Annotated in this window: 43 protein-coding genes (2 of these 43 cut by a window edge); 20 read left to right on the top strand and 23 right to left on the bottom strand. The window is 32.3% G+C overall.

Annotation, left to right across the window (positions count from 1 at the left end; all coding sequences use genetic code 11):
* The 8 genes from pgi to uvrC form a co-directional block, all read right to left on the bottom strand.
* Positions 1–1,465 carry the 5' portion of a glucose-6-phosphate isomerase gene (pgi, locus tag Q0739_RS10635; RefSeq protein ID WP_298238710.1) on the bottom strand. Its footprint begins 155 nt before the window's first position, so the window shows 1,465 of its 1,620 coding nt (coding positions 1–1,465); the start codon lies at positions 1,463–1,465; its stop codon lies beyond the left edge, outside the window.
* Positions 1,466–1,471: 6 nt separating this feature from the next.
* Positions 1,472–2,791 (bottom strand): peptidoglycan DD-metalloendopeptidase family protein, encoded by a 1,320-nt coding sequence (locus Q0739_RS10640; protein ID WP_298238711.1) that lies wholly within the window; start codon positions 2,789–2,791, stop codon positions 1,472–1,474.
* Complete coding sequence (locus Q0739_RS10645; protein WP_298238712.1) at positions 2,749–3,666, bottom strand: tryptophan 2,3-dioxygenase family protein; 918 nt, start codon at positions 3,664–3,666, stop codon at positions 2,749–2,751. The genes Q0739_RS10640 and Q0739_RS10645 overlap by 43 nt, the downstream gene beginning before the upstream one ends.
* Positions 3,667–3,673: 7 nt before the next feature.
* Positions 3,674–4,441, bottom strand: coding sequence for a DUF3108 domain-containing protein (locus Q0739_RS10650; RefSeq protein WP_298238754.1), 768 nt, complete (start codon positions 4,439–4,441; stop codon positions 3,674–3,676).
* 188 nt (positions 4,442–4,629) lie between these two features.
* On the bottom strand, positions 4,630–5,790 hold the full coding sequence (hppD, locus tag Q0739_RS10655) for a 4-hydroxyphenylpyruvate dioxygenase (RefSeq protein ID WP_298238713.1): 1,161 nt from the start codon (positions 5,788–5,790) through the stop codon (positions 4,630–4,632).
* 154 nt (positions 5,791–5,944) lie between these two features.
* Positions 5,945–7,102 (bottom strand): homogentisate 1,2-dioxygenase, encoded by a 1,158-nt coding sequence (locus Q0739_RS10660; RefSeq protein ID WP_298238714.1) that lies wholly within the window; start codon positions 7,100–7,102, stop codon positions 5,945–5,947.
* A gap of 318 nt (positions 7,103–7,420) precedes the next feature.
* On the bottom strand, positions 7,421–9,658 hold the full coding sequence (locus tag Q0739_RS10665; protein ID WP_298238715.1) for a patatin-like phospholipase family protein: 2,238 nt from the start codon (positions 9,656–9,658) through the stop codon (positions 7,421–7,423).
* 18 nt (positions 9,659–9,676) lie between these two features.
* Positions 9,677–11,470, bottom strand: coding sequence for an excinuclease ABC subunit UvrC (uvrC, locus tag Q0739_RS10670; RefSeq protein ID WP_298238716.1), 1,794 nt, complete (start codon positions 11,468–11,470; stop codon positions 9,677–9,679).
* Between the two features lie 84 nt (positions 11,471–11,554).
* Here uvrC and rimK point away from each other — a divergent pair, with 84 nt between their 5' ends.
* From rimK to Q0739_RS10685, 3 genes are read left to right on the top strand one after another with little or no spacing between them, the layout of a single operon-like run.
* On the top strand, positions 11,555–12,430 hold the full coding sequence (gene rimK / locus Q0739_RS10675; RefSeq protein ID WP_298238717.1) for a 30S ribosomal protein S6--L-glutamate ligase: 876 nt from the start codon (positions 11,555–11,557) through the stop codon (positions 12,428–12,430).
* 27 nt (positions 12,431–12,457) lie between these two features.
* Positions 12,458–13,429, top strand: coding sequence for a succinylglutamate desuccinylase/aspartoacylase family protein (locus Q0739_RS10680; protein ID WP_298238718.1), 972 nt, complete (start codon positions 12,458–12,460; stop codon positions 13,427–13,429).
* A 57-nt stretch (positions 13,430–13,486) separates the two neighbouring features.
* Complete coding sequence (locus tag Q0739_RS10685; protein WP_298238719.1) at positions 13,487–14,050, top strand: 5-formyltetrahydrofolate cyclo-ligase; 564 nt, start codon at positions 13,487–13,489, stop codon at positions 14,048–14,050.
* On the opposite strand, the gene Q0739_RS10690 is transcribed toward Q0739_RS10685, so the two are convergent.
* The 10 genes from Q0739_RS10690 to panC form a co-directional block, all read right to left on the bottom strand.
* Positions 14,047–15,930, bottom strand: coding sequence for a hypothetical protein (locus Q0739_RS10690; protein WP_298238720.1), 1,884 nt, complete (start codon positions 15,928–15,930; stop codon positions 14,047–14,049). The genes Q0739_RS10685 and Q0739_RS10690 overlap by 4 nt on opposite strands.
* 139 nt (positions 15,931–16,069) lie before the next feature.
* Entirely contained in the window at positions 16,070–17,608 is a 1,539-nt protein-coding gene (locus tag Q0739_RS10695) for a phosphatidylserine/phosphatidylglycerophosphate/cardiolipin synthase family protein (protein WP_298238721.1), read from the bottom strand.
* A gap of 120 nt (positions 17,609–17,728) precedes the next feature.
* The gene (locus Q0739_RS10700; RefSeq protein ID WP_298238722.1) at positions 17,729–18,361 is read right to left on the bottom strand and encodes a lipoprotein signal peptidase; all 633 of its coding nucleotides are present in this window, start codon (positions 18,359–18,361) and stop codon (positions 17,729–17,731) included.
* 106 nt (positions 18,362–18,467) lie between these two features.
* Positions 18,468–18,842, bottom strand: coding sequence for a TraR/DksA C4-type zinc finger protein (locus Q0739_RS10705; protein WP_298238723.1), 375 nt, complete (start codon positions 18,840–18,842; stop codon positions 18,468–18,470).
* A 4-nt stretch (positions 18,843–18,846) separates the two neighbouring features.
* Entirely contained in the window at positions 18,847–22,377 is a 3,531-nt protein-coding gene (gene ileS, locus Q0739_RS10710) for an isoleucine--tRNA ligase (RefSeq protein ID WP_298238724.1), read from the bottom strand.
* Positions 22,378–22,550: 173 nt separating this feature from the next.
* Entirely contained in the window at positions 22,551–23,909 is a 1,359-nt protein-coding gene (gene radA, locus Q0739_RS10715; protein WP_298238725.1) for a DNA repair protein RadA, read from the bottom strand.
* A gap of 67 nt (positions 23,910–23,976) precedes the next feature.
* Positions 23,977–25,128 carry an alpha/beta hydrolase-fold protein gene (locus tag Q0739_RS10720; RefSeq protein ID WP_298238726.1) on the bottom strand — a complete coding sequence of 384 codons (1,152 nt, stop codon included), beginning with the start codon at positions 25,126–25,128 and terminating at the stop codon, positions 23,977–23,979.
* Between the two features lie 87 nt (positions 25,129–25,215).
* On the bottom strand, positions 25,216–26,184 hold the full coding sequence (locus Q0739_RS10725; RefSeq protein ID WP_298238727.1) for a lysylphosphatidylglycerol synthase transmembrane domain-containing protein: 969 nt from the start codon (positions 26,182–26,184) through the stop codon (positions 25,216–25,218).
* A gap of 4 nt (positions 26,185–26,188) precedes the next feature.
* Positions 26,189–26,539 carry an aspartate 1-decarboxylase gene (gene panD / locus Q0739_RS10730; protein WP_298238728.1) on the bottom strand — a complete coding sequence of 117 codons (351 nt, stop codon included), beginning with the start codon at positions 26,537–26,539 and terminating at the stop codon, positions 26,189–26,191.
* 13 nt (positions 26,540–26,552) lie between these two features.
* On the bottom strand, positions 26,553–27,404 hold the full coding sequence (gene panC / locus Q0739_RS10735; protein WP_298238729.1) for a pantoate--beta-alanine ligase: 852 nt from the start codon (positions 27,402–27,404) through the stop codon (positions 26,553–26,555).
* Positions 27,405–27,513: 109 nt separating this feature from the next.
* Here panC and Q0739_RS10740 point away from each other — a divergent pair, with 109 nt between their 5' ends.
* From Q0739_RS10740 to Q0739_RS10780, 9 genes are all read left to right on the top strand, one after another.
* Positions 27,514–28,323, top strand: a complete 810-nt coding sequence (locus Q0739_RS10740) for a glycogen/starch synthase (RefSeq protein WP_298238730.1) — start codon at positions 27,514–27,516, stop codon at positions 28,321–28,323.
* Between the two features lie 21 nt (positions 28,324–28,344).
* On the top strand, positions 28,345–29,970 hold the full coding sequence (locus tag Q0739_RS10745; protein WP_298238731.1) for a DUF4270 domain-containing protein: 1,626 nt from the start codon (positions 28,345–28,347) through the stop codon (positions 29,968–29,970).
* Positions 29,971–29,976: 6 nt separating this feature from the next.
* Positions 29,977–31,824: a glutamine--fructose-6-phosphate transaminase (isomerizing) gene (glmS, locus tag Q0739_RS10750; protein ID WP_298238732.1), complete on the top strand. Its 1,848-nt coding sequence runs from the start codon at positions 29,977–29,979 to the stop codon at positions 31,822–31,824.
* 332 nt (positions 31,825–32,156) lie between these two features.
* The gene (locus tag Q0739_RS10755) at positions 32,157–34,964 is read left to right on the top strand and encodes a TonB-dependent receptor (RefSeq protein WP_298238733.1); all 2,808 of its coding nucleotides are present in this window, start codon (positions 32,157–32,159) and stop codon (positions 34,962–34,964) included.
* Positions 34,965–35,134: 170 nt separating this feature from the next.
* Complete coding sequence (gene atpD / locus Q0739_RS10760; protein ID WP_298238734.1) at positions 35,135–36,643, top strand: F0F1 ATP synthase subunit beta; 1,509 nt, start codon at positions 35,135–35,137, stop codon at positions 36,641–36,643.
* A 105-nt stretch (positions 36,644–36,748) separates the two neighbouring features.
* Positions 36,749–37,027 carry a F0F1 ATP synthase subunit epsilon gene (locus Q0739_RS10765; RefSeq protein ID WP_298238735.1) on the top strand — a complete coding sequence of 93 codons (279 nt, stop codon included), beginning with the start codon at positions 36,749–36,751 and terminating at the stop codon, positions 37,025–37,027.
* 332 nt (positions 37,028–37,359) lie between these two features.
* Positions 37,360–39,696: a two-component regulator propeller domain-containing protein gene (locus tag Q0739_RS10770; protein WP_298238736.1), complete on the top strand. Its 2,337-nt coding sequence runs from the start codon at positions 37,360–37,362 to the stop codon at positions 39,694–39,696.
* Positions 39,696–40,415 carry a DNA repair protein RecO gene (gene recO / locus Q0739_RS10775; protein ID WP_298238737.1) on the top strand — a complete coding sequence of 240 codons (720 nt, stop codon included), beginning with the start codon at positions 39,696–39,698 and terminating at the stop codon, positions 40,413–40,415. The genes Q0739_RS10770 and recO overlap by 1 nt, the downstream gene beginning before the upstream one ends.
* On the top strand, positions 40,415–42,820 hold the full coding sequence (locus Q0739_RS10780) for a TonB-dependent receptor (RefSeq protein WP_298238738.1): 2,406 nt from the start codon (positions 40,415–40,417) through the stop codon (positions 42,818–42,820). Before recO ends, Q0739_RS10780 begins: the two co-directional genes overlap by 1 nt.
* 3 nt (positions 42,821–42,823) lie before the next feature.
* Here the strand turns inward: Q0739_RS10780 and Q0739_RS10785 are convergent, their stop codons facing one another.
* The gene (locus Q0739_RS10785; protein ID WP_298238739.1) at positions 42,824–45,178 is read right to left on the bottom strand and encodes a T9SS type A sorting domain-containing protein; all 2,355 of its coding nucleotides are present in this window, start codon (positions 45,176–45,178) and stop codon (positions 42,824–42,826) included.
* 80 nt (positions 45,179–45,258) lie between these two features.
* Here Q0739_RS10785 and Q0739_RS10790 point away from each other — a divergent pair, with 80 nt between their 5' ends.
* The gene (locus tag Q0739_RS10790) at positions 45,259–45,732 is read left to right on the top strand and encodes a regulatory protein RecX (protein WP_298238740.1); all 474 of its coding nucleotides are present in this window, start codon (positions 45,259–45,261) and stop codon (positions 45,730–45,732) included.
* Here the strand turns inward: Q0739_RS10790 and Q0739_RS10795 are convergent.
* Complete coding sequence (locus tag Q0739_RS10795; RefSeq protein WP_298238741.1) at positions 45,722–46,591, bottom strand: cupin-like domain-containing protein; 870 nt, start codon at positions 46,589–46,591, stop codon at positions 45,722–45,724. The genes Q0739_RS10790 and Q0739_RS10795 overlap by 11 nt on opposite strands.
* A gap of 216 nt (positions 46,592–46,807) precedes the next feature.
* Between Q0739_RS10795 and umuD the strand changes: the two genes are divergently transcribed.
* Both umuD and Q0739_RS10805 read left to right on the top strand, forming a co-directional pair.
* Positions 46,808–47,248, top strand: coding sequence for a translesion error-prone DNA polymerase V autoproteolytic subunit (gene umuD / locus Q0739_RS10800; RefSeq protein ID WP_298238742.1), 441 nt, complete (start codon positions 46,808–46,810; stop codon positions 47,246–47,248).
* A 10-nt stretch (positions 47,249–47,258) separates the two neighbouring features.
* Entirely contained in the window at positions 47,259–47,801 is a 543-nt protein-coding gene (locus Q0739_RS10805) for a GNAT family N-acetyltransferase (protein WP_298238743.1), read from the top strand.
* 75 nt (positions 47,802–47,876) lie between these two features.
* Here Q0739_RS10805 and gdhA read toward each other — a convergent pair whose 3' ends face one another.
* Positions 47,877–49,220 (bottom strand): NADP-specific glutamate dehydrogenase, encoded by a 1,344-nt coding sequence (gene gdhA / locus Q0739_RS10810; protein WP_298238744.1) that lies wholly within the window; start codon positions 49,218–49,220, stop codon positions 47,877–47,879.
* A gap of 201 nt (positions 49,221–49,421) precedes the next feature.
* Here gdhA and Q0739_RS10815 point away from each other — a divergent pair, with 201 nt between their 5' ends.
* Complete coding sequence (locus Q0739_RS10815) at positions 49,422–50,279, top strand: glutamate dehydrogenase (protein WP_298238745.1); 858 nt, start codon at positions 49,422–49,424, stop codon at positions 50,277–50,279.
* On the opposite strand, the gene Q0739_RS10820 is transcribed toward Q0739_RS10815, so the two are convergent.
* Positions 50,276–51,415, bottom strand: a complete 1,140-nt coding sequence (locus tag Q0739_RS10820) for a cystathionine gamma-synthase (RefSeq protein ID WP_298238746.1) — start codon at positions 51,413–51,415, stop codon at positions 50,276–50,278. The genes Q0739_RS10815 and Q0739_RS10820 overlap by 4 nt on opposite strands.
* Before the next feature lie 125 nt (positions 51,416–51,540).
* On the opposite strand from Q0739_RS10820, the gene Q0739_RS10825 reads away from it, so the two are divergent.
* Positions 51,541–52,260: a DUF3298 and DUF4163 domain-containing protein gene (locus Q0739_RS10825; protein ID WP_298238747.1), complete on the top strand. Its 720-nt coding sequence runs from the start codon at positions 51,541–51,543 to the stop codon at positions 52,258–52,260.
* Here Q0739_RS10825 and Q0739_RS10830 read toward each other — a convergent pair.
* Positions 52,240–52,704 (bottom strand): DinB family protein, encoded by a 465-nt coding sequence (locus Q0739_RS10830; RefSeq protein WP_298238748.1) that lies wholly within the window; start codon positions 52,702–52,704, stop codon positions 52,240–52,242. The two genes, Q0739_RS10825 and Q0739_RS10830, sit on opposite strands and share 21 nt — an antisense overlap.
* Before the next feature lie 109 nt (positions 52,705–52,813).
* Between Q0739_RS10830 and Q0739_RS10835 the strand changes: the two genes are divergently transcribed.
* The 3 genes from Q0739_RS10835 to Q0739_RS10845 all read left to right on the top strand — a co-directional run.
* Complete coding sequence (locus Q0739_RS10835) at positions 52,814–53,161, top strand: ArsC/Spx/MgsR family protein (RefSeq protein WP_298238749.1); 348 nt, start codon at positions 52,814–52,816, stop codon at positions 53,159–53,161.
* Positions 53,162–53,511: 350 nt separating this feature from the next.
* Positions 53,512–57,381 (top strand): T9SS type A sorting domain-containing protein, encoded by a 3,870-nt coding sequence (locus Q0739_RS10840; protein ID WP_298238750.1) that lies wholly within the window; start codon positions 53,512–53,514, stop codon positions 57,379–57,381.
* Between the two features lie 213 nt (positions 57,382–57,594).
* Positions 57,595–57,671: the 5' portion of a hypothetical protein gene (locus Q0739_RS10845; protein WP_298238751.1), read on the top strand. Its footprint extends 1,090 nt past the window's final position; the window shows 77 of its 1,167 coding nt (coding positions 1–77); its start codon is at positions 57,595–57,597; the stop codon falls past the right edge of the window.

The raw sequence follows: 57,671 nt of genomic DNA on the forward strand, positions 1-57,671 counted from the left end.
CTTGTACAAATATTTTATGTTCGTACATAGCAATTAGCTTTCCTAAGCTCTCTGGAGTTAATTTGTTTATAAAAATTGTGTTTGTTGGTTTATTCCCTTGAAATATTTTAAAAGGGATGATATTATCGTTTGTTCCTTCTGCTACAACTTCTTCTTTTGTTTTACCATTTAATAAAGCTTCGGTTTGTGCTAAAAAATTCGACGTTAATTTATCTTGATGGTCTTGATTTCCATGCAATGACTTTGTGAAACCAATAAAATCGGCTGGAATTAATTTAGTCCCTTGATGAATTAACTGAAAAAAAGCATGCTGCGAGTTTGTTCCTGGTTCTCCCCAAATAATAGTTCCTGTTTGATAGTCTATTGCTTTGCCATTTCTATCTACACTTTTCCCGTTACTTTCCATGATACCTTGTTGTAAGTAGGTAGCAAATTGATTTAAGTATTGTGAGTAAGGAATAATCGCTTCACTTTCAGCTTTAAAAAAGTTATTATACCACACACTAATTAATGCTAGAATAACTGGAATATTAGTATTAAAATCTTCGTTTTTAAAGTGCATATCCATTTTGTTAGCTCCTTTTAACAAGCTATCAAAATTGTTATATCCAACTGCCAAACTAATTGTTAAACCAACAGCACTCCACAATGAGAATCGACCACCAACCCAATCCCACATTGGAAATATATTGTTTTCATCAATTCCGAAACCTTTAACTTTTTCTATATTAGTTGAAACCGCCACAAAGTGTTTTGCAATTGCTTCTTGATTTGCCGAATGTAAAAACCACTCTTTAATAGTATTTGCATTAGATAAAGTTTCTTGTGTTGTAAAAGTTTTGGAAACTATTACAAATAACGTTGTTTCAGGATCGAGTTTTTTAATGACTTCGTTTACATGATCGCCATCAACATTACTTACAAAATGAGTAGTTAAATGGTTTTTATAAAACTGTAGCGAATCTACAACCATTGCTGGACCAAGGTCTGAGCCACCTATACCAATATTTACAACATCGGTAAATACTTTGCCTGTAAAGCCTTTTCGTTTGCCAGTTACAACTTCGTTTGTAAAGCCTTCAATTTTTTGTTTTACTTGATAAACTTCTGGCATGACATTAATACCATCAACTTTAAATTCATCAGTTTTTGAAGCTCTTAATGCTGTGTGTAATACAGCTCTTCCTTCGGTTTGATTTATTGTCTCTCCTGAAAACTGACTCTGAATAGCTTCTTTTAATTTAACTTCTTCTGCTAATTTTAATAGAAATTCTAAGGTGTCTTCTGAAATTCTATTCTTTGAATAATCTACATAAAAGTCTTCCCACTTTATGGTAAACTTATCTGCTCTTTTATTGTCCTTTGAAAATAAATCTTTCATGTGGACATACTTCATCTCTTTGTAGTGGGATTCTAAATTTTTCCAAGCTGTTGTAGTAGTTGGATTTATCTTTGGTAATGACATTTTATTTTAAGTATCTAATTGTGTAATTATTGGTTGATTTTTTTCTTCTTCGCTTATAATTTCTGGTTGAAAAAATATATTATCTAATTTATATTTTATTGGTTTTATAAAGTCTAGATATTGAACTTTTAAAGAATCTGAAATGGGTTTTGCTTCTGGTAATTTTTGTTTGAATGGGTCCACTTGCTTTCCATTTTTCCAAAAGCGATAACACACATGGGGTCCACCTGTGTTTCCTGTCATTCCTACTTTACCTATTACATCGCCTTGCTTTACAAAATCACCCACTTTAGCTAAGCGCTTACTCATATGTAAATATTGCGTTTCGTAAGTAGCATTATGCCTAATTTTTACATAATTCCCGTTGCCTCCTTTTCTTCTTGATTCAGTAACTGTACCATTAGCCGTAGCCATAATTGGTGTGCCAATAGGGGCTGCAAAATCAGTGCCTTTATGTGCACGCACTTTATAACCGTAAACCGCAATTCGACGCCTTAAGTTATATCTAGAAGATATTCTGCTAAACTTAACTGGCGCTTTTAAAAATGCACGACGCAAATTTTTAGCTTCATCGTTAAAATAATCAACAATCCCTTTTGTTGAATCTGTTTGAAAACGAAAGGCATAAAAGGGTTCGTTTTTATGTTCAAAATACGCTGCTTTAACATCGTGTACACCTACATAAATACTATCGTCTATATACTTGTCGGTATAAATCACTTTAAACCTATCTCCTTTTTGCAAACGATTAAAATCTATAGTCCATGCGTAAATTTCGTCTGCCAATTTATTTGTTAATACTGGGCTTGCTCCTTGCTCATCAATAGTCTCTGAAATACTACTTGTAACAATTCCTGTAATTGTTTTTTCAACATATTTAACAGGTTTTCTGCTGGTATAAGCATGGATAGAATCTTTAAAATTTATAACAACATATTCTTCTTTATTGGGTTGATAAATAAAGGTTTCTGGTAATTCTAATGAATCTTTAGAACACAAAATTGTGTAGGGTTTCCCCTGTTGAAAAAAACGTGCAATATTATAAGTTTCTTTTGTCTTTTCTGCTATATGAAAAATCTTCGGGTATCCTATTCTATTACGTTCTAATATTTGCCCAAAACTCTCTCCAGATTTTACAGTATCTCTTTTAACCACAAAGTCGTTAAGCTTAAAACCAAATTCGAACACATCTTGTGGTTCGACTTTGGCAATTTCTTCCTTTTTTGGTGGTTGTGGGTCATCCTTACAAGCTATAAAGAATACCCCAATAACCATCAATAAAATTAAACGTCTGTTCCCCAATTTTCTAATTCTTCTTTTGTCCATAATTCTGGAAAGAATATTCTTTTTTGATATTTTGGATGCATATATTTTACCCATTCACTTCCTCCTGTTGCTTTTGCGGTTTCTCCTCCAATATTCAAATAATGATTCGCCGTATTATAATGTGCCATTACCCATTTAATGTTAACAGTATAATCATAATGCCTCATGGCTTTAATTAATTCTTTGTTTTCCTTGGCTTCTTTAGGTAAGCTTTTAAACTTAGACCAAAGATTGTTTTTGTTATAAAAACGCGTAAACCTTATAAACTCATCTTTATATTTCTCTTCAAAAGCTTTTAAAAGGTAGCTCTTTTTTCCTGTTTTATAATCTTTTCCTGCAGCTTGCCAATATAGATGTTCGAACGCATTTTCATACGACGAATTTCTATCTATTGTGCTTCTAAAACGTTTATCAATAAGGTTAATTAGCTCCGTAGAGGCAAATTCTATTTTTCGGTATTGTGCACTTTGAAACCCGCTTGCTGGGGTTAAAGTCGTCCTAAATTTATTGTATTGATCTATATCCATTCCATCTCTCATAATGTTGAAAGAGGAAGTAAGCATATCGAAATAGCGACTAATTCGCATTAATTTTGAAGTAAACAAACACGCATCAACTTCATTTTTTTCGGCTATTTGATGAATTTCACCAAGTATCATCTTAAATAATAACTCGTTTATCTGATGATACATTATAAATACCATCTCGTCTGGAAGAACTGTACGTTGCACCTGAAGGTTTAGGAGTGCATCTGTTTGAATGTAATCCCAATAATTAATAGGTTTGCTATATAACAATCCTTCTAAATGGGTTTCAACGTCTTGACCAATTTGGTCGTATTTTTCTTTGAGCTGGTTGGTTATTTTTTTGTCCAAAGTTCCTTTAATTATCTACAACTATTTTAAAAGGATGTTTTAAGCCTTTAAAGGCTTCTAAATCTGCTCTTAGTGACCCAACAGCAAGATCTGCCTTGATGCGCAAAGGTACTTTATTTTTATCTTTTGATACCCATAGTGTTAAACTTTCTTCCTCCTTAAATACTCTTCCTGCCATAACATATGGCCTAAATTTTAAAGACTTCACTTTACCAAAATCAGTCTTGATAGTTTCTTCTCCTAAGTATTTTAGTTTAAACCCGTAATTCTCACCATCAAAAAACATATCTATCATTACCTCATCTCCAATTTTTAGATTGCTTGTGTCTAAATTATTACGCAAATAATAAAACGTTGAAACCATATCTTGAATATTTGGTTTCGTATTATAAACCGATTTTGTTTTATGCTTTTTATCATTTACGTAAGCTTTATTAGCTTTTTGATCAAAATTTATTTCTAAATTTTTTGTGTGACCTCCTTCATCAATATTTCTAATAAACCTGTATGGTATTATGGTTTGTTTATCAAAATAACTTTCATATCTGTCTTTTACTTTAAAAAACCATTTTATCATACCCGTTGTCCAACCTTTGCCAACAACGTGATAAACATCTTTATTATTTACTTTAGAATCCTTAACGGTTAAAGTTGCATTTCCTGCTTTTAAAAAACCACTATAGCTCATCTTAAATTTAAACCATTCACCAACACCAAAAGAAGACTCTTTACTTGAAATAGGTGTAGTGATGTCTTGCGAAAAAGACAACTGCATTGTACACAATGTAATTATTATAAGTAGTATTCTTTTCATTCTATTTTATGTAATTGTAATATAACTTTAAGCTTATTACTTTATTGTTATACTCTAGAAATTACAATTACTGTTCCAAAAGTATTAAAACAAAAAAACTCCATCAAAATTATTTGACAGAGTTTTCATAAAAAAATAATAAATAGTTGTTAAAGTGTACCTCGATTTGCTTGTTCTCTCTCAATAGATTCGAATAGGGCTTTAAAATTTCCCGCTCCAAATCCTCGAGCACCCATGCGTTGTATGATTTCGAAGAATAACGTTGGACGATCCTCGACTGGTTTTGTGAAAATTTGAAGCAAGTAGCCCTCCTCATCGGCATCAATCATAATTCCTAAACTTTTAAGTGTTTCTATATCTTCTCTTAATTCATGACTATGCTCTTCTAATCTGCCTGGAACCGCTTTATAATACTCTTCTGGCGGAATAGATAAAAACTCTACCCCACGTTCCCTTAAACTAGTTACAGCTTTTATAATATTGTCTGTAGCTACAGCTATATGCTGTACACCAGCGCCTTCATAAAAATCGAGATATTCTTCTATTTGCGAACGTTTTTTGCCTTTTGCAGGTTCGTTAATTGGAAATTTTATACGACCATTACCATTACTCATCACCTTACTCATAAGTGCTGAATATTCTGTATGGATTTGTTTATCATCAAACGACAAGAAATTTTCAAAGCCCATAACATCCTCATACCATTTAACCCATGTATTCATTTGTCCCCAACCTACATTACCAACCATATGGTCTATAAATTTTAATCCTATAGGCGTTGGATTATAATCACTTTTCCATTCCCTAAAACCTGGTAAAAAAGAACCATTATAATTTTTTCGTTCAACAAACATATGCACTGTTTCGCCATAGGTGTAAATTCCGGCTCGAACCACTTCCCCATTTTCATCTTTTTCTACAAAAGGTTCCATATACCATTTTGCGCCTCTACTTGTAGTTTCTTGATATGCTTTTCTAGCATCTTCAACCCAAAGTGCTATAACTTTAACACCATCGCCATGCTTAACTATATGATTATTTATTGATGATGAACTATTTAATGGCGTTGTTAAAACTAACTTGATTTTGTCTTGTTTTAACACGTAACTTACTGAGTCTTTTGAACCTGTTTCTAAACCTTTATATGCATACGATTGAAAACCAAATGCTGTTTTGTAAAAATGTGCCGATTGCTTAGCGTTGCCTACATAGAACTCGACATAATCTGTTCCTAAAAGTGGTAGGAAATCTTGCGCGCCTTCAAATATTTTTTCTAAACCGTAGTTTACTGTTTTTATTTCTTTACTCATTGTTTTAAAGTTTATTCGTTTATGAGTTTAATTGTTTATTCGTAAAGTTAAATTTTAACTCTTATTTAATAGCCCTGATTGAAGTGGCATCCTTTTTTGATTTTTCTTCAAAAAAGATACAACAGAAAGCAGGAAATAGCTTCTAATAAAAAATTTATTCTAACCAAGATTTATAATAATCGTCATCGGCTATTTTCATAGCTTCTTCGGTAACCATTAATGGTTTAAAAGTATCTACCATAACCGCAAGTTCGTCGGTTTTCACTTTACCTATACTACGCTCTGCAGCTCCTGGATGTGGCCCATGTGGAATACCCGCTGGGTGCAACGAAATATGGCCTGCATCGATATCGTTTCTACTCATAAAATCGCCATCTACATAATATAAAACCTCATCACTATCTATATTACTATGATTGTATGGAGCAGGAATGGACTCTGGATGATAATCGTACAACCTAGGTACAAAACTACAGACTACAAAAGCATCGGTCTCGAATGTTTGATGTACTGGCGGTGGTTGATGAATACGTCCTGTTATAGGTTCGAAATCGTGAATTGAAAAAGCATATGGGTAGTTATACCCATCATAACCAATAACATCAAAAGGATGTGAGGCATAAACCATTTCAATAATATCATCTTGTTTTTTGACTTTAATTAAAAAATCGCCAGACTCGTTATAGGTCTCTAGTTCTTGAGGCCTGCGAATATCGCGTTCGCAAAATGGCGCATGTTCTAATAATTGTCCAAACCAGTTTCTATAACGTTTAGGCGTGTAAATTGGTCGACGGGATTCTACAATAAACAATCTATTATCTTCTGTATTAAAGTCAATTTTATATATAATTCCACGAGGAACCAACAAATAATCTCCATATTTAAAATCGAGATTGCCTAGCATGGTTCTTAATTTACCAGTGCCTTTATGGATGAAAATTAATTCATCTGCATCTGTGTTTTTATAAAAATAATCGCTTGTGGATTGTTTGGGAGCTGCCAAAATAATGGCACAATCGCTATTAATTAAAACTGTTTTTCTGCTTTCTAAAAAATCTTCCTCTGGACTTACTTGAAAACCTCTTAAACGATAGGACTTAATATTATTTGCTTTAGCAATCTTAGGCGCAACACTGTATTGGTTTTTTATTTTTTTAACCTGTGTTGGTCGTTGCTCATGATAACTGTTTGTTGACATGCCATCAAACCCAATAGTTCCAAATAATTGTTCGTAATACAAACTGCCATCTGGCTTTCTAAATTGAATATGACGTTTATAGGGGATTTTCCCTAACTTATGATAAAAAGGCATATTTTAAATATTAAATATTAAAAACTATAATATAACCTTCTGCTATTTGAAGGTGGTATTTAACTGAAAATGGACGTATCTAAAGATACAAAAAAATGCCTGCTTACTCAGGGTTTCTCTTGATAAGGTAGTGAAGAAATGATAATAAGTCTTTCCAATAAAGTTTCATCTGAATACAAATATCGGAAAAATAACGACATTATAAAAAGAATAGCTTCACACCCATTAATGAGATTCATTAATTTGGTTTCTTAATATCATTATTTTATATATTTTAAAAGGTTTATGCCTTTGCGGAAATGACAAACAAGCAATTTTCTAGAACCAGAAACCTATATTAAAAAACCAAGTGCTTTGTTTCTGTTCTGGGGAATAACTAAATTTTCCTTGAATAGGACCAATAAATGTATCAATGCCATACCCTAAAGAATAGCCTCTATAATCTGGAAGTGTAAACCATTCTCCCGTTTCAAAAATATCGTCATCTATATTAGCCCAATTTCCTTCTACAGTAACATGATGCTTTTTAAACACCTCATAATCTGCAACAAAAGATGCTTTGACAAAGCTATTTCCTGTAAGTGACACAAAATCGTAACCCAAAAAAGGAATAAAATTATTTATTAAATTGTTACCATAACCTCCCAAAGCAAAATCTAGTGCTTGTGTTGATTTATCTCCCAATTTAAACCCACCTCCTATTTGTAAATTAAAAGCAAGTTTATTAGAGACACTAAAAGCATATCCCAAATCTGCTTTTGATATGGAAAAATTATCAAAAGTCTCATTAAAATGCGATGCAAATAAGTACATATGTATATCGCCATCAAAATAAAACCCTTTTTTTGGAAAATATTTATTGTCGTAAGTGTCCAACTTAAGCCCTCCGAATGCACTAAAATAGTCGGTATTTTCAAATTGAAATTCATCTCCTATATTGTTACCCGTTATTGTTTCGGAGTCTATTTTTAAACGCTTATGTTCTGCTCCAATGCTTAATGCAAAATCTCTTAAAAATATAGTTTGCAAATAAAATTGATTGGTTTGATCACGAAGCTTTACATCAATTTTATTTAATTCTGGAGTTATTATTTGAGATTCGTCCAATAGTAATTGTGCACTAATATTTTTTTCAAATTGATTATATCTAGATCTTATTCCAACACTCCAATAAAAACCTTTATCGATCAAATATTCGAAATTATAGCGCACATTATCGCCGAGAATAATATCTAATGAAGCTAAGTCGTTTTTAAAAAGTAAGCGTTTTTTTGTTAAGTTTAAAAGTGCAGCACTCTTATATAAATCGTCATAATGAATTCCTAATTTGAAAAAAGTGTTGACTTGAGACTCCTTTATATTTGAAACTAAATCATAACCTTCTTTATCTTCAGAATTCTTTAATTGATATTCGAACGAATCAAAATTATTAGTTGCGACTACATTATTTATGCCTTTTCTAAAATCCTCATAACTAATTTTTTTCTCATTTTTAAATTTGAGTTTTCCTAATATATAAGACCTAGTATAGTTCTTATTACCTTTTATTGTTATGCTATTAATTTTAACACTATCTGTTACAGGTGGTTCTAACTTTAAGTTATCTACCTTTTTTCTTAACGCTAACTCTCTTAAAATATTTAATTTAGACATGGCAGCATATCTGCCCGCCTCTATAATTTTAGCACCATCATTAAACGACACAACATTAAAATCTTTTATATTAGGCTTAATATACACATCTGTTTTCGGGACTTTGAGCTTCATATCTTTAATCGTCCTGAAATTATTAATTTGAATGAGTACATCTGGAGCCGAGGTTAACTCGTCTCGATTAAGCAAGTCGTCTTGCACATCAACTCCAATTATAATATCAACGCCTTTTGCCCGTAACTCATCTATGGGATAATTATTCACAACACCACCATCAATTAAAACGGTATCATTAATTTCTACTGGTTGAAACAATGATGGTAAAGCCCCACTAGCCATAATTGCTTGTGTTAAATTGCCTTTGTCTAAAATTACCTGTTTACCTGTTTCGGCATTTGTAGCAATACAAAAAAACGGAATTGGGAGCTTACTAAAATCCTTTATCTCATTTACATGCAAAGTCAATTTTAACAATAAACTGTAAGTATTATAGCCTTTTGAAAGTGCAGATGGCAGCTTAATTTTAAAATTATCGAAAGGCAACTTTAGCGCGTACTTTTCATTATTATCTCTTTCTAAAAATGATTTGGATGCTCTAGGTAAGTCGTCGTTTATAATATCATCAAAATTAATTTCTTGAAACAAAGAATCTAATTGATTTCCTGTATACCCAGATGCATATAAGGCACCAACAATAGCCCCCATACTTGTTCCTGCAATATAATTGACCTTAACGCCTAAGCTATCCATCACTTTTAAAACCCCTATATGCGCTAGTCCTTTTGCGCCGCCACCACTAAGTACTAGGCCAACTTTGGGTATCTTTTCTTGTGTTTCATTTTGCGCTTGTGCGGAAAATAAAGCAAGTAAGCATAGGGTTAATATGATAATTTTGTGATTCAAAGAATACTATTTGTGATTTTATTTTTCATGATAATAATTATAAACCTTTTCGGCTCTTGACAAACCAACAACTGCTTCCAGTTCATCTAACTTCGCATTCGCAACTCGTTTTGCCGATTTAAAATGTTTTAACAGCTCCACTACTGTTTTTTCACCTACACCATTTATGGTTTCTAGCTCCGTATTTAAGGCACTTTTACTACGCTTATTCCTATGATGCTCAATACCAAACCGATGTGCTTCATTACGTAATTGTTGTATTATTTTAAGTGTTTCGCTTTTTTTATCTAAATATAATGGAATTGGATCGTTTGGGTAATATAATTCTTCTAAACGTTTAGCAATTCCAACAATAGCAATTTTTCTTCTTAAATTAAGCGCATCCAAACTTTTTAGTGCAGAAGATAATTGCCCCTTCCCTCCATCTATGACGATTAATTGTGGTAAAGGTTGCGCTTCTTCTTGCAATCTTTTATATCTGCGGTAAACAACTTCTTCCATAGAAGCAAAATCATCTGGACCTTCCACCGTTTTTATATTAAAATGGCGGTAGTCTTTTTTACTAGGTTTTCCATTTTTAAAAACTACACAAGCGGCTACAGGATGCGTTCCTTGGATGTTTGAATTATCGAAACATTCTATATGCCTCGGCTCCTCAGTAAGGCGTAAATCGGATTTCATCTGTGCCATAATTCTATTGGCATGTCTATCGGGATCTACGATTTTCATTTGTTTGAAACGCTCCATTCTATAGTACTTTGCGTTTCTAAGCGATAAATCTAAAATATGCTTTTTATCTCCCAATTTAGGAATAGTTACTTTAATACCTTCTCCCAAATCAACCTTAAAAGGCACATAAATTTCTTTTGAATTAGAATGGAATCGTTGCCTAATTTCAGTTATTGCTAATTCTAACAATTGTTGGTCGGTTTCATCCAATTTCTTTTTTATCTCTAAAGTATGCGAACGAATAATGGATCCATAAGAAAGTTGTAAAAAGTTAATATAGCCATAGCTTTCGTCGCTCATTATAGAAAACACATCTACATTGCTTATTTTAGGATTTACAATGGTCGATTTTGCTTGATAATTTTCAAGGATTTCTACTTTTTCCTTGATTTTTTGTGCTTCTTCAAACTGCATGTTCTCAGCATATCGCTTCATTTGCATTTTAAACTGAGACAACGAATCTTTAAAATTCCCTTTTAAAATTTCTTTTATAGCTTTTACGCTTTCGCTATATTCAGTTTCAGTTTCTAATCCTTCACAAGATCCCTTACAATTTCCTAAATGATATTCTAAACATACTTTATACTTACCTGCTTTTATCTTTTCTTCAGCCAAATCATAATTACAGGTTCGTAAACTGTATAATCCTCTTATTAAATCTAATAAAGTATGAACTGTTCTCCCACTTGTATAAGGCCCAAAATACTCACCACCATTTTTAAAAACACGTCTTGTAGAAAATACTCTAGGAAACCGTTCATTCTTTATACAAATCCAAGGATACGATTTGTCGTCTTTTAGCAGCACATTATAACGTGGTTTATGTTTTTTTATGAGGTTATTCTCCAGTAATAGTGCGTCGGTTTCTGTTTCAACTACAATGTGTTTTATGCTATCTATTTTTTTTACAAGGACTCTAGTTTTTCCGTTTTCATGGGTTTTAGTAAAATACGAACTAACACGCTTTTTTAAGTTTTTAGCTTTTCCTACATATAAAATAGTGCCTTCAGAATCAAAATATTGGTAAACCCCGGGTTGATTTGGCAAGGTTTTAAGTTGTATGTCTAGGGTAGGCTTACTCATCTTTATCAAAGGTATAGTAAAAGTAACATAGTTAAAAATTCGATATGCTTTTTTAGTATATTGCAGTAAAATTATAGGTGATTAGTGAACATTGTTATTCTTTCTCGGAACGAAAATTTATATTCTACAAGAAGACTTATAGAAGAAGGTGAAAGTCGTGGTCACATTATGGAGGTAATAGATCCCCTAAAATGTGATATCATTATTGAAAAAGAAAAACCTACCATATACTACAAAGATCGTTATCTGGATTATGTAGATGCTATTATACCACGTATAGGAGCCTCTGTTACATTTTTTGGTTGTGCAGTTGTACGACAATTTGAAATGATGAATGTGTTTACATCGGTAACCTCTGATGCTATTATTAGATCGAGAGACAAATTAAGAAGTTTTCAAAGGCTTTCAAAAGCTGGAATTGGAATGCCTAAAACAGTTTTTACTAATTACTCCAGAGATGTTGAAGAAGTGATTTCTCATGTTGGTGGTACACCAGTAATCATCAAACTTCTTGAAGGAACTCAAGGCTTAGGTGTCGTTTTAGCTGAAACCAAAAATGCCGCCGAATCTGTATTAGAAGCATTTAACGGATTACAAGCACGTGCTTTAGTGCAAGAATATATTGCAGAAGCAAAAGGTGCCGATTTACGAGCATTGGTTGTTGATGGGCATGTTGTTGGAGCGATGAAACGTCAAGGGCGTGAAGGTGAGTTTCGTTCAAATTTACACCGTGGTGGTTCTGCAGAAATAGTAAAACTTACTGAAGCGGAAATAAAAGTTGCAATGAAAGCCTCTAGAGCTTTAAAATTACCCGTTTGTGGTGTAGATATGTTGCAATCTGGTAGAGGTCCGCTGTTACTTGAAGTGAATTCAACTCCTGGACTAGAAGGAATAGAATCTGCCACAGGAAAAAACATTGCTAAAAGCATTATTACCTACATTGAAAGAAATAGACGTTAGTCTTCTTTAAAAAATGCCATAAGATACATGAGTGCTGAAAAAAAAATACTGACAATTCTTAACGAAACTATTGCTCGTGGAGAAAGTAAAGAAGTTAATTTTGATGTTGCCAACCTTCATACCTCAACACCTGTTAACGTTCCTGTAATTATTGAACGATCTAAAAAACCTGGCCCCACAGTACTATTTACAGCAGGTATACATGGCGATGAAGTAAATGGTGTTGAAATTGTGAGACAACTTATTGCTAAAGGCATTAATAAACCTAAATGCGGAACTATTATTTGCATGCCTGTTATTAATATTTTCGGATTCATAAACCTGAAACGTGAATTTCCAGATGGTCGCGATTTAAATCGTGTGTTTCCTGGTAGCTCTAAAGGCTCATTGGCTAGTAGGGTCGCTCATAAATTAACAAATGAGATTATTCCTCATGTAGATTATATTATGGACTTTCACACTGGGGGATCGGGCAGGTTTAACGCGCCACAAATAAGAATCATTCATGGAGAACAAAAACTTAAGCAATTAGCAAAAGTATTTGGTGCGCCCTTTGTATTATACTCTAAAAACCTTAATAAATCTTTTAGAAATACTTGTTTTAAAAAAGGCATTCCTTTATTGCTTTTTGAAGGCGGCAAGTCATTTCACATAGACGATTTGGTAACTAATTCTGGGGTTAATGGCGCAAAGCGTGTTTTAAGTTATTTAGGTATGTTAAGTTCAAAATATAAGGCATCTGCACCAAAGAAAAATTGCATATTTATTAGTGACAGTAAATGGAAACGTGCTAAATATTCTGGCATGTTTAAAGCTGCTGCTAAAATTGGTTCTAAAGTAGATAAAAATGATATTATTGGTAATATTACAGACCCCTATGGCAAGTTTAATTATTTTGTTAAAGCAGATAATTCAGGATATATAATTAATGTGAATGAATCGCCTATTGTGTATCAAGGTGATGCTTTGTTTCATATTTCTACGGAACTTAAAAGATAGTATGTTACGAGACCTGTCTGGTTTTAAAACCAGACAGGTATAAAAAAAGAGAGCCAAATGACTAAAGCTGAGTTACGAAAAACATACAAAGCACTTCGAAAAAACTTATTTGAAAATCAGATTGACGATTTGAGTTTAGCCATTTCAAATCAGCTTTTAAAACTTCCTATTTGGGAACATACTTTTTACCATATTTTCTTAGCAATAGAAGAACAAAAAGAAGTAAATACCGATTATATTTTGAATATTTTATCGGGTAAAGACAAAAATATTCTCATTTCTAAAAGCGATTTTAAAACAGGTGCTATGACGCATTTTCTTTTGACTGACAACACAGTCATCAAAAAAAATAATTATAACATCCCAGAGCCTGTTGATGGTATAGAAATTTCGAACAATAAAATTGATGTTGTTTTTGTTCCGCTTTTAGCGTATGATAAAGCTGGGAATCGTGTTGGTTATGGCAAAGGATTTTACGATAAATTTTTAGCTCATTGTAAACCAGAAACTACAAAAATAGGCTTATCTTTTTTTGAAGCAGAGGATGAAACCATAGATATATATGAAAGTGATGTTAGGTTAGATTATTGTGTGACGCCAAAGCACTTTTACAAGTTTTAATTTTCACAATTCTCACAATAAGTTTCTCTTAAATATTCATCTTCTAATAATTGAAAGGTGACACCTCCATCTTCAACAGCATTAAACAATTTACAGAAACGCGTTTTATTCATATTAATTGCGTTTAGCATAATGGTTCTGTAGTCTTCATTCTTAGTAAGTTCTTTATTAATTAATGTTAGGTTTAAATAATAAAAAAGTAAATTCTCGTTTATATCTATGCTTTTGGCTTTGTTCTCGAGCAAATTAACTGCCATATTGTTGTTGGCATAATAACTAAAAAACTGCGCTAAACTTAAATAATCATAATCAGACAATTGGAAGTTTTTGTAATTACCATTAATATAATTTACCGAGATATCTTTATTTTTATAATCACCCTTTCGCATATAGTTTTCAGACTTTATAATATGGTAATTCACCATCATTCTCGAAATTAATGAGGTTGGAATTTTATAATTCTTTAATGCGTTAATTTGTCCTTTCAATTTAATTTCGTTTACCTCTAAAGCCTTATAACGCCATAGTTTTAACTTAATAGCAGCAATATTATACTTTACTTCTCCATTTTTGGGAGATAGCTTATCTAATTTTAGCAATTCATTATAAACAATCATAGATTGCCTAACATCTAACATGGCTCGATATGCGGAATTTTTGTTGAAAATTTTAACAAACTTTGCTTGATTTGGTATTTCCATTTTCTTTAAGAAGTCTGGAGACACCTCTTTGTTCTTCAATTTTTCGAAAATAGAATTCTGAATTTCTAAAGCTTCTGTTATATTTTCGACACCAATAGCTGTATTGAATTTACCTAACAACTGTTCTGGAGTCATATCTTTATATTTATCCTTCTTTTGCAATTCTAGCTCTAGAATAGCTTTCCTATGATTTTTTAAAATAGGCTCTAAATCTGTGGAAAGCTGTCCAACTAATTTTCCTTTTACTTGTTCTTTACTTAATTGAGATAAAGATTCATGCTTTGTTCCTTGTATATCGTTTAAAAATTCAACCCAATTTTCCGAAGAAGAAATGTCTGTTTTTATAGTTGGCTTCTGAAATGTTTGTAATGCTGCTGCTATACTGCTTGCACGTTGTTCTTGTAATTCAACATTACGTTCTAAACTTCCTTCAATAGATGCATAAGCCTTAATATTTATAGTTTTTATATTAAAGTCTGTAAGTCTCAAAGAGTCATAAATGGGACGAATATCTTCTTGAGAGTATTCAGATTTGTTTTTTTCAAAAGGAATTTGAAATTTCAAAGTCTTGTATCGAAGTATATACCCTTCCTTTCCAACTGGTTTAATTTGTTTGATATTATAGGTTAAAGAATCTAAATACATGCCCATATCTAACAACTCCCACGGATACGATTCTAAATCATAAATCACGTAATAACTGCATAAATTTTTATTACTTAAAAATAAAATATTGTACTCTAACTCCTTATTTAAATAAGTATCTGATAATCGTCCAACATGAACTCGAAATCTATTTTCAGAGCTTGGTTTCAATCCACTTCTTAGTTTTTTAGAGTAAACTGGTTTAAGCAAAACCCCTTTTATTTGTTCATTTACTATTGACTCATTACTGCAATCATATCTATTTTTTTCAATAACGTCCACAGCAATACCATCGCCTGAGTTTTTAAACAAAAGATTGAACCATTGTTTATTATTTACCTGAAAATATAGATTGTTATTCTCCCTAACAATTGAAAATTTTACCTCTTTGGGCTTTTTATTAAATATTTGAATACACTGCTTACAAACTTGATCTCTGTTGATATCTGGAAAAATAATATCATAGGTGTTTTGAGAATACGATTGTATTAAACTGAAAAAACTAAAAAGAATAAGCAGGTACTTTATTTTCATAATTGAATATTATATTTCGATTTAAAGATAAAAACTACATCTAAAATAATACTATGCTTACGTGAATTTTTTACACATATTCTACTTTTTAAAAGACTTTTAATTTTACTAGGATTTTAGTTTTCGGAAGAATTGCAAATTACAATATATCTTTTGGTATAATCTTTCGTGTCCAAGTTTTTAATCTTTTAAACTTATTCACCTCGGAATCTGGGTTGAAATCTAAAGTGGTTTCCCAAGAATTTTCAGGTTTAAACTCATCTTCCATTCCTTCCAAAACACCTTTGGCTATTTTTTCAGAATTGACAATAACAATACACTCTGTATTTAAATTGGCGCTTCTAGGGTCTAAATTAAAAGTACCTATTACTGTAGTCTTATTGTCAACCACCATTGATTTGGCGTGAAGACCAAATATTGGTTGATGATTCAATTTTTCTTGTAACTCTCCAGTCATTATCTTTTTTCGTTCAGCAGCATCTGGTCTAAATTCAAAAATTCGAACACCTGTATTTAGCAATTTTTCTCGATCTGATTGATAGCCACTAAATGCCTCTATATTATCTGTTGATGCTAAACTATTTGTAAGTATTCGAATAGTCACACCGCGTTCTACAGCTTCCTTAAACAAATTTCTACTTAACTCGGTTGTAATTAAATATGGTGTTTGAATCTCAATAGATTTTTCTGCTGCTTTAACTAATTCAATTAAAGCATTTGTAGAAATACCTCCGCCACCTAAGCCTTCATTTCCATCATTTTTACCTGGCGCATCCGAAATAAAAGAAACATCGTTTAACCATACCAAATCACTTGAATTTTTAATAATGCTGAATGTTGCTGGTAAATTCTCTATTCTTTCTCTTACTTGTGGCCAAAAATTATTTGGGTTACAGGCATATTCATGTAAGTTATCAAATGTGTTTTCTGGATATTCTTTACTAGTGTCCTCTTCAATAATATTGGAAATCTTTTTACTCAAGGTATCATTCCAGAATTCGTTAAAAGACTTGTTTACACTTTCTGATTCTTTTCCTAGCAACAAAATATCTCTATCTCGAAAATTATACTCATGATCGTAATCGAAATATTCATCAGCAATATTGCGTCCACCGGTTATTACCACTTTACCGTCTACAATAAATGTTTTATTATGCATACGCTGGTTGGCACCTCTAAAATCTGTAGTAAATTTTTGAATTTTGCTAAAAATATTCTTACCTAAATTAACACCTGGATTATAAATTTTTACAGTTATATTTTCATGTGAATTAAAAGTTAGTAAATCTTCTATATCTGCATCAACCATAATATCGTCTACAAGAATCCTTACTTTAACACCACGATCTGCAGCTCGCACTAAATAATCGCAGGCTATTAGTCCAACATTATCTGTTGAAAAAATGAAATACTGGATATCTATTGTGTTTTCTGCGTATTCACATAACCATGCTCTCGCGACCATAGAGCCACTTCCATCTTCCAGAACATAAACCCCTGTTTTAGTTCGCATTAAGTCAGACACATCTTCTAATTCTTTAGACAAAGACACCTTATCATTCCTATGAATCTGAGAACAAAAATCGGTAATAACCTCTTGGTTTTTTGATTCGTTACACGATAAGAATAATACTAAAAGAATAATCCAAATATTATTAATTTTTAAGTTTGAATTCATTTTTTAATAATAATTGGCAATGCACTAATTATAACTGTTAAAAACACCACAAGATAGTAAAATGAAAATACTTGTTAATCCCTACTTTTTTTAGAGACTTGTGGTTTATAGAAACTAAAGTTAATCTGCTGAAGTTTTTTTAGGAAACGCCTTTTTATTAAAAACAATAAGCATTATAAAACCTGTGCTTATCGCCATATCGGCTATATTAAAAACGGGTTCAAAAAATGTAAAAAATTCGCCACCATAAAAAGGTATCCAATCGGGTAAATATCCTTTGTATAATGGAAAATAAAGCATATCTACTACTTTACCATGCAAAAGTGTATCATATCCTCCTGTTTCAGGTAAAAAGGAAGCTATTTGTCCTTCGCTACCGCTAAACCAAACTCCATAAAAAACAGAATCAATTATATTACCTAAAGCACCTGCAAAAATTAATGTGATTGCTAAAATCAAGACTTTTGGGCTAAACTTTCTGGTTGCAGAGTACAACCAATACCCTATTCCGAAAATAGCCACGACCCTAAAAAGGGTTAAAAACACCTTAGCAGAACGGTCTGAAATAAAAGATACAAAATCACTAATTTTTGTACCCCAAGCCATCCCGTCGTTTTCTATAAAATATATTTTAAACCAAGTAAATACTTCAACACTATCATGAAGCATAAAATGTGTTTTAATGTAAATTTTACTAATCTGGTCGATAAGTAAAATGATTATGATAAGAATTATAGATTTTTTGAGTGACATTTTTTTAATTTAAGACCTTTTGACTGCGCTCAAGGTGAAAAAAGTATTTAAATAAAAAACGCCTCAAAAACAAATGAGACGTTTTAAATATATCATTTAAATAGGATTACTGCATATTTTTAGCTTCAATGCTTAATGTTGCATGAGGCACTAACTTTAAACGCTCCTTATTAATTAGTTTTTTTGTAACACGACAAATACCATAGGTTTTGTTTTCAATTCTAATTAGTGCATTTTTTAAGTCGCGAATAAACTTTTCTTGACGAATAGCGAGTTGCGAATTAGATTCTTTACTCATTACTGCACTTCCTTCATCAAAAGCCTTAAACGTTGGTGATGTATCTTCGGTACCATTATTATGATCGTTCATGTACGCACTTTTAATAAGCTCTAAATCGTGTTGTGCTTTTTCTATTTTTTCTTGAATTAGCGTTTTGAATTCAGCTAAATCTGCATCGGAATATCTTACATTTTCATCCATAATTTTAATGTTTTTGAATAAACAGTTTGGTATTTACATCATCAAAAGCAACATCTATACCTTCGTTTATTTTGTCTTTAATTTCTAATTCTTCGGTTAACGTTTCCGTTTTAATATACTCGATATTGGTACGAACGGCATTAATTATTTGTTCATCTTTTTGAAGTATGACGTCAATTCTGTCAGTAACTTCGAAACCAGAATCTTTACGCAAATTTTGAATACGGTTTACTAATTCTCTAGCAATCCCCTCTTTACGTAATTCTTCGGTTATTATAACATCTAAAGCTACAGTTAAGGCGCCTTCATTCGCAACTAGCCATCCTTCAATATCTTGCGATGTTATTTCTACATCTTGAAGCCCTAAAGTAATATTTTTTCCATTAATTACAACCTCTAAAACACCCTTTTGCTCTATTTTTTTTATATCTGCAGATGTTAACTCTTTTATGGTATTGGCAATTAATTTCATATCCTTACCAAATCGTGGCCCTAATGCTTTAAAATTAGGTTTAATCTGCTTCACCAAAATATCTGAAGCATCTTCTAAAAGTTCTATTTCTTTTATATTTACTTCATGCTTTATTAATCCTGAAACCGCTAAAATTTCTTCCTTTTGCTGTTTACTATCAATCGGAATCATAATTTTTTGAAGCGGTTGACGCACTTTTATCTTTTCCTTAGCTCTTAACGATAATACTAAAGAAGATATTGTTTGTGCACTTTCCATCTTCCTTTCTAAACTCTTATCAACAAAACGTTCATCGTAAACTGGAAAACCTGCTAAATGTACACTTTCAAATGCTTCTTTTTTGGTGACTGAATTTAAGTCTAAATACAGCTTATCCATAAAGAAAGGTGCTATAGGTGCTCCTAACTTAGCAATTGTAACCATACAGGTATAAAGTGTTTGGTATGCCGAAATTTTATCTGCTTGATAATCCCCTTTCCAGAATCGCCTTCTACTTAAACGTACATACCAGTTACTTAAATAATCTTGGGTAAAATCTGAAATAGCTCGCGCTGCTCGCGTAGGCTCGTAATCTGCATAAAATGCGTCTACTTTTTGTATTAAAGTATGTAATTCTGAAAGAATCCATCTATCAATTTCTGGTCTTTCGTTTAACGGAATGTCCTTTTCAGAATACGTAAAATTGTCAAGATTTGTATATAACTGAAAGAATGAGTAGGTGTTATAAAGTGTTCCAAAAAATTTACGTTTAACCTCTTCTATTCCTTCTAAATCAAACTTTAAGTTATCCCAAGGGTTTGCGTTACTAATCATATACCAACGTGTAGCATCGGCACCATAAGTGGCTAATGTTTCAAAAGGATCAACAGCGTTTCCTAAACGTTTGGACATTTTTTGTCCGTTCTTATCTAAAACCAATCCGTTAGACACCACATTTTTGTAGGCAACCGAATCAAAAACCATAGTTCCAATAGCGTGAAGTGTATAAAACCACCCGCGAGTTTGATCCACCCCTTCAGCAATAAAATCTGCTGGGTAGGTTGTCCCTTTATCAATTAAATCTTGGTTTTCAAACGGGTAATGCCATTGTGCGTAAGGCATAGAACCAGAATCGAACCAAACATCAATTAAATCGCTTTCGCGGAACATTTTTTGACCTGTTGGTGATACTAACACAATATCATCAACAATATTTTTATGTAAATCTATTTTAGCATAATTATCTTCGGCGTTATTCCCCACTTCAAAATCGGCAAAAATATCTGCTTTTAATACGCCTGCTGAAACTGCCTTAGCCATTTCAGATTTTAATTCCTCAACTGAACCGATACAAATTTCTTCTTTACCATCTTCAGTTCTCCAAATTGGTAATGGAATACCCCAATAACGCGAGCGTGATAAATTCCAATCGTTTGCATTTGCCAACCAGTTACCAAAACGCCCTGTTCCTGTTGATTTTGGTTTCCAGTTTATGGTTTCGTTAAGCTCAAACATTCTTTCCTTAACATCGGTCACTTTAATAAACCAAGAATCTAATGGATAGTATAAAATAGGTTTATCCGTACGCCAACAGTTTGGATAACTGTGCTTATATTTTTCAACCTTAAAGGCTTTATTTTCTTCTTTTAATTTAATAGCAAGTTCAACATCAATAGAACGCTCTGGTGCTTCGCCATCAGCGTAATATTCGTTCTTTACATACTTACCAGCAAATTCAGCCATTTCTGGTCTAAACTTTCCTTGTAAATCAACCAAAGGCACTAAATTATCATGCTCATCCTTAACCAACATTGGTGGAACTTCTGGTGTTGCTTGTTTTGCAACTAACGCATCATCTGCTCCAAATGTAGGTGCGGTGTGTACTATTCCCGTTCCGTCTTCAGTAGTAACGAAATCTCCAGAAATGACTCTAAACGCATCTTGCGGATTATCGTTTGGCAAAGTATAAGGCAATAATTGCTCGTAACGAATGCCTACCAAATCTTTTCCTTTAAATTCAAGGTTAAAAACTTGATAAGGTATCTTACCTCTAATTTTTCCTAAAAAATTAATCCTTTCTTTTATTAAATCAGGTCTATCACTAGATTTAAGAATAAGTGTTAAATGATCTAGTTCATCATTTATACTCTTTTGAAAACTATCAAAAGTGTGGTTTTCTCTTAATTCACTTTCAAAAGCTGTATCACTTGTTATGTTAATAAACTTTCCATCAAATTGTTTTTCAACCAAAGAATCTGCTAAAATCACATTTATAGGTTCAAATGTGTATTGATTAAAAGTTTTTACTAAAACATAATTAATCTTTGGTCCAACAGTTAAAGCCGTATTGCTTGGTAAGGTCCATGGTGTAGTCGTCCAAGCCAAAAAATAAATGTCACCTATACTTTGCAAAAAATCTGGTAATGTCTCTTTTATTGCTTTAAACTGAGCCACCACAGTAGTATCTGTAACATCTTGATAGGTTCCTGGTTGATTTAACTCATGCGAACTTAAACCTGTACCAGCCTTAGGAGAATACGGTTGAATGGTGTACCCTTTGTACAACAAACTTTTGTTGTAAATCTGTTTTAATAACCACCAAACAGATTCCATATATTTAGGCTCGTAGGTAATGTATGGATCGTCCATATCTACCCAGTACCCCATTTTTTGAGTCAAATCATTCCAAACATCTGTGTAACGCATCACTGCTTTTCTACAAGCAGCGTTATAATCTTCAACCGAAATGGTTTTACCAATATCTTCTTTTGTAATTCCAAGTTCTTTTTCAACACCTAACTCAATAGGTAAACCGTGCGTGTCCCAACCTGCTTTACGCTTAACTTGGAAGCCTTTCATGGTTTTATAACGCGGAAAAATATCTTTAATAGCACGTGCTAAAACGTGGTGTACACCAGGAAGTCCATTTGCAGACGGAGGGCCTTCAAAAAACACGTAAGATTCTGCCCCTTCTCGGGTTGTTACACTTTTTTCAAAGATGTGGTTTTCTTGCCAATATTGCAGAACTTCGTTTGCTACATTTGGTAAGTCAAGTCCTTTATATTCAGGAAATTTAGCGCTCATTTACTATTGATTCTTATAAGTTCGCGAATTTAATGATTTTTAGGAAAAAAAAAGGTGTTACGAGTATAATTTATGATAGCTATTACAAGGAGTTGAGCGATGTGGTAATCTTATACTAAGAATTTAACAGAAACAGATTGATACTCAAACAAAAAGTGTAATTCGCAATGGCTTTAAACAATCAAATCTACCAAATCTTCAATCTTAGAAATTAATTGAATCTGAATAGCAGTATTTTTCAATGAAATTTTATTGTATTTAGACACAAAAATGGTTGAAAAACCAAGTTTTTCTGCTTCAAGGATGCGTTGTTCAACACGTTGTACTGGACGTATTTCTCCAGACAAACCAACCTCAGCAGCAAAACAAAAATCTTTTTGAAGCGATACATCTTCATTGGAGGATAAAATAGAAGCAACAACTGCCAAATCTATTGCAGGGTCATCAACTGTTATACCGCCCGTAATATTTAAAAACACATCTTTGGCTCCTAAACGAAATCCTGCTCGTTTTTCTAAAACAGCCAGTAGCATATTAAGACGTTTCGCATTAAAACCTGTGGCGCTACGTTGTGGTGTACCATAAACTGCTGTACTAACTAATGCTTGAACTTCAATCATTAGTGGACGCATACCTTCCAAGGTTGCAGCAATAGCATTACCCGAAAGCTCTTCGTCCTTTTTAGAAATTAAAATCTCTGAGGGGTTTGAAACTTCTCGCAAACCTGAACCTTGCATTTCATAAATACCCAATTCATTGGTAGAGCCAAAACGGTTTTTATGCGCTCTTAAAATTCTAAATACATGATTTCGGTCGCCCTCAAATTGCAAAACGGTATCTACCATATGCTCTAAAATTTTTGGACCTGCAATATTTCCATCTTTTGTGATATGACCAATTAACAATACAGGGGTTGCTGTTTCTTTAGCAAACTTTATAAGCTCTGTAGTACACTCTTTTATTTGCGAAATACTACCTGAAGACGATTCTATATAATCGCTATGTAAGGTTTGTATAGAGTCAATAATTACTACGTCAGGTTGGAGCGAAGCGATTTGCTTAAAGATATTTTGTGTTTTAGTTTCCGTTAAAATATAGCAATTACTATTTTCTGGATTGATGCGTTCGGCACGCATTTTTATTTGTTTCTGACTTTCTTCACCTGAAACATATAAAGTCTTGTATGGTAATTTTAATGAAATTTGAAGCAACAAGGTACTCTTACCAATTCCTGGTTCTCCTCCTAACAAGGTTAATGAACCTGGAACAATACCCCCACCCAAAACACGATTGAATTCTGAATCAAAAGTATTTAACCGTGGTTCTTTTGAGGTATCAATTTCATTAATTCGTAAAGGAACTGAAGCGCGTTTTACACTTGAAGTTGGCGTTTTCCAATCGCTCTTTTCTGGCTTTTGAATAAGTTCTTCAACAATGGTATTCCATTCTTTACAGGCATTACATTGTCCTTGCCATTTAGCATATTGAGTTCCGCAGTTCTGACAAAAAAAAGTAGTTTTTACTTTAACCATAGCTTAAGATATTGGGTTATTGAAGGTTTTTAGTAAATACCTTAAAAACTATTTTACAATTCATCTTTTAGTAGCCAAAATCTTCCTTAATTAAATTGGCTTTTTCTAGCATTAAATCTTTTGTTAAACCCGCAATTTCATCAAGAATGTAAGCCGATTGATAGGTTCTCATAGCCTTTTTAGGTTCGCCCGTTTCTTCGTAAAAGCGCGCTAAATAATAGTTTCCTAACAAGGCTTTTGGATATTGCTTTCTGGCTATTTTACCAAGCTCTTCATAGTATTGAAAGTCTTCGTTTTTTTCGATAGCTGCCGCTATAGCTTTAAAATCGTTAATTAATATTTGCTTATCTATAGCAAACAAATCGTAGATAGTTTGATATTTTTCTTGTAAATAAGTCACTGGAGAATCCTCTAACTTAAGGATAGATTCTTTGTATTCTTTTTTAGATATAGGTTGAAATACTAGAAATATACTCTCTATCGCTTTAGGAATCGCATGTGCAGGAATCGAATAATGTGAAGGCCCCTCGAAATTATCATAGTTGTATAAAACATTTTTATTATCGACAGTTTTAATGCTTGTGTTTAAAGCTTCTGTCATTTGTCTTATGGATTTGGAATCATTATTGGTACCAGCCAAATAATAAAAAATCTTTGATTGTACTTTCCCGAGTCTTTCAGGAATGTAATCCAACATGTTTGGAGCTAACTCTGGACTTATTGCTATATAAGCTTGAAATAATGGATCTGATTTTAACAAATAATAATTGATAAAATTAGCCGTTTCCCCATGCCCTACTGCAACTCTAAAATTAACCGTTCTATAGGTGCTCTCTATATATGGAATAAGTTCCATTCCTAAGAACTCGAAAAAAGCCGCGCCTGTTTCAATTGGTAACGAATTTTGTTCAGAATACAAGCAATCGTCGTAACGCTTATCTAATTGATTGACGCCAACCACTATGGCTTCTGGCATATCTTCCCAATAGGAATAATAATCTACATTTCCAGCAACAGCTTCAAACATATAGTCGCCATCTAAAGCAAGAATTATAGGATAGCTTTTATCTTCATTACTATTATAACCACGAGGTACTTGTATTTTAATTTCTCGTGTTTCTCCTAATTTTGAAGATTCTATAGTTTCGTATTTAACCTGGGCGAAAGTAATATTCAACATACAAAACAATGCTAAAAAAAAGAGGGTTGGTTTTTTCATTTTATGACGATTTGAGATTTATTACGGGCAAGTTAAGAAATTAACCTAGAGATAAAAAGCAAAGTTTTGAAACCTTATTAAAGGGTTTTAAACTTTTTTAGGCTGCTTCTTTCTATTATAAATTGGCAAGTATATTAATGATAGCCCTCCTAGAATAATAATCATAAGTGTTTGTGATGCCCACATAATCCAACCAAAAGCGCGACTTGGGTCTTCTGGAATATTGAATAATAAAAATGCTAACACAATGGCTTCTGGATAAGAACCTATACCTCCATTTGTGGCAGCAATGCTAAAACTTGCAGCAATAAAACCTATTAAAATAGCTGCAAAAGGTATGTTTTGCATTTGCTCTAATGAAAATGAGGTGACATAAAACATGAGTACATACATCCCCCAAATAAACAAGGTATGAAAGATGAATGCCCATTTCTTTTTCATTTTAAAAATACTTAAAGCACCCTCAATTAAACCATTTACAAAGTTTTTAATCTTTAAAGCAATTTTAGACTTGCTTTTTTTTATAAATCTTGTAAATAAGAAGATTAAAACTAATAATCCTCCAAATGCCATTGTTATTTTGGTTGGATTAAATTTTTCTACTAAAAAGCCATAAATAAAATCGAATTGCAGAAAAAGTGTAACACTTATAATACCAATCATAACAATCATATCGGCTATTCTTTCTGCAACTATAGTCCCGAAACCTTTTTCAAAAGGGACGTCCTCGTAATTTGTAAGAATGGAAGCTCTAGCCACTTCTCCAGCTCTTGGAATTGTATAGTTTATTAAGTAGGTAGCAAATACAGCCATAACACTATTAGCTAATCTAATTTTATAGCCCAATGGTTCTAACTGAAATTGCCAACGATAAGCTCTAGAAAGGTGACTTAATAGTCCTAAAAACATACCCAGAATAATCCAGGTATAGTCAGCTTTTTTGACATATTCTAGCAATTCAACAATAGAAATCTGAGACAGAGAATACCAGACTAAAAAAACTCCCAAAAGTAATGGGAGTGCTATTTTTAATATTCTCTTAATATTTAGTTTCAAAAATCTATTTTAATAAATTAGTTGCTTCATCTGGAAATACTAACGAAGGCTTAAATACTTTAGCTTTTTCAATATCCATAAAAGCATAAGTAATTAAAATAAGGGTATCTCCAACAGATACTTTACGAGCAGCCGCTCCATTAAGCGTGATTTCTCCACTAGCTCTAGGCCCAGGAATACAATAGGTTTCAAGACGTTCCCCATTGTCATTATTTACAATTTGAACCTTTTCTCCTTGAATTATATTAGCGGCATCCATTAAATCTTCATCGATAGTTATACTACCTATATAATTGAGTTCTGCACCTGTGCATTTAACTCTATGAATCTTAGATTTTACTACTTGAATTTGCATATGGCAAAGGTAATTAATTTAATGCGATATTATCAATCAGTCTAATATCATCTGCATATACGGCGATAAAGGCTCTATATGCTTTTTTCTTTGATTTTCTTTTGATTGGTTTTAAGGTTTTAGCATCTGCTATTATGAAGTATTCTAATTCTAACAAATCATGCTTAGCAAATTGTTTTTCAACCCACTCCGAAACTTTATTAGCACTTTTTGTGCCAAATTTTTCGTTGGCAGATTTTAAAGTTTTATAAATGAAAGGTGCTGCTTTAGCATACTCTGGTTTCAACCTTGTATTTCGCGAACTCATAGCCAATCCGTTAGTTTCACGATGTATTTTACAGCCAATTACATTAACTGAAATATTGTGTTTTTCAACCAACTTCTTTATTATCTGTAACTGCTGAAAATCCTTTTCTCCAAAATATGCATCGTGCGGTTTTACAATCTCAAATAAACGCTTCACTATAGTACCAACACCATTAAAATGCCCATTACGAAATTTGCCTTCCATTTCAAACTCCAAACCATCAAATTCAAAATTTTTGGAAACCGCATTTCCTTCGTAAACATCTTCCACCGTCGGTGCATAAACACATATTTTGTCCTTACTTACCGTTTTTAGTAATTCGACATCGCTCTCCAAAGTTCTTGGATATTTTAGCAAATCTTCCTTATTATCAAACTGGGTTGGGTTTACAAAAATGCTAACAACAACTCTTTCATTATTCTCAAGAGCCTTTTTAACTAAAGCCAGATGTCCCTCGTGCAAAGCTCCCATTGTTGGAACTAATCCAACACTAAATCCTTTGGCTTTAAAAGATTTTAAGAATGCCTTTAATTGATTTTTTTCTGAATAAACTTCCACTTTTTAATAAAAAATTAACGCTTGCAAACTTAAGATTTTACAACCAATCTGCATAAATTTTTGTACTTTTGCGTGTTTTTTATTTTGAATCTTCAAAAGCAAACTATTTATGAAAGATAAGAGGATATTATATGTATCATCTGAAGTAGTACCTTATTTACCTGAAACCGAAATTTCTTCAATGTCGTTTGAAGCACCAAGATTGGTGAATCAACAAGGTGGTCAAATAAGAATATTTATGCCAAGATACGGGAATATTAATGAGAGAAGACATCAACTACATGAAGTTATCAGGCTTTCTGGTATAAACTTGGTAATAAATGATTTGGACATGCCTCTTATTATTAAAGTAGCATCAATTCCGAAAGAACGTATTCAAGTTTATTTTATTGATAATGATGAATATTTTAAGCGTAAAGCTACGTTAACCGACGAAAATGGCGAGTTGTTTTCTGATAATGATGAACGTGCTATTTTCTTTGCAAAAGGTGTTATTGAAACGGTAAAAAAATTGAATTGGTCACCAGATATAATTCACGTTCATGGTTGGCTTGCTTCTTTATTACCTTTATACTTAAAAGAGTATTATAAAGATGAGCCGCTTTTTAACGAAAGTAAAATTGTAACTTCTATATACAATCAAAGTTTTAACAATACGTTAAATAAAGATATGTTTAATAAGATTAAATTTGACAATATAGATGAAGAAGCCTTTAAGTCGCTTGAAGAACCTACATTTAATAATTTGATGAAAATTGCCATTGATTATTCTGATGCTCTAATAATAGGCTCTGAAGAACTTCCAGAAACTTTAAACAATTATTTAAAAGACTCAGAAAAACCTATTTTAGAATACAAAAGTAAGGATGAATTTGGTCCAGCTTACACAGAATTTTTTAATTCAGAAGTTTTAAGCTAAACGATTCATTAATAAAGATATATGAAGAAGATATTTAAAGCCCTTAAATTTACTGGTGCCGTTGCATTTTTAATTTTAACACTTATAGCTTGCGATAAAGAGTTCAATTCCATTGACAGTGATGTTCTAGGAAAAGAAAATTCGAATTTTAGTACAAGCCTATACAACATAACTCCATTAGCCTACAATAAAAAACTAGAGGCTGTACAAATAAATGGATTACAGTCTAATCTCCTAGGCTATTATAATGATCCATTATATGGGGGCACAACAGCTAGTATAATTACTCAGTTAGTGCCTGTAGCATACGATCCAGATTTTGGTGTAAATCCAGAGATAGAATCTGTGGTATTAAACATACCATATTTTAGTACTGCAACTGGTGTCGAAAATGAAGTTACTACATATAAATTAGATTCTTTATATGGTAATGCATCTGCCCCGATTAAACTAACAGTTTATCAAAGTAATTATTTCTTAAGAGATTTTAATCCAGAAGGTGACCCTAATACTGCACAAAACTATTTCTCAAAAGCTGATAGAGACTTAACAAACCCTACTCATAATTTTGCTATGAGTAATAATACTACTGTAGACTTTGATGATCAAATTATTGGTCTACCAATTCTTGAAGTTTCAAATTTTACACCAAGCCCTTTAGCTACAGAAATTATTACAGGAACTGGAGAGGATGAAGTAAAAACGTATTCAATTCCTGCTCTTAGAGAAGAACTAGACAATGATTTTTGGAAAGCAGCCATTATAGATAAACAAGACGACCCAGTTTTAAGCAATGCTAATAATTTTAAAAATTATTTTAGAGGCTTATATATAAAAACAGAAGCTATAGCTGATAACGGCAGTATGATTTTACTTAATCTAGCTTCAACCGATGCTAACATTACCATTAATTATACCCATGGAGAAACTGATGCTAGAACAGAAGCTACTTATGTTTTAAATTTTAATGGCAATAGGCTTAATACGTTTATTAATGACTACAGCTTCAACTCGATGCCACTTGCTGATGGTGATGACGGTTTAGGAGATGAAAAATTATTACTTAAAGGAACTGCTGGATCTATGACAATTATAGATTTATTTGGAAGTGAAGATTTAGAATCGCTAAAAGCTGATTTTATAGAAGGTGATAATGTAAAAAGGCTTATTAATGAAGCTCGTTTAACAATTATCGAAGATGAGCAAAGCATTGACCCTGACGATGAAAATCACGAATATGACAGAATTTATGCTTACGATATTAATAACAATAATGTAACTGCAGATTATAGTTTCGACCCAACCGAAAACACAGCACAGCCTTTAAATTCTAAAGTTGTTAGCTTAGGGCAAAGAGATACTATAATGATTGATAATACAATACATAAAGGCTATAAAATACGTATCACCGAGCATATAAAAAACATTATTTTTAGAGACTCCATGAATACAAAGCTAGGTTTAGTAATTTCTAATAATGTTAACTATATTACAGGTGTAGAAATTATAAATAATAATGACCTTGAAAGAATTCCAGCTGCTACTATTTTAACTTCTAGAGGCACTGTATTACATGGTAGCAATGACAACGTTGATGCAAAAAAGCGTTTGAAATTAGAAATATATTATACAGAACCCAATAACTAAAAAAGTATGTGCGGTATTGTCGGTTATATTGGTTCTAGAGAAGCTTACCCAATCATTATTGAAGGCTTAAAACGCTTAGAATACCGAGGATACGACAGCGCAGGAGTAGCACTATTTGATGGTACAGAACTTAAAGTAAGTAAAACCAAAGGAAAAGTTGCAGATTTAGAGGACCGCGTTCAATCTGAAATTAATAAAAATGGCAGCCTTGGTATAGGCCATACAAGATGGGCAACACATGGCATTCCTAACGATATAAACTCACATCCGCATGTATCAAACTCTGGTGATTTAGTAATCATCCATAACGGCATTATTGAAAACTACGAATCTCTTAAAAAAGAATTAATTACTAGAGGTTATACATTCGAATCAGACACCGATACAGAAGTTTTAGTCAATTTAATTGAAGATGTAAAACTAAAGGAAAATGTAAAACTTGGCAAAGCGGTACAAATTGCATTAAACCAAGTTATAGGTGCCTATGCTATTGCTGTTTTTGATCAAACTCGCCCAGACGAAATTGTAATAGCACGCTTAGGAAGCCCATTAGCAATTGGTGTTGGAGAAAATGAATTTTTTATTGCAAGTGATGCTTCTCCTTTTCTAGAATACACTAAAAATGCCATCTATCTAGAAGATGAAGAAATGGCTATTATTAGGCTCAATAAAGATGTTAAAATAAGAAAAATTAAAGACGACTCTTTTGTTGACCCCTACGTCCAAGAACTTCAAATAAGTCTGGAACAAATTGAAAAAGGTGGTTACGACCATTTTATGCTTAAGGAAATACATGAGCAACCTAAAGCAATTAATGATACTTATAGAGGTAGATTAAATAGACAACAAGGTATTATAAAAATGTCAGGCGTCGAGGATAACATGAAAAAGTTCTTGAACGCAAACCGAATTGTTATTGTTGCATGTGGTACCTCATGGCATGCTGGCTTAGTTGCAGAATATATATTTGAAGACTTAGCTAGAGTTCCTGTAGAAGTAGAATACGCTTCAGAATTTAGATACAGGAATCCCGTTATCACAGAAAATGATGTCGTTATAGCTATTTCACAATCTGGAGAAACAGCAGATACATTAGCTGCCATAAAATTAGCAAAATCAAAAGGAGCTTTTGTTTTTGGAGTATGTAACGTGGTTGGTTCCTCTATTGCAAGAGAAACACATGCTGGAGCGTACACCCACGCAGGTCCAGAAATTGGAGTCGCTTCTACAAAAGCATTTACTACGCAAATAACAGTATTAACTTTAATGGCTCTTAGATTAGCCAGTGCAAAAGGAACAATAAGTAGAGTAGATTTTCGCCAACATCTTTTAGAATTAGAAATGATTCCAAAAAAAGTTGAAAAAGCTTTAGAATCGGATGCTCATATAAAAATGATTGCCGATATATATAAAGATGTTAGTAATTTCCTTTACTTAGGAAGAGGTTATAATTTTCCCGTTGCCCTAGAAGGCGCATTAAAGTTAAAAGAGATTTCTTATATCCATGCAGAAGGCTATCCAGCTGCAGAAATGAAACATGGCCCAATAGCTTTAATAGATGAAAACATGCCAATTGTAGTAATCGCTACCAAAAAAGGACATTACGAAAAAGTTGTAAGTAATATTCAAGAAATTAAATCTCGCAAAGGGAAAATAATCGGTATTGTTACCGAAGGAGATATTCAAGTTAAGGAATTAGCAGATCACGTTATTGAAGTTCCTGAAACTCTTGATTCCTTATCACCTCTAGTAACAACTATTCCGCTACAATTGCTATCTTATCATATTGCCGTACTACTAAACAAGAATGTAGATCAACCCAGAAATCTGGCCAAATCTGTGACCGTTGAATAAAACGTGCGTCTAACTCTTAATTGACCTATAAATTATTAAAGTCTTGCTTGTTAACAAAAGTATTGGAACGACTTAGCTATTGCTCAGTTAGATATCCTAATTTATCTTTAGAAGACATTATCGGATAATTCTTGTGCTAAGACTCTTTAATTTTGTGACATGATATTTTACGATTTTTATAAAATAACTAAACTAAAAATGCATAATTAACAAAAAAACAGCTATATTTTTTGTTAAAAAATATTATGCATGCATAATTTTTTATTGATTTTATTTAATATTGAACATATTATATTTATATTGCTCGAACAAATTAACTTAACTAATTTCTAATGAAGACAATTCTCCCAATTTTAATGTTTTTCTTTTGCGGATTAACATTTGCTCAAACTACTGTTACTGGTTCCGTTAAAGATGTTAATGGACAACCTATACCTGGTGCTAACATAATTGTAATTGGCACATCGACAGGGACTGTAACCGATTTCGATGGTAATTTCACTATTACTTTTAGTCAAAATCCACCATTTTCTTTACAAGCAAGTAGTGTTGGTTTTGAAACAACAACTTCAGAAATCACCACTAACCCACAAGCTGTAAACTTCGTGTTAAAAGAAGGTAATAAGCTTGATGAAATAGTGATTTCAGCTTCTAGAACACCTGAAAGTGTTAGAGAATCTCCAGTTACTATTGAAAGATTTGACGCTAAAGATATTCAATTAGCGACTTCCCCTGACTTTTATTCAAGTCTTGAAAATTTAAAAGGTATAGATGTTAATAAAGGAAGTTTAACTTTTAATGCGGTTAACACGCGTGGATTTGCCACTTTTGCAAACACACGATTTGTTCAACTCGTTGATGGTATGGATAATGCCTTACCAGGATTAAATTTTGCATTGGGAGATCTTCTTGGGCTTAATGAACTCGACATAAGTAGTGTAGAAATATTACCAGGTGCTTCTTCAGCGCTTTATGGAGCCAATGCCTTTAATGGTATTTTATTTATGACCAGTAAGGATCCTTTTAAACATCAAGGAGTAAGTGCCTATATTAAAACAGGATTGACAGTACAAGATGAAGCTGGCGATAACCACTTTCATGATTTTGGCTTTCGTGCGGCTCATGCATTTAGCGATAAATTTGCTGCAAAAGGCTCTTTTTCTTATATGAGAGGAACTGATTGGCATGCATCAGATGACAGTCAATATGACCAAGGAGCTGTAGGAACAGCAGATACTGTAACCCCTTTTACATCAAATCCTGCGCATAATGGTTTAAATATATATGGTGACGAAATAAGCTTAGGTGCTTTAGGGTTTAACCTTAACCAAATAGCACAACAATTAGAAGCTGGCGGACAATTACCTCCTGGCGCAAGTGCTTTAGTTCCTGCTGTTAATGTAGCAAGAACAGGTTACAAAGAATCTGATTTAACAGACTATAAAGCCGAAAGCTTAAAGGCATACTTTACTTTAAATTATAAGCCTTTTGGAAACAATACTGAAGTTATTTGGAGCTCTAAATTTGGAACAGGTTCTGCTATCTATCAAGGATCTAGTAGATATGCCATAAAAGATTTCGCATTACAACAACACAAATTAGAATTTAGAGGAGACAATTTTTTTCTTAGAGGCTATACAACTAGTGAAAACGCAGGCAACTCTTATGACATGTTTTTTACAGGATTTAATATGAATGTAGAAAGTGCCTCTAATTGGTTTGGTGCTTATGCTGGAGGCTATGCTACAGGTGCTGGAGCAATATTAGCTGGAGGTGGTAATCCTGCCGACCCAGCAGCACAAGCTCAAATTCATGCAGGAGCTAGAGCTTTTGCCGATGACTTAGTTACGATAAAACCAGGTACTCCTGAATTTACCGCGCTTTTTAATAAAGTCACAAATGACCCCGACGTGTCTACTGGTTCTAAACTAGTAGATGAATCAAAAATGCATATAGCTGAAGGGAATTACAATTTTAAAGACTTATTAAATAACGTTTTAGATTTACAAATAGGCGGGCAATACAGACAATATTCGTTAAACTCAGGTGGAAATATATTTACAGATTACGATGGTCCCATTGAGTATCATGAACAAGGTGCGTATATACAAGGTATTAAAAAATTAATGGATGATCGCTTAAAAGTGACAGCATCAATACGTTATGATAAAAATGAATTTTTTGATGCTAGTTATTCGCCAAGGCTTTCTTTTGTTTACGGGGCTGGAGAAAATAAACAACATAGCTTTAGAGCTTCTGTTCAAACAGGGTTTAGAAACCCAGATACCCAAGCACTTTTTATTGGTTTTAATGTACCAGGATATATATTGGTAGGTGCAGCACCAGCCAATTTAGACAGAACATTACAAAATACAACATTAACAGGCAGAGATGCTTACTTCAATTCATATAGTTTCAACTCTTATCTAGCTTTTAGGGATAGTGGAGGAGCAACGCCTTTAGAACCTGTTCAAGGCACCGGAGTAACACCTCTTATAGAACAAGAAAAAGTGACAGCTTTTGATATTGGGTACAGAGGTAAAATAGGATTTGTAACGGTTGATTTTAATGCTTATTATAATACTTATGACAATTTTGCAGCTCAAAAATTTGTTATTACACCTGAAACTGGTTCTGTAATGGATGCGTCTGGGGTAGCAGCTATTGCAGCTGGAAATTTTCAGCAATTTAATGTTTACACAAACTCATCTGCAGATGTTAGTTCTTATGGTGCTGTCATTGGTTTATCTACAAAAATTGCTAAAGATTTTAACTTTGGATTAAATTACACCTATGCCAAATTAGATTTTGATCAAGCATCAGATCCAGATTTTAGCACAGGCTTTAATACGCCTGAGCATAAGTTGAAAGTATCTTTAGGAAATCCCGAATTATTTAAGAATTTCGGATTTAACGTTAATGCCCGTTGGAGTGATGAATATTTCTGGCAAGCAACATTGGCCAATGGCATGGTTCCTTCAAGAACGGTAGTTGACGCTATGATTAATTATTCCGTACCATCTATAAAATCTACTTTCAAACTAGGAGGAACTAATTTAGGAGGCAAAGAATATCAAAGTGCTGTTGGTTCACCATTTATTGGATCACAATATTTTGTTTCATGGACTATAAATAATTAATTTATTTTAAACTTATTATACATATTAAACACCTTCAGATTGAAGGTGTTTTTTTATTCTAAAAAAGCTTTAAAAACAACTTTTATTTTAAATTAAAAAATATATCTTTGCAGCGCGAAAACAGAACGTGTTTTCACTCAATTAATTAGCATAACAAAAAGATATAAGTAATGGCTAAAGTTACAGGTAAAGTTGCACAGATTGTAGGTCCAGTTATAGATGTTGAATTCGCTGCTGGTTCAGAACTTCCAAAAATTTACGATTCATTAGAAATAAAAAGACCAGATGATTCTTTATTAGTACTAGAAGTACAATCTCATATTGGTGAAGATACTGTTCGTACTATAGCAATGGATTCGTCTGATGGTTTAAGCAGAGGTACTGAAGTTACTGCAACTGGAGCACCTATTCAAATGCCAATTGGAGATGATGTTTACGGACGTTTATTTAATGTAATTGGAGATGCCATTGATGGACTTGGAGATTTACCTAAAGCTGGAAAAGCTGGATTACCAATTCACCGTCAAGCACCTAAATTTGAAGATTTATCAACTTCTACTGAAGTTTTATTTACCGGTATTAAAGTAATTGACCTTATCGAGCCTTATGCAAAAGGTGGTAAAATTGGTTTATTTGGTGGTGCTGGTGTAGGTAAAACAGTATTAATTCAAGAGTTGATTAATAATATTGCAAAAGGTCACGGTGGTTTATCAGTATTTGCTGGTGTAGGAGAAAGAACTCGTGAAGGAAATGACCTTTTAAGAGAAATGTTAGAATCTGGAATTATTCGCTATGGTGATGATTTTATGCATTCTATGGAAGATGGTGGATGGGATTTATCTAAAGTTGATAAATCTAAAATGAAAGAATCTAAAGCAACCTTTGTATTCGGACAAATGAATGAGCCTCCTGGAGCACGTGCGCGTGTTGCATTATCAGGTTTAACAATTGCTGAATATTTCCGTGATGGTGCTGGAGAAGGACAAGGGAAAGATGTACTTTTCTTCGTAGATAATATCTTCCGTTTTACACAAGCTGGATCAGAGGTATCTGCACTATTAGGTCGTATGCCTTCTGCGGTAGGTTACCAACCAACATTGGCAACAGAAATGGGTGCGATGCAAGAGCGTATTACTTCAACAAAAAGAGGTTCTATTACATCTGTACAAGCGGTTTATGTACCTGCGGATGATTTAACAGATCCTGCGCCTGCTACAACCTTTGCTCACTTAGATGCAACAACAGTACTTTCTAGAAAGATTGCTGAGTTAGGTATATATCCTGCGGTAGATCCATTAGATTCTACTTCAAGAATTTTAACTGCTGATATTTTAGGTGCAGACCACTATGACTGTGCTCAGAGAGTGAAAGAGTTATTACAACGTTATAAAGAATTGCAAGATATTATCGCCATACTTGGTATGGAAGAATTATCTGAAGAAGATAAAATGGCTGTAGGTAGAGCGAGACGTGTACAACGTTTCTTATCTCAACCATTCCACGTAGCTGAGCAATTTACAGGTATTCCTGGGGTTTTAGTAGATATTAAAGAAACTATCAAAGGATTTAACATGATTATGGATGGTGAATTAGATCACTTACCAGAAGCCGCGTTTAACCTTAAAGGTACTATTGAAGAAGCTATTGAAGCTGGAGAGAAAATGTTAGCTGAAGCATAGCCAGAGCTAATACTGAACTTGTTTCAGTATCTCTTTATTGTGAAAAATTGAACAAAAATTAAAAGACCCTGAAACAAAGTTTAGGGTAGTTAAACAAGTTTAACTATGTATTTAGAAATTGTGTCACCAGAAGCAACATTATTTAGTGGCGAAGTAAATTCGGTATCTGTACCAGGTGTCAACGGTGAATTTGAAATGTTAAAAGATCACGCACCTATTGTATCTTTATTAAAAGAAGGCTTTGTTAAAATTTCAGGTAGCATTGAATTAGATGAAGAAGTTCAAGACAAATTCACTAAAGGTGATAAAAACACAACTTTATTGAAAATAAATTCAGGAACTTTAGAGATGAAAGACAACAAACTTATTGTTCTAGCAGATTAAAATCGAATAATAATTAAGTTTTTTTTGAACTTTATATTACAAAATTTAAAAGCTTTCTAAAACTAGAAAGCTTTTTTATTTATATTAACCCGTTGTGCATTTTAAGGGAAATTTGTCAATTCGAGTGAATTTTGTCTACCTTATACAGTAAAATTAGTATCGAGAAGCCTATTTTCTATTTTAAAACTTGTTCTCGATACGATTTTCTGTTGAAAATTATTCGAACTGACAAATTAGTTTAGTTTAACAAAAAATCAAAACACACAGCGCGTTATATTATTTTAAACTAATATTCGTTATATATAAATATATTTGAAGTTGAAAAAGGTATTATGTTTCGAAAACTAATTTTACTTACATTCTTTTTAATCCCGTTATTACAATTTTCTCAGGACTTTTCTGAATTATGGGAAGGGCATTTTTCATATAATAATATATCAGAAGTCGTACATGGAAATAATAAAATCTATGCTTCTGCTGAAAATGCTATTTTCAGTTACGATACTGTAACAAATGAGTTAGAAAAAATAACCACCATAAATGGTTTATCTGGTGAAAATATTAACACAATAAACTACAGTAAGACCTTCGAACTATTAATAGTAGGTTACGAAAACGGATTGATTGAAATTCTTTTTGACAATGATGATGATGTGCTTTCTGTGGTTGATATTATCGAAAAACCAACCATACTTCCAGCTAATAGAGGAATCAATCATTTTAATATTATTGATAATCTAGTATATATAGCAACAGATTATGGAATTTCTGTATATGATTTAGAAAGACTCGAGTTTGGAGACACCTATTTTATTGGAAACTCTGGAGAGCAAATTCAAGTTACTCAAACGACAGTTTTAAACGATTTTATTTATGCCTCTTGTTTAGGAAATAATGGCATAAGAAAAGCGCAAGTTTCAAATCCAAACATTATAGATTTCAGTAATTGGCAAACTATCTCGGCAGGTAATTTTAGGGCAATAGAATCAATATCCAATCAGCTTTATACTATTCGAGCGAATAGAAAAATATATAGAATAGTTAGTGATACTTTAGTAGAATTATTTACTTATCCAATCATCCCAGAATCTTTAAAAGCTGTTGAACAAAACTTAATTGTAGTTTTAAATAATACTGTTTATATATACGACGAAAATTTTAACCCTATCATTCAAGCATCAACAAATAGTGAATTTAATACCAAATTTACATCGGCTACTTTAGACTTGGAATATATATATGTTGGTACAACAAATTTTGGTGTACTAAAGGCTTCCTTAGACAATCCAACTATCTATGAAGAAATTAGACCAGATGGTCCTTTGCTAAATATACCTTTTGCTTTACAAGCAGGTCCTAACAATTTATGGGTAACTTTTGGAGAACATGATTTATTTCTAAATCCTTACCCACTAAACAGTAGAGGTATTAGCCATTTAAAAGATGAAGAATGGGTAAACACACCTTTTAATAATGTCCTTGGAGCAAGGAGTTTAAAACCTATATCAATAAATCCATTTATGACTAGTCAAGTACTTATTGGTTCATATATTGATGGTTTATTAGAAGTAAATGACGAAATTCCCACGGTTTTATATAATCAAAATAATAGTGGCTTAGAATATTTGATTAGCCCTAATAACCCAAATTACATAGGAGACATTCGAGTTTCTACTTCTGTTTTTGATAACAATGGATTATTATGGACGCTTACAAATTTTGTAGATCCCGCTTTAAAAACATACAACCCCTCTAACAATCAATGGACACCCTATAGTATAGAAGAAGTTGTTCCAAAAGAGAATAATGGTTATAATGATATTGTTATTGGGAATGATGAGACTAAATGGATTGCCACTTATGAATATGGGCTTATTGGCTTTAATGAAAACAACAATTCCCTTAAGAGAATATTAGGGGAAGAGAGCAACCTTCCAACAGAATATGTTACCGCTTTGGCTATGGATAATAGAAACCAATTATGGATAGGCACATTTAAGGGATTACGTGTACTTTATAATACAACTAACTTTTTTGATGAAGAATTTACAAAAGTAGATGAAGTTATCATACTTGAAGACGGCATTGCTAAGGAACTTCTTTTTGAACAATTTATAACAGACATCAAAGTAGATGGCTCTAATAATAAGTGGATTGGTACAAACGATTCAGGGTTGTTTTATTTCTCATCAGATGGTCAAGAAACCATTTTTCATTTTACTAAAGATAACTCGCCTTTACCTTCTAATAGAATTAATGACATTTCTATTGACAGTTCTAGTGGAACAGTCTACATAGCTACCGGAAAGGGTCTTGTCTCATTTCGTGCTGGAGGATCTAATCCATTTCAGGATTTAGAAAAAGCTTTTGTTTATCCCAATCCTGTAAGGCCTAGATTTAATATAGTAGACAAAAAAGTAAAAATTAAAGATATTTCTGAAAACGTCAATATTAAAATAACTGATATTGAAGGTAATCTTGTTGCCGAAGCTCAATCAAGAACCAACCAGCGCTATAATGGTTTTAATTTAGAAATTGATGGTGGTACCGCCTATTGGAATGGTAAAAACCTAGCTAATAATATTGTAGCCTCTGGCGTATACCTCATCATGCTATCAGATTTAGATACTTTCGAAACAAAAGTTTTAAAATTAATGGTTGTTCGATAATGCTAGTTAACACTAATGCCATTGTCTTATCTAAAATTAAATATCGAGATAATGACTTAATCGTTAAATGCTATACCAAAAAATATGGAACAATAAGTTTTTTACTTCGGGGTGTTTTAAAAAATAAAAAAGGGAATACGAAAGTCGCATACTTTCAATTATTATCCCAAATTCAGCTTGAAATTATTTATAAAAATAATAGATCGTTACAATCTATTAAAGAGGTTAGGATAAATCAATTATATTCCAGCCTACATTCTAATGTGGTAAAAAGTGCTATTGTAATGTTTTTAGCAGAAGTGCTATCTAATTCCTTAAAAGAAGAAGAAGAAAACGAACTCCTTTTTAGCTACATTGAAACCACCTTACAATGGCTAGACACACATACTGATTACGCTAATTTTCATTTGCTTTTTTTACTTAACCTTACTAAGTATTTAGGATTTTACCCAGAAACTATTAATTCAGAATTTAATTTTTTTAATTTAGAGCATGGTAAGTTTGAAATAGAGGCTAAAAGTAAGCATAGCATTTCAGGAGAAAATTTAACACTTTTAAAACAACTATTAGGCACAACATTTGATGCATTAAATACAGTAAAAATTAATGCAAAGCAAAGGCAATCGTTTTTGAATATGATTTTGCGCTATTTTGAATTACATTTGGGCAGTTTTAAAACACCTAAATCACTACAGATTTTTAACCAAGTTTTCAATTAATGAAATTTATTCAAACGATATTTTTCTTTTTATTCGCTTCAATTTGCTTACAGGCTCAACAAATAAAAGTTCTAAATAAACTAACCGCAGAACCTGTTTTTGGAGTTGCAATCTACAATGCAGATAAAACTAAAAGTGTTATTACTAATTTTGAAGGCGAGGCATCTTTAGATAAATTTACTACATCCGAAATTCTTTATTTTCAGCATTTAACCCATATCACAAAAACCATAGTAAAAGGTAGTATAAATAAAGATAATATTGTCTACCTAAATTCTAACACGCAAGGTCTTGAAGAAATTATAATTTCTGCTTCAAAATTTGAACAAAATAGCAAAGATATTCCTCAAAAAATTATAAGCATTAAAGCTAAAGACATTCAATTTACCAACCCACAAACTAGTGCAGATATATTAGAAAATACTGGGCAAGTATTTGTACAAAAAAGTCAATTAGGAGGCGGTAGCCCCATGATAAGAGGTTATTCTACCAATAGATTACTTATAACAGTTGATGGTGTTAGAATGAATAATGCCATTTTTAGAGGAGGTAATTTACAAAATGTTATTGCTATCGACCCGCTTTCTATACAAAACACCGAAGTAATATTAGGCTCAGGATCTGTTATCTACGGTAGCGATGCTATTGGAGGTGTGATGAGTTTTTATACCCAAAAACCAAAACTTTCTTATACTGATTCGCTTTTATTTAAATCGAATATCATGCTACGCTATGCGTCTGCAAGTGATGAAAAAACAGGTCATTTAGATTTTAATTTAGGCTATAAAAAATGGGGGGGTTACACCAATTTAAGTTATAGTAGTTTTGGAGATTTAAAAATGGGGCAGCATGGTCCTAACGATTATTTAAGACCAGAATTTGTTAGCAGATTAAATAATGAAGATATTATTGTTTCAAATAATAACCCTTTAGTTCAAAAGTATTCTGGCTACAACCAAATAAACCTAATGCAAAAGGCGCGTTATGAAGCTTCAGAAAATCTAAGTTTCGACTTAGGTTTATACTTCTCTACCACTTCAAACATTCCTCGATATGATCGATTAATTAGATATAGAAATGATACTTTACGTTCAGCCGAATGGTATTATGGACCACAAAAGTGGTTTATGTCAAACTTTCAAGCCACTAAGCTAAGTAGCCGATCTGTTCTTTATGATAAAATTAAAGTCACTATTGCTTATCAAAATTTTCAAGAAAGTAGAATTGATAGAGATTTTCAATCTGATATAAGAAATGTTAGAGAAGAAGCAGTTGATGCCTACTCCCTAAATTTAGATTTTGAAAAAAGATTAAATGCAAAAACAGATTTCTTCTATGGTACAGAATTCATATACAATAAGGTAAAGTCTGATGGTCTCGAAGAAAACATCAACACAAATTTTACTTCCCCAACTGTTTCTAGATACCCCAATGGTGCTACTTGGAAATCTGCAGCAGTTTACACCAGTATAAAATATAAGCCCAATGTAAAGTTTGTATTTCAATCGGGTTTACGATTTAATCATATCGTCTCTAAAGCTAATTTTAAAGAAAATAATGCCTATCTAAATTTACCTTTCGAGTCTTCATTAAATAAATCTGGAGCTTTTACGGGGACAGCAGGAATAAGCTGGTTACCAAACTCAATTTTAGAGTGGAAATTAAATGCGTCTTCAGCTTTTAGAGCTCCAAACATTGACGACATAGGAAAAGTCTTTGATTCTGAGCCAGGGTCTGTTGTTGTACCCAATGAAAATTTAAAACCAGAATATGCTTATGGTGGTGAATTAGGGTTAAAATTGAAATTGAAAAATGTTATACTTGATATGAGTTCGTATTACACTTATTTAGATAATGCGCTTGTGCGAAGAGATTATAATCTAAATGGCGAAACTCAAATTCTATATGATGGCACATTAAGTAATATTCAAGCTATTCAAAACGCATCAAAAGCTTGGATTTATGGTTTTGAAATAGGTGTAAAAGCAAAGATAACACGACAATTAAATTTGCTATCTCAATATAGTATTATTGGCGGAACCGAGGAGAATGATGGCATCGAAGTTCCTGTACGCCATGTTTCACCTAGTTTTGGAAACACACATTTAACATGGAATAATAAGCACTTAAAAATTGATTTTTTTGCGAATTACAATGGCGAGCTTTCTTTCAATCAATTAGCCCCTTCAGAGGTAGAAAAAGACTTTTTGTACGCCTCAGATTCTAATGGCAACCCTTACTCTCCCTCTTGGTATACTTTAAATTTAAGGACGCAATACCAAATTGGAAAAACTACATTATCGGCAAGTTTAGAAAATATAACCAATCAAAGGTATAGAACTTACTCTTCTGGTATTACTGCTGCAGGTAGAAACTTTGTTTTATCTCTAAAATACAGTCTTTAAAAATTAATTTTTTATAAACTTTTTAGTGACTATAACTCCGTTAGAAAGTTTAATCTTAGCTATGTAAAACAATCTATTCAACTTAGATAGTTCGATTGTTTCTGTTGAAGAATTACCTTTTAATCTATAAATAAGGTTTCCAGAAAAATCAAATATCGAAATTTCATTAAGTAACAAACTGTTAGTTGCCGAAAATAAAAACTTATTGTTATTAAGTTCAACAATGTTTAATGCATTTTTTTCTGAAGCAACTAAACTATTAGTAGACCCCGTCTTTTTGAATACTATTTTAAAACGATTATTAAATTCGCCTACTTCAGAAGTAAAAGTATAATCCGATTCAGATAAATTATGCGTTTTATTTACGAGATTATCCTTTAGATAAATGGTGTTATTTTCTAAAAAGTCTCCTTGCAATTTATAAATTGATAATTTATAAATAGTTGGCACATTAATAGCGCTTTGAAATCCAAGATTAATTCTTTCATTACGAGTTAAGTCTTTTACACTCTTACCTTGAATAGCATACTTTTTATCAGATTTTTTAATTGTAGAATACAAAATTGCCGATTTATTGGCAGATATAACCTTTTGAGCATCATACTTAGCCCCATCATCCAAACTGGTAGCTCCATTAACGTATCCTATTAATGCTTGATTAAAAACACCATTGTTTGAAGTAAGATTTATCCATAATTTATTATCCAAATCGCCAGCAGTAATTGGTCTCTTAGGTTTTGAGCTTTTAAAAAATTGATTATTATTTGTTGTTCCAAGTACACGCATACTATTATTAAAAGTAACCGAACCTTCGCTAATGTTTCCAGATGTTGAAATTGGTGTCGCAGCATCATCATAAATAACAAAAAAACCTTGGCCAGAAGGAATAAATCTATTTGGGGTTACTCCATCACCACCTGCAGATTCTCCCGTGGCATTTATCATAGCATAGTCCGAATCTGAAAAATTTAACACTTCATTTCCATTTGCCGAAGTACTTGGAGCTGTGTTTTGTGACCAAAAATATATTACCCCATCTACATCACTATTTAGTAAAAAAAAGCTATCTGCATCTATTGCAGACGGATATGGATTCCCTATAAAATTCCAATTATTATCATTAGTTTCAGAATCGTTTCTATACAATGGAGTATTAATAACACCATTATTAAATATTCCATTAAATGTATAAACAAATTGTTTAGGCGACCCTGGGCTACTTTCAAAAATAACTCGATTATGTGTAGATGCATACCCAACTCCTGGAATCATAACAGTTGTTCCATTAACCAATCTCCAATCGTCGCCGTTATCGTCAATACCATCTTGTCCAGGCATAGCGGTATTATCATTATTTGTTTCCATAGTAGCATCTAAATAATTTTGGGCATTAAAATCAAAAACCCTATCAGATTGACCATCAGATAACCCATTGGAAATAGTTACTCCATTTACAGGAGAACTCCAGTAGGTGTACTCATACCAGTTATTAGCTGGTGCTGTTTCTTTTTCAACCGTAATGCGTCCTGTAGCAGTTACAGTTGCTAAATCATTTACTTGCACGAAGGCTCCCTGTGGTCTAACTATTATAGCACTACTACAAACTAAATCATTTTGAACCTCAACATAATCTCCATTATCAATTGAAAGTGTTCCTGAATTTATTGTTAAGGAGCAAGCACTAAAACTTCCATTTATTGAAGTATTATAATTTCCATTAATTATCGCTGCACTTGAGCTATCAGGAATAGTTGACCAGCTTGTTCCATCCCAAGTAGTAGTTGAAGCGCATTGAATTATATTTACAACTCCATTAAAAATGAAATCATTAATACTTAATGTCCCATTTGTATTCGATCCTCCCCAAGCATATACCCTAAAAGTGACCGCACTAGAGATATTTTGATAATTAATATTAGATAAATCAATAGTTGATTGTGTTACAACACCTGATCCACCAATAGTAGGAACACCAATATTAGACGCATATCCATCTATACTACTCCTAACAGCAATTTGTACTGGTCCCGTATTTGAACGCTCTACATTAAAAACTAAGCTTGCGAAATCAATCTCATAACCTAAGTTAGGTGTGAGCGTAAAATAGAAATAGTCACCAGAGTCAAATGCTGTTAAATTCCAATCTCTTGCATTATATCTATTATTGGCGTTATTACCGTTTATTGCAGGTCCTCTTCCAATACCAGATACAGTTAAATTAGGATCGACTACTTGCCCAATTACATAAGGGTTGTCATTGTTAGGTCCATTTGTAGCAATATCATTGGAGAATATACTTTGCCCGCAAATAATAAAGGGGTGTACCAATACTATGACAATTGAAAAAAAGAATTTCATTTAAGTTAAGTTTAATTTTTAGATTTGGTAAAATAAAAATTGAACATTGCTATTAATTAATTCTTATTACCTTAATCATTATGTTTAAAAAACAAACATACACACTAGATGTAGCTAAAAAAAAGCTTGAAAACTATTGTGTATATCAAGAACGCTGTCATAAAGAAATTAAGCAAAAGCTTCAAGAAATGCATATGATTCCTGATGCTATAGACTTAATAATAGTGCATTTAATTGAACACAACTTTCTAAATGAAGAACGTTTTGCCAAAGCATTTGTAAGGGGTAAGTTTAATATTAAAAAATGGGGTAGACACCGTTTAACTTTAGAATTAAAGAGAAAGGGGATTACCAAAACTAATATAAATGCTGCAATAAAAGAAATAAATGAAGAAAATTACTATAAAACGTTAGATGAGTTAGCTGAAAAACGATTTTTAGCCCTAAATGAGAAGAACAAGTTCAAAAAAAAGAAGAAATTAATAGATTATCTTTTGTATCGTGGGTGGGAATCACATCTAGTCTATGAGAAAGTAAATGAACTTATAAAGTAGCGTTTTTTTTATGTGTTCTTATTATTGCTTGTTCGTTCTTCCAATCAATCCATTTCTGCCCTTTAATTCTGCGCATTAAATTATCATAATTCCTCATAATAAAAACATTATAGACTGCTTTCGAAAAATTGATTGGGTTTCTTGCTATTGCACGAAGACTCATTGAAAAACCAGGCGTTATATAACGCATATAATGCCAATAACCTTCTGGCATGTACAAAACCTCTCCATGTTTAAGCTCTGTTTTATAACCTTTAGCCTTTTTTAACATTGGCCATTTTTCGAAATCTGGATTATTAAAATCTATATCTTCTCTTGTAATTAATGAATGTGGTATTTTATATAAAAATTCATTTTGATTTTGATCAAAAAGAATACATTGTTTTTTACCTTCAAAATGAAAATGAAAAATATTAGCCAAATCAATATCATAATGCATGAATGTATACGAATCACGACCTCCAAAAAACAGCATTGGGATTCCTTTCATTAGGCGTAAACCAAAATCAGGAAACGTAAAATCTTTTTGCAAAGCTGGAATTTCCTTTAAAGCATTCCATAAAAAAATTCGATACTTTGTGGGTTCTTGTTTCAATAAATCTACATAATCACACAACTTCATTTTAGCATGTGGCTCGTTAAACCCATCTTTATAATCTACAGGTCTATCATCGTAAAGTGGCACAGTAATTTGTCCTCCAATCGCTTTCATATAGTCTAAATTCCATTTACTATATGCTGGCCAATTTTCAATAAAACGCTCGATAACTACAGGTTTCTGTGGTTTAAAGTAGTGTTTTAAAAAATCCGCTTTAGTAATAGTCTTTACACGCGGAATATCTTGTAAGTTTAGTGGCAAAGCTTATCTAGTTTGGTCTTCAAAGTTAAGAAAACGATATTAAAACCAAAATAGTATTTTAATTAGAACGCCTAAGATTCTTCTTGAAATAAGTACTTTAATTTCGTTGTATTCTTTCAAACATTATGAATATCAATATTTTTATAAATTTTAGATTTTCCGCATGTGCAAAATAAATATTAAGTAATTTAGTAAAGTTGTTAAACCAATCGAAAAATGATACTAAACGATACAAACTCTCTTACTTTTTTTACTCCAAAAAATTCAAATAACTTAGGAGCTATTTATTTCGACACAGGAATTTCGGCAGGGTTTCCTTCACCAGCAGAAGATTTTAAAGAACAGCGATTGTCTTTAGACAAAGAGCTTATAAAAAACAAAGAAGCTACATTTTTTGCCCGTGTTAATGGACAATCAATGATTGGAGCTGGGCTAGATGATAACGACTTATTAGTAATTGATAGAAGTCTTGAACCTGTTAACAATAAAATTGCTGTATGCTTTCTAGATGGGGAATTTACGGTTAAAAGATTAAAAGTAGACAAAAATGAAGTTTGGTTACAACCTGAAAACCCTAATTATCCAATAATAAGAATAACAGATGATAATGATTTTATTATTTGGGGTATTGTTACTAATGTGATTAAAAAAGTATAGCACATTTTATATGCATGGTATCATTTACAAAAGAGCTACTACTCATAATGAATTGCATCAAATCTTAGAACTTCAACAAGCAAACATTATAAATTCAATTTCTGAAAAAGAAAAATTAAGCGAAGGATTCGTAACTGTAAATCATAGTTTCGAAACTCTAAATGCTATGAATAATGCTTGTTCCCATATTATTGCAAAACAAAATAGCGAAGTCGTTGGGTATGTTTTATCTATGGTATCCAAATTTAAGGACACTATTGAAGTTTTGGTGCCTATGTTTAAAGAAATAGACAAATACCTAAATAATGAATATAGTTACCTAGTAATGGGTCAAATTTGCGTAGACAAAATCTTTAGAAAACAAGGTCTTTTTAGAGGCTTATATAATTATATGAGACAAGAACTTAATTCAAACTATGATGTTTTGATAACAGAGGTTGACACAAAAAACATTAGGTCTTTAAATGCCCATAAAGCTGTTGGTTTTCAAGTTTTAAAAAGCTATAAATCAAACAATCACGATTGGGAGCTTCTTATTTGGAATTGGAAATAGGATTTTAAAAAAGAAAAGCCAATGAGAGAAAAACTCGCAATGGCTTTTAATTAATATATTAAAAAACTTAGCTAATTACACAATTCCTTGAGCAAGCATTGCATCTGCAACTTTTACAAACCCAGCAATATTTGCACCTTTTACATAATCAATATATCCATCGTCATCCTTACCATATTCAATACAAGAATCGTGAATATTAGACATTATTTCGTTTAATTTATTGTCTACCTCTTCTCTTGACCATTTGAATCTTAATGAATTTTGGGTCATTTCTAATCCAGAAGTCGCCACACCACCAGCATTCGAAGCTTTTCCTGGAGCAAACAATATTTTAGCCTCATGAAAAACAGTTATTGCTTCTTTAGTAGATGGCATATTAGCACCTTCGCTAACACAGATACATCCATTATTTATAAGTGTTTTTGCGTCTTTTTCATGCAACTCATTTTGGGTAGCACAAGGTAAAGCAATATCGCACTTAACTCCCCAAGGTGTTTTCCCTTCTATATAAGTCGCATTTGGATAAGCTTTTACATATTGACTAATTCTTCCTCTTTTTACATTCTTTAGTTGCATTATAAATGCTAATTTTTCAGCATCTATACCTTCTTCATCATAAATATAACCTGAAGAATCTGAAAGTGTCAATACTTTTCCTCCTAACTGGTTTACTTTTTCTGCGGCATACTGTGCAACATTTCCAGAACCAGAAATCACCACATTTTTCCCGCTAAAACTATCTCCTTTAGTTTTTAGCATATTTTGAGCAAAATACACATTTCCATAGCCCGTTGCTTCAGGTCGAATTAATGATCCGCCCCAAGACATTCCTTTACCAGTTAAAACGCCAGTAAATTCGTTTCGTAATTTTTTATACATTCCAAATAGAAACCCAATCTCTCTAGCTCCTACGCCTATATCTCCCGCTGGAACATCTGTATTTGCTCCAATGTGCCTAAATAATTCACCCATAAAAGCATGACAGAATCGCATAATTTCGTTGTCGCTTTTTCCTTTTGGATCAAAATCACTTCCTCCTTTTCCTCCACCCATTGGTAAGGTTGTAAGGCTATTTTTAAAAACTTGCTCGAAAGCTAAGAATTTAAGAATACTCATATTTACCGTAGGATGAAAACGAAGACCTCCTTTATAAGGGCCAATAGCAGAATTCATTTGAATTCTATAACCACGATTTACCTGAATTTCTCCAGAATCGTCAACCCAACATACTCTAAAAGAAATAGCCCTTTCAGGCTCAACCATTCTTAGTAATACGTTTTTGCCATAATAAATATCGTGCTGAACGATGTAAGGTATTACAGTTTCTGCAACTTCCTCAACGGCTTGTAGGAATTCAGGCTCTCCAGAATTTCGCTGTTTCACCAAATCTAAAAACTCTTCAATTATTTTTTCCATGCGATGGTTTTATAATTAATATTTAATGAATTAATAATTTTAGAGCACAAAGATACATTATCTATAAAAATTACATCATTTTTTTTTGAATTTCGTAACTTATATTCGTCAATATAGATATGAGCTAAAGACAATATTTGATTGTTGATTGAGTTTTTATATATTTGTTTATATAACGCCCCAAAAATATTGCACCTTATTATGCTTAACTTAAAACATTTAGCTTTAGTCTCTTGCTTGTTTGCTATATGTGAAACAGCCTATTCTCAATTAGGTTTTTCTCATGAGATAGGTGTTATTGCTGGTCCTGTAGAATTTAGATCGGATTTTGGAAGTCGTTTTGACGAAGCTACTAACTTAGGTAATTCTGGTATTGGTATTGGTATTATACACTATATAAATTTTGCTTATCGTGCAGATTGTAATTGTTATTCCACAGACACCTATTTTAATGACCATTTTAAGTTAAGAAATGAGATTTCTTGGAATTATACCAAGCTTGATCACCATGGGGAACATGTTGCAGCAAATAGAACGGGTGACAATTCATTTAGACTAAGAGGACATCATGGTGTTGCTGAAAATTTTGATATTGGTACACAACTTGAATGGTTCCCTAGAAGTATTCGCTCATTCCAAGCATTTAGTTATTTATTGGCACCTTATGTAAGTTTAGGCATCCACTATACTTCATCATCTCCACAGGCAAGTTCTACTTATGTATCACCTAATCCTGGACCCAACCAAACAGTTGGTAATGTTTTTGATCCTAGAAATATATATTCATGGTGGTATCAAAATGATAGTCGTCTTCCACCAATACCTGCAGGAGAAACACGACAATATCCAATTGACACAAGTCCAAGATCTGATTGGTCTATGGTAACTAGTGTTGGTGTTCGTTATAAAATTGGTGTACTTTCAGATTTATTACTAGACTTAAGATGGCAACTCTACTTTAATGACTGGGTAGATGGGTTTAACCATAAATTAAGTTATAATAAATTTAATGATTGGTTAATATGGCTAAATGTAGGCTATATTTATTATTTAGATTAACCTAAAGCTTGCTTTAAGTCTGCAATTAAATCATCAATATCCTCAATCCCTACGCTTAATCGTATTAAAGAATCTACAACCCCTGTCTTTTCTCTTTCTTCTTTTGGTATGCTCGCATGCGTCATACTTGCAGGATGACCCGATAAAGATTCTACACCACCTAAAGATTCTGCCAATGTAAAAACTTTTAAGTTTTCTACTGTTCTAATAGCTTCTTCATAATTATTCTCTTTTGTGGTAAAAGACAACATTCCTCCAAAACCTTTCATTTGCGCTTTTGCAATATCATGATTTGGATGACCTTCAAACCCTGGCCAATAAACTTTTTCAATTTTAGGATGGCTTGCTAAATATTTGGCAACAGCTTTTCCGTTCTCGCAGTGCCGTTGCATTCTTACATGCAACGTTTTTATTCCGCGAAGCACTAAAAAACTATCTTGTGGTCCACAAATGGCACCACTAGCATTTTGTATAAAGTATAATTTATCTGCCAAATCTTTGTCTTTAACAATTAATGCTCCCATAACCACATCACTATGTCCTCCAAGGTATTTAGTAGCGGAATGCATCACAATATCTGCTCCAAGATCTATTGGTTGTTGTAAATATGGTGTTGCAAACGTATTATCGACTGCTAATAGCGTATTGTGTTTTTTAGATATATCGCTAATAGCTTTAATATCTATAATGTTCATCATTGGGTTTGTTGGTGTTTCAACCCATATAAGTTTTGTATTCTTATTAATATACGCCTCAATACTTGAAGCATTATGCATCCCTATAAAATGAAACTTAATACCAAAATCTTGAAAAATCTTGGTGAATAACCTAAAAGAACCTCCGTACAAATCGTTTGTAGAAACAACTTCATCTCCAGGTTTTAAAAGTTTTATAATAGCATCAATAGCTGCTAAACCAGATCCAAATGCGAGTCCATAATTACCGTTTTCAATACTAGCCAAAGCATTTTCTAAAGCTCTTCTTGTTGGGTTATGGGTTCTAGAATATTCAAACCCTTTATGTCCTCCTGGAGTTGTTTGAGCATAAGTAGATGTTTGATAAATAGGTGGCATAACAGCTCCATAAGCTGGGTCATGCTCTTGCCCTCCGTGTATAGCCTTTGTATTGAATTTCATGTTTTTTGATTTTTAAGGATTCCACTATTAATAAAACAATATTAGAATCTTTGCACAAATGTAAGTTTTAATTCGTTCTATTCAAATGCAATAATTACCTTTAGTATATGGTTAACATAATACGTATGCTTTACAAAAAACACTTAATAATTATTTGTTCTTTTTTAATCTTCTTAAGCTGCAAAGAAGAATTAAAAATATCATTTTCAGAAGTTAGTCCAACCACTAAAAACAATTCTTTAGTAGAAATAAACATTCCTGAAGCCATAGGAATCGAGGTAGTCACAACCCCAATAAATGAAGCAATTCAAAAGACAGTAATCGCATCATTGCATATTGGAAATATGGATGATCTACAGTCAAAATCTATTGAAGAAAGTATCTCTCTTTTTAATAAAGAATATAATACATTTAAAAACGATTTTCCTGAAGCAGAACAGCCTTGGGAAGCACAAGTTGATGGCGACATTATGTTTCAATCTTCAGAAATAATAAGTATTGTTATCACTTCTTATAAAGATACTGGTGCAGCTCATGGCCTTTTAAATATTTCTTTTTTGAATTTTGAAACCGAAACCGGAAAACTCATTCAAAATGATAAGCTTATTTCAAACATAGGAGCCTTTAAAACTATTGCTCAAGCACATTATGAAAAAGCTTTAGAAGAAAAAGACATAGTCACTAATGCTGAAGCTTTCGACCTGCCGAAAAATATTGCTTATAGTGAAGAAGGGGTTATTTTACTTTACAATCTATTTCAAACCGAACCTTACGCAACAGAAATAATTGAATTTACAATTCCCTTTGAAGAGGTTGCCTCTTATCTAGTTTTTAATAGCCTTTAAAAGCGCTAAAACATAGCCATAATGCAACCCTTCATGTATAGCAACAAATTGTAATGCCTCCTCTACATTAGTCAAAGTGTTTCCAGTTGTAGAAACTGTGTAAGTATTGTAAGTTTTAAAAATACTATTATTATAATCTGTTTTGGTTTTTTCTATCGTAGAAAATAACAAACCCTTTATATCATCAACTTCACTTTGATTTAAAGGATAATCTGGTTTAGAATCTTTTCTATATTTATTTATCATCGCATCCGAAAGTGTAGAAGGCAATCCAGACAGTTTATAAACCAATAGCTGTTCAGAAACTAATATGTGACCAATGTTCCAAATAATATTATTATTGAACCCTTTTGGTATTTTATTCAAATCTTCTAATGTGTTGCTTTCTATTATTTTTTTGAAAATTGCTCTTATATTATTTAAAACTTGAAATGTAAAATCCATATTATTTAATTTTTTGCTAAATATAGTTTTTATGGTATAATTACTTTTATTTTGTTGCAAAGATTATTTTGATTTCCTTACTTCTAGGAAATGAAAAACATAATTAATTATGAAAAAAGTATACTATTTAAAAACCTGCAGTACCTGTATTCGAATTTTAAAAGAATTGAATTTATCTGCCGAATTTATATTACAAGACATAAAAACAGAAGAAATAACGGTTAAGCAGCTAGAGCAAATGAAAGATCTTGCGGGCAGTTATGAAGCCCTATTTAGTAAACGGGCTAAGCTTTACAAGGAAATGGATTTGAAAAACCAAAATTTAACCGAAAAAGATTATAAGCAATATATTTTAGAGCATTACACGTTTTTAAGTCGTCCAGTAATAATTATAGACAAGCAAATTTTTGTTGGTAACTCTAAAAAAGTTGTTGAAACGGCTAAAAATTTTATTTAGAGTTAGAATATAAAAAGTCCAACATAAAGATGGATTTTTCGTTCCTTCTCTTGGGCTTACTTCGACGAAGCTTCTCTTGAGCAAAGTCGAAAGGCTCAGTATAAACTTCTCACCCAGTTTAATTCACAAAAAAACCCGATACTTTCATATCAGGTTTTTGTTGCTCCTTCTTCAATTTTGATAAAAAAAGTTGACAAGTTGACTTTGACGGGTTAATTATCTTAAAAACACATTGTTAAAAAGTAAACCCTGCATTATATCGATAAAAAATACATTCCACCTTTACAAAACATTTTGTAATCATTTTATTACTACTTTTATAATACTATTTTTAATAATAGTAGCAAATCATGAAAAAAAAACTATTAATATTTATTATTATAAGCTTTGTAGGTTTTACAGGAAGTACTCAATGCCCTAAGCCATACCAAATAGATACAAATAATAAAACAACCAATTCTATATTATTAACTTGGAATTCAGGAAACAATTCATTGACAGGTAATTTTGAAATAGAATATGGCCTTAAAAACTTCAGCCTTGGAACTGGAACTAAAATTTCAAGCTCAAATGTAGCTGTACAAATCAATAACTTAAACTCTAATACACAGTATGATTTCTATGTGACAAATAAATGTGGGTCTACTCCGACGACATCTGACGTTTATCAAGATTTTACAATCGCAGATTACTGTAATGGAGACCCCTTTTTAGACCCTGGCTTTGAAGAAAATTACGTAGGAACGTACTATGAGATATACAATTTAAGACCAAACTCTCCAGACCAAAGAATAAGTTTAGATTTTGAATTATTTGAATTATCACCTGATGCTACGTTAAAAATATGGGAAGGTGATTACGCTATTGGAGACCCTATTGCAGTTTACAGCAACACCTCCTCCCCCACAGAACCAATCTTTTCAAGAGCAACAAATGGTGAACTCTATATTGTATTTGATTCAAGTAATTCAGAAAATAATGCTGCTGGTTGGGTAGGAAACGTTACCTGTGTTGACAAACCACAATGCAGTATGCCCATAAATATTAATCCTACAAATATTACCTATAATTCAATCACTCTAAGTTGGACAAAAAGCACAGCTAACCGTACATATATAGAATATGGACCTAAAGATTTTATAATTGGCACAGGTGTAAAAGTTGACACTTATTCAAATACAATAATAATATCATCTTTAGAGGAGTTGACAGAATATGATTTTCACTTAACTGAAGAATGTGACGACTTAAGTTTAAGTGATACAAATAAAATTACTTCTATTTCTACAAAACCATTTTGCGAATCAACTATTTCTTTTAGTGGGCTTAAACCTTATCAATTAAATCAAATAGAATTAACAGGAGTAAATATTAATCCTGATCTTAATGAAGAGTGGCAGCTTGAATATGGATTAAAAGGCTTTACACTTGGTGAAGGTTTGACTGCTAATTATTCTTCTAAAGATGTTATAGTTGGAAACTTGGAAAGCGATACTGAATATGATTTTTATTTAAGGAATAAGTGCGGTGAACGTTTTAGCACTCCAATAGGGGCATTCTCAGAAAAAACAAATATTGATTATTGTAGCGAAGGCAAAATATATGACAGAGGAGGAAGAGATGGGATTTATACAAGCTACCAACAAACAAAGGATTTTCATATATTTATTAGAGAGAATACAAGGGCTCGAATAAATGTAAACTCACTGTGGCTTCCAGATTATGAGGAAGTTAACATATATGATGGTCCTGATTCAAATAGTCCTCTTCTTAAACATTTTCGCCATGATTCTCCCCCTGCTGAATTTGTTTCTTCAGGCAACAGTACTGTTCTTTTCTTTGATATTATTAAGAATGGTAGTTACTACTCTAATATAACATGGGATATAGACATAACTTGCGAGCCAACTCCTAATTGTGAAGAAGTTACAAATTTTCAAGTTGTAGACTCTAAGTTGACCCATAATCAATGTGAGTTGAATTGGACTAATACATCTAATTTAAATGATAGTTACAATATAGAGTACGGATTGGAAGGATTTGAAAAAGGAACAGGCACCATCGTACAAACAAATGAAGATTTTATTAATCTCATTAATCTAAATAAGTCAACTTCATACCAAGCTTATATTACTACTGCATGTGCAGAAGGAGGACAAGATAATATCTATGTTGAACCCCTAACTTTTAAAACAACTCCTAATTATTTTGGAGGAGATAAGTTTACTGATGACGGTGGAATCGACAATGATATTCCTGAAAATCAAACCAAAATTACAACGCTATACCCAAAAGTTGATGGGGAAAGAATTCGAATCACTTTTGATTTTATTGAACTAATGATAAACAATTACAATAACAGTTCATTAAAAATATATAGTGGAACAGGTACAGACTCTGAAGCAATTGTAGAACTAAGAAACACAAGTGATTTTGCAGACAAGGGCTCTTCATTCTATTCTGAAGATCCAAATGGAGCTATCACAATTGAATTCGTTAGTAATGCATCATATTCTAATTATTATTCAAGAGGCTGGGTAGCCGATATAATCAGTGAATTAATCCCTGATTGTAGTGAACCTTTCAATATTTCAACAACCAGATTTACCCATCAAGAAATAGACTTAAGCTGGGAGTCTGAAACTGATGTGTCTGAATGGAAAATTGAATATGGGATTACAGGCTTTGAAAGAGGTACTGGTATTGTAAGAGAAACCTTGAATAAGAATATCGCTATCACAGACTTATCCCCTGATACAGAATATGATTTCTATATATCTTCAAAATGTGATAACGGCAACTTTAATGATTATGCTCGTGTATATAAAGAAAATACAAGGCCAGACTACTCAAGTGGTTCCTTATTAACTTCTAATGATGAAGTAAGGATATTATATCCCAACAACAGTGGTGAAAGAATTAGAATTGAATTTACCTATTTCAATCTTGAACAATTTTATGAGTCCAATTCAAGAAGTGAAGTAGTAGTTAATTTCTTAAACGACCTAAAAACATATAATTATTATAGCGCATATGCTTTTAAATTCGACTCTAAATTATATCCTGTAGTTTCCCAAAAAGAAAATGGGTCTTTATACTATTATCAAAATATAGATGGTTCTTCATATTGGGAAGCAAAAGTATATAGCGAGCCTAAACCTACTTGTGAGACAACTAATGAGAAAGATTTTTTATTTCAACGAGTAAGTAATAGTGAAGTGGAGCTTATTTGGAAAAAAAGTGACGATAACACAACTTATAAAGTTGAATATGGACCTGTTGGTTTTTCTTTAGGAACAGGTACTATAAAAGAATTTGATAGTACCAAGCAATTTTTAGAGGAAGACCTTCGCAGACCTTATCATACTTATAATACAGAAAACGACCGTTTTGATAAAAATACGATTTACTATTCTAGTATTATTGATAATTTAGAAGAAAACACGGAATACGAATTCTATATTACAACTATATGTCCAGATGGGTTTACCAATACCTTCTCAGTACCAAAACTAATTAAAACAACCCTAAATTTACTTAATGAAGGCATATATCATGGGAATTCCTCAGGGCAAATGAAACAGAGACAAGTTTGGACTATATTGGGGCAACTTGAAAACACAACGATTTATCCAAACAAAAAAAATGAAAGAATTGTTGCGACAATAAAACGGTTGAAAATCCCTGAATACTATTACGATGGAGACCCCTTTACTATTTTTAACAACAATAATACTAAAGATGAAAGCAAAATACTTTTCTCCTCTTTTTATGAAATAGACCGCTATGATGATGATATTATTGTAAAAGCCAACAATGATAATGGCTGTTTAACTTTTAACTTCTCACATAGAGACAGTTACTCTTTCGGTTACATACCAGAAACCATAGAAGAATGGGATTCCTACACTAGACCTGTAGGCTGGATTGTTGAAATTACTTCAGAACCAAAAAACGGCTTAAGTGTAAAAGATATAGATGACATTAAAAATATTAAGTTATACCCTAACCCTTCTAAGGATTATTTCTTTTTAAAAAGTAATTTAGATTTGAAAATTAAAGAAATTAGCATCAATGATATTACAGGTAGAAGTGTAAAAAAATATTTCAATACCAATTTGAATCAGAAACTATATTTCAACTTACCTTCTGGAACCTATTTTGTAAACATAAAAACAGAAAACAACAATACAAGTGTTAAAAAAATTATTGTGAAGTAATTTTATTTTATAAAGAAGTGGAATTTTCTAATTTTTAAAGCTATCGTAGTAAAACATACAAAACCCTAGAGAAAAGTAAGCGGAATAATTCTCTCAACTTTGTATCAAGTATAATATAATAAGTCCACACTAAATACAGGTCTATATTTTATTAAAATAGAAGGTAAAAATGGGACATAAGAAATTGAAAAATTTGTAAAAGAATAAACTGTTATGAAAAATATAATATTCTTATTAATTGTTTTGTGTTTTATTAATTCGTCATGTGATAATTCTTCAGGTGACAACCA

Source organism: uncultured Algibacter sp., from assembly GCF_947487605.1.
GTDB lineage: Bacteria > Bacteroidota > Bacteroidia > Flavobacteriales > Flavobacteriaceae > Algibacter_D.

Coding starts and splice junctions, on each gene's coding strand:
- Q0739_RS10640 (WP_298238711.1), bottom strand. CDS start 2,791: ATGGACAAAAGAAGAATTAGAAAATTGGGGAACAGACGTTTAATTTTA.
- Q0739_RS10650 (WP_298238754.1), bottom strand. CDS start 4,441: ATGCAGTTGTCTTTTTCGCAAGACATCACTACACCTATTTCAAGTAAA.
- hppD (WP_298238713.1), bottom strand. CDS start 5,790: ATGAGTAAAGAAATAAAAACAGTAAACTACGGTTTAGAAAAAATATTT.
- Q0739_RS10660 (WP_298238714.1), bottom strand. CDS start 7,102: ATGCCTTTTTATCATAAGTTAGGGAAAATCCCCTATAAACGTCATATT.
- uvrC (WP_298238716.1), bottom strand. CDS start 11,470: ATGAGTAAGCCTACCCTAGACATACAACTTAAAACCTTGCCAAATCAA.
- Q0739_RS10680 (WP_298238718.1), top strand. CDS start 12,458: ATGAGTGCTGAAAAAAAAATACTGACAATTCTTAACGAAACTATTGCT.
- Q0739_RS10685 (WP_298238719.1), top strand. CDS start 13,487: ATGACTAAAGCTGAGTTACGAAAAACATACAAAGCACTTCGAAAAAAC.
- Q0739_RS10690 (WP_298238720.1), bottom strand. CDS start 15,930: ATGAAAATAAAGTACCTGCTTATTCTTTTTAGTTTTTTCAGTTTAATA.
- Q0739_RS10695 (WP_298238721.1), bottom strand. CDS start 17,608: ATGAATTCAAACTTAAAAATTAATAATATTTGGATTATTCTTTTAGTA.
- Q0739_RS10700 (WP_298238722.1), bottom strand. CDS start 18,361: ATGTCACTCAAAAAATCTATAATTCTTATCATAATCATTTTACTTATC.
- Q0739_RS10705 (WP_298238723.1), bottom strand. CDS start 18,842: ATGGATGAAAATGTAAGATATTCCGATGCAGATTTAGCTGAATTCAAA.
- ileS (WP_298238724.1), bottom strand. CDS start 22,377: ATGAGCGCTAAATTTCCTGAATATAAAGGACTTGACTTACCAAATGTA.
- radA (WP_298238725.1), bottom strand. CDS start 23,909: ATGGTTAAAGTAAAAACTACTTTTTTTTGTCAGAACTGCGGAACTCAA.
- Q0739_RS10720 (WP_298238726.1), bottom strand. CDS start 25,128: ATGAAAAAACCAACCCTCTTTTTTTTAGCATTGTTTTGTATGTTGAAT.
- panD (WP_298238728.1), bottom strand. CDS start 26,539: ATGCAAATTCAAGTAGTAAAATCTAAGATTCATAGAGTTAAATGCACA.
- Q0739_RS10740 (WP_298238730.1), top strand. CDS start 27,514: ATGAAAGATAAGAGGATATTATATGTATCATCTGAAGTAGTACCTTAT.
- Q0739_RS10745 (WP_298238731.1), top strand. CDS start 28,345: ATGAAGAAGATATTTAAAGCCCTTAAATTTACTGGTGCCGTTGCATTT.
- glmS (WP_298238732.1), top strand. CDS start 29,977: ATGTGCGGTATTGTCGGTTATATTGGTTCTAGAGAAGCTTACCCAATC.
- Q0739_RS10755 (WP_298238733.1), top strand. CDS start 32,157: ATGAAGACAATTCTCCCAATTTTAATGTTTTTCTTTTGCGGATTAACA.
- atpD (WP_298238734.1), top strand. CDS start 35,135: ATGGCTAAAGTTACAGGTAAAGTTGCACAGATTGTAGGTCCAGTTATA.
- Q0739_RS10765 (WP_298238735.1), top strand. CDS start 36,749: ATGTATTTAGAAATTGTGTCACCAGAAGCAACATTATTTAGTGGCGAA.
- Q0739_RS10770 (WP_298238736.1), top strand. CDS start 37,360: ATGTTTCGAAAACTAATTTTACTTACATTCTTTTTAATCCCGTTATTA.
- recO (WP_298238737.1), top strand. CDS start 39,696: ATGCTAGTTAACACTAATGCCATTGTCTTATCTAAAATTAAATATCGA.
- Q0739_RS10780 (WP_298238738.1), top strand. CDS start 40,415: ATGAAATTTATTCAAACGATATTTTTCTTTTTATTCGCTTCAATTTGC.
- Q0739_RS10785 (WP_298238739.1), bottom strand. CDS start 45,178: ATGAAATTCTTTTTTTCAATTGTCATAGTATTGGTACACCCCTTTATT.
- Q0739_RS10790 (WP_298238740.1), top strand. CDS start 45,259: ATGTTTAAAAAACAAACATACACACTAGATGTAGCTAAAAAAAAGCTT.
- umuD (WP_298238742.1), top strand. CDS start 46,808: ATGATACTAAACGATACAAACTCTCTTACTTTTTTTACTCCAAAAAAT.
- Q0739_RS10805 (WP_298238743.1), top strand. CDS start 47,259: ATGCATGGTATCATTTACAAAAGAGCTACTACTCATAATGAATTGCAT.
- gdhA (WP_298238744.1), bottom strand. CDS start 49,220: ATGGAAAAAATAATTGAAGAGTTTTTAGATTTGGTGAAACAGCGAAAT.
- Q0739_RS10815 (WP_298238745.1), top strand. CDS start 49,422: ATGCTTAACTTAAAACATTTAGCTTTAGTCTCTTGCTTGTTTGCTATA.
- Q0739_RS10820 (WP_298238746.1), bottom strand. CDS start 51,415: ATGAAATTCAATACAAAGGCTATACACGGAGGGCAAGAGCATGACCCA.
- Q0739_RS10825 (WP_298238747.1), top strand. CDS start 51,541: ATGCTTTACAAAAAACACTTAATAATTATTTGTTCTTTTTTAATCTTC.
- Q0739_RS10830 (WP_298238748.1), bottom strand. CDS start 52,704: ATGGATTTTACATTTCAAGTTTTAAATAATATAAGAGCAATTTTCAAA.
- Q0739_RS10835 (WP_298238749.1), top strand. CDS start 52,814: ATGAAAAAAGTATACTATTTAAAAACCTGCAGTACCTGTATTCGAATT.
- Q0739_RS10840 (WP_298238750.1), top strand. CDS start 53,512: ATGAAAAAAAAACTATTAATATTTATTATTATAAGCTTTGTAGGTTTT.